Source organism: Actinomadura sp. K4S16 (assembly GCF_008327685.1).
Classification (GTDB): domain Bacteria; phylum Actinomycetota; class Actinomycetes; order Streptosporangiales; family Streptosporangiaceae; genus Spirillospora.
In genome coordinates this window covers 283,960-330,360 of record NZ_BDDE01000011.1, presented here as the reverse complement: position 1 = coordinate 330,360, position 46,401 = coordinate 283,960, and the positions used below count along the sequence as shown (strand labels likewise).

The window sequence follows — 46,401 nt, the reverse complement described above, 5'->3', positions numbered from 1 at the left end:
CCGGCCGGGCCCCGGTGCTCGGTTTTTCTGCGGGTCAGCGGCCGCGGACGCGGTAGGTCCGCACGGCCAGGGGCGCGAACACCGCGAGCAGGAGCAGCGACCAGCCGAGGGTTGCGGCGACGGGGTGGGCGAGGGGCCAGGCGAGGTCGCCGGCGGGCGCGCCGGGGTTGCCGAACAGCCCGCGGCAGGCGGCGGTGAGGGCGCTGACGGGGTTCCATTCGGCGATGACCCGCAGGACAGCGGGCATGCCCGCTGTCGGGACGAAGGAGTTGGACAGCATGGTGACCGGGAAGACGAGCGGGATGAGCTGGTCGGCGGTCTGCTCGTTCTTCACCACCAGGCCGAGGTAGCAGCCGACCCAGCTGAGCGCGTACCGCATGAGGGCCAGCAGCAGGAACGCCTCGGCGGTCTGCCAGATCCCGTTGTGGGCGCGCCAGCCGACCAGGAGGCCGGCGACGGCCATGATGACCATGCCGAGGACGCCGTTGAGGATCTCGGCGCCGGTCTGCCCGAAGGGGACGGCTGAGCGGGCCATCGGCATGGAGCGGAAGCGGTCCATGACGCCGCGGGAGGCGTCGGTCGCGACGCGCATGGTGACGGCCATGGTGGAGGTGAAGGTGACCATGGCGAACAGGCCGGGCATGAGGTAGGCGCGGTAGTCGCCGCCGCCGGGGACGGAGATGGCGCTGCCGAACACGTAGCCGAACAGCACCACCATGATCGCGGGGAAGATCAGCGCGGCGATGAGCTCGCCGGGTTCCTGGCGGATGCGGCCGAGTTCGCGGCCGATGAGGGTGAGGCCGTCGGCGAGCGCCCAGCGCAGCCGTCCGGCACGGGACGCGGGGGCGGGGGCGGTGGTGAGGGCGGTCATCGGACGGTCTCCTTCCGGCGTCCGGCGGCACCGCCGTGGTCGCCGGGGCCGTGGTCGGCGTTGTCGTGGTCGGCGTTGTCGCGGGGGGCGTCGCCGGTGAGGCGCAGGAAGACCTCGTCGAGGGTGGGGCGGCGCAGTCCGACGTCGCCGACGGTGACGCCGGCGCGGTCGAGTTCGCGGACGACGTCGGCCAGGCGCACCGATCCGGTGGTGAGCGGCACCGAGAGGCGTTCGCCCTCCAGGGCGGGGTGGCTGCCGGTGAGGGTGCGCAGGAGCCCGGCGGCGCGGCCGGCCATGGCGGGGTCGTCCAGGACGACGTCGAGGCGGTCGCCGATGGAGGCCTTGAGCCGGTCGGGGGTGCCGGTGGCGATGACGCGGCCGTGGTCGACGACGGCGATGTCGTCGGCGAGCCGGTCGGCCTCGTCGAGGTACTGGGTGGTGAGCAGGACGGTGGTGCCGTCGGCGACCAGGCCGCGGACGGCGTCCCAGATCTCGCCGCGGCTGCGGGGGTCGAGGCCGGTGGTGGGCTCGTCCAGGAACAGCACCTGGGGCCGCAGGATCAGGCTGGTGATCAGGTCGAGGCGGCGGCGCATCCCGCCGGAGTAGCCGGCGACCTGCCGGTCGGCGGCGTCGGCGAGCCCGAACCGCTCCAGCAGCTCGTCGGCCCGGCGGCGGGCCTCGCGGCGCGGCAGGTGGTAGAGGCGGCCGAACATGCGCAGGTTGCCGCGTCCGGTGAGCTTCTCGTCGACGGCGGCGTACTGGCCGGCCAGGCCGATGCGGGCGCGGACGCGGTCGGGTTCGCGGGCGACGTCGTGGCCGGCGACGCGGGCGTGCCCGGCGTCGGCGTCGGACAGGGTCGCCAGGATCCGCACGGCGGTGGTCTTGCCCGCGCCGTTGGGGCCGAGGACCCCGCAGACCGTGCCGGCGGGGACTGCCAGGTCGAGGCCGTCCAGGGCCTGGGTGTCGCCGAAGCGCTTGCGCAGCCCCTCGGCGAGCACGATCGGTTCGTCGGTCACGATCCACTCCTTTGAGTACGGTGTACGCGGCTACGGTAGACAACCGGGTACGGTGTACGCAACTAGGATGCTCGGGAGAGTCACGAGGAGGTCCGTTGGCAGGCGGCGAGCGGCACGGCAGCATCTGGTCGGTTCCCGAGCGGCAGGGCCGGGGGCCGCGCCCGGCCTACAGCCGCGCCCAGATCACCGAGGCGGCGGTCCGCATCGCCGACGCCGAGGGCCTGGAGGCGGCGTCCATGCGCCGCATCGCCGCCGACCTCGGCACCGGCGCGATGTCGCTGTACCGCTACGTGCCCTCCCGCGACGACCTGGTCGACCTCATGGTCGACCACGTCCTGCTGGAGATGGAGATCCCGGAGCGGCCGAGCGGGGACTGGCGCGCCGACCTGAGGCTCATCGCCGAGAACACCCGCGCGGTGTGGAGCAGGCACGCCTGGCTGGTGGGCCTGCACCGGCCGCGCGCCACGTTCGGCCCCAACCGGCTGCGGCTGCTGGAGTTCGCCTCCGGCGCCCTGGACGTCGGCGTCCCGATCGACGACATCCTCGTCCTGCTGGACATGCTGAACGGCTACGTCGAGCGCGCGGTGCGCGGCGAGATCGCGTGGATGCGGGAGATGCGCCAGAGCGGCATGACGCCGGAGCGCTGGATGATGGAGAGCGCCCCCTACGTCCGCGAGCTGCTCGACTCCGGCCGCTACCCGATGTTCAAGCGGATCGTGGTGGACGCGCGCCTGCCCCACATGTCCGGCGACGAGCAGTTCCACTACGGGCTGGAGCGGGTCCTGGACTGCATCGCCGGCGCCCTGCCCGACCCGTCCTGACCTCCCCGGCCCCCGGCCGCGCGGGGGTTCCGCCGCCCGCCCGGCGGGGGCGCATGAGCGGGGGCGGGCCGGGCACACCTCCGGCGAGGTTGTCGATTGCGCGCGGTCCGGCGCGGCCGGTCCGGGGCCCCTGCGGGGCCCGAAGCTCGTTCGTGATCGGAGAGGCACATGACCTTCGTTTCCGTCCAGGGTGTTCCGCGGCCGACCCCCCGTGCCGGCCGGTGGCAGTTGCCGGGCGGGCGCGCGGCGGCGGGCAGCGTCCGCGGGATCGTGCAGGGCGCCCTGCACGGGTGGGGGCTGGGACCGGCCGCGGCGGGCCTGGCCGACCGGCTCGCCCCGCTGATCGGGGACGTGGTGGGGCGGGCGGCGGCGCGGCGGCGCGGGTCGCTGGTGCTGCGGCTGGAGCTGCACGAGCCGGTGCGGCTGCTGCTGGGCGAGGTCCTGCAGCCCGGCGGCGCGTCCGGGGCGGGCGCCGACGGCGGCGCGCACCTCGCCGCGATCGCCGTCACCTACGGCAGGCGGCCCGTGCGGGGCGACGCGGGCGCCTGGTACGCCCACGCGTTCGTGTGGCCGCCGGCGCCGGGCCCGCTGCCCTGCCGCTGAACGGGCCCCGGGCCACGGGCCTGAAGGCCGCCGCCCGCGGCGGTGCCGCGCGTCTCCCCGGCAGGGATCGAACCTGCGCTCCCGGCTTCGGAGGCCGGTGCTCTGTCCGCTGAGCTACGGGGAGGGGGTCCCGTCCCCAGGGTGACAGCGGGGACGGGACCGGAGACGCCGGTGGGATTCGAACCCACGTGTGACGGTTTTGCGGACCGCCGCCTGAACCTCTCGGCCACGGCGCCACGGGCCGGCCTGTGCGACCGGCGGGCATGGGAGGACATCGGAGGACATCTGGGGACACCGCCCCCGCGCATGCGTCGCACCTGGGACGCGGGCGGGTCAGGGGGTCGTTCGGCCGGCGGGCCGGGACCGGGGTGCGGTGCGTCGTCCGCTGCTACAGCGGGTCATCTCCCGTCCCTCCCTTCGGCGCCGCGGGCCCGCCCTCCAGCGGGGCCCGTGCGGGTTCTGCGTGTCCAGAGTGCCCGGAGCGGCGAGGCGCCGCAACGGGTTTTCCCCGCGGCGGGTTTCCACTGAGCGGAACGATGCGGTTCCCGCGGGGGCCGCGGACGGTGAGGGTGGGAGGTTCGGCGCGGGCACCCCTTGCGAGGAGGAACGATGACGTTGCTCGACCCCGGCGCGTGGACCGGGAAGATCTTCGACGGCGGCTGGACGGCGGCCGGGGACGGCGGCGTGTTCGAGGTGACCGAGCCCGCGACCGGCGGGACGCTCGGCACGCTCGGCGAGGCGGGCGCCGCCGACGCGGCGCGGGCGGCGCGGGCCGCCGCGGCGGCCCAGCGGGACTGGGCGGCCCGCACCTACGAGGAGCGCGCCGCGGTGCTGCGCGCGGCGGGGCGGCTGTTCGAGGAGCACGCCGCCGAGATCGGCGACTGGATCGTCCGGGAGGCGGGGTCGATCCCGCCGAAGGCGGAGCTGGAGACGCATTTCGCGGCGAACCTGTGCTACGAGGCGGCGGCGCTGGCCTCGCACCCGCAGGGCCTGGTGCTGCCGTCGGCGCAGCCGCGGTGGAGCCTGGCGCGGCGCCGCCCCGCCGGGGTGGTGAGCGTGATCGCGCCGTTCAACTTCCCGCTGATCCTGGCGATGCGGTCGGTGGCGCCGGCGCTGGCGCTCGGCAACGCGGTGCTGCTCAAGCCGGACCCGCGCACCGCGGTGTGCGGCGGGGTGAGCATCGCGCGGGTCTTCCAGGAGGCGGGACTGCCGGAGGGGCTTTTGCACCTGCTGCCGGGCGGCCGCGAGGCCGGGGAGGCGGTGGTCGCGGCGCCGGAGGTGCGGGTGGTGTCCTTCACCGGCTCCACCGCCGCCGGACGCCGGATCGGCGAGGTGTGCGGGCGGCTGCTCAAGCGCGCCCACCTCGAGCTCGGCGGCAACAACGCGCTGATCGTGCTGCCGGGCGCGCGGGTCGAGGCCGCGGTGTCGGCGGGCGCGTGGGGGTCGTTCCTGCACCAGGGGCAGATCTGCATGACCTCCGGGCGGCACCTGGTGCACGAGAGCCTGCACGCCGAGTACGTGGCGGCGCTGGCCGACAAGGCCGACAAGCTCCCGGTCGGTGACCCGGCGGCCGGACCGGTCGCGCTCGGCCCGATCATCGACGCCGGGCAGCTCGCGCACATCGACGAGCTGGTGCGGGCCACGGTCGCGGCGGGCGCCCGGCTCGCCGCGGGCGGCACCCACGAGGGCCTGTTCTACCGCCCGACCGTCCTGGACGAGGTGACGCCCGACATGCCCGCCTACGCGCAGGAGGTGTTCGGGCCGGTCGCGCCGGTCGTGCCGTTCTCCACGCCGCAGGAGGCGGTGGAGCTGGCGTCGGCGACCGAGTACGGGCTGTCCCTGGGCATCCTCGGCGACGTGGGGCAGGCGATGCGGATCGCCGACGCGATCCCGACGGGGCTGGTCCACATCAACGACCAGACGGTCAACGACGAGCCGGTCGTGCCATTCGGCGGGGTGGCGGCGTCCGGCAACGGGTCGCGGTTCGGCGGCCCGGACGCCAACATCGAGGCGTTCACCGAGACGCAGTGGCTCACGGTCCGCGCCGAGATCGCCACCTACCCCTTCTGAACCGCCCCCGGGACGCGTCCCCCTGACCGTCCGCGCCGCCTTCCGCCTTCCCGTCCGGGGCCCGGAAGGCGGCGCCGCCCGGCGCCGACGGGCCTCTCCGCGGGCCCGTAGGCTCGGAGCCGAGGAGGGGTGATGGGCCGCGATCCGGAGTACCTGGCGTTCCTGCGGGCCCGCCTCGCCGCGCCCGCCGGGGCGGGCGGCACGGTCGGCGACGCCCGCCGCGAGCACGCCGCCGACCTCGCCCGCTCCCCGCGCCCGCCCGTCGCCGCCGTCCGCGACCTCACCGTGGACGGCCCCGCGGGCCCGCTCCCCGCCCGGCTGTACCGGCCGGCGTGGGACGGCCCGGCGCCGGCGCTGGTGTACTTCCACGGCGGCGGATGGGTGCTCGGCGACGTCGAGTCCTACGACCCCGTCGTGCGGGCGCTGGCGGCGGCCAGCGGCGTGGCGTGGGTGTCGGTCGGGTACCGGCGCCCGCCCGAGGACCCGTTCCCGGCCGCGCTGGACGACGCCGTCGCGGCCGTGCGGTGGGTCGCGGCGAACGCGTCCCGGCTCGGCCTGGACCCCGGCCGGGTCGGGGTGGCCGGGGACAGCGCGGGCGGCCAGCTCGCCGCCGCGGCCGCCGGGCTGCTGCGCGACGCCGGGCCCGCCCGGCCCGCCCTGCAGGTCCTGCTGTACCCGGCGCTGGACCTGCGGGAGGTCCCGCCGCCGCTGCCCGACCCCGACGGGCTGGAGTTCCCGCCATCAGGCATAGGCCGCGCGCTGCGGGCCTACCTGCGCGGCGCCGACCCGGCCCGCCCGGAGGTGTCGCCGCTGCTGGACCCCGACCCCTCCGGCCTGCCCCCGGCGGTCGTCGCGACCGCCGAGCACGACCGGCTTCGGCCGCAGGCCGAGGCGTACGCGGCGCGGCTGCGGGAGGCCGGCGTGCCCGTCGTCCTGGTGCCCGGGACGGGCCTGGACCACGGCTTCCTCGGGTGGGGGTCGTTCTCCCGCCGCCCCGCCGAGGCCGTCGCGCGGATCGGCGCCGCCGTCCACCGCGCCCTCACCTGATTACGGACATGCCGTTACGACCGCCGCATCGACCTTAAAGACGTTTGCCGTGCCGTTTAACCTGCCGGGCGCGGGAAATCACTTACGCACGAACACTGGCCGGAACTCAGCCGACGGTCGAGGAGAGGCAAGTTGCACCTGACCCACGAGTTGCGCCGCGTCCGGACCCAGGAGTCGGGGCTGGAGGAGTGGGCCTGTCCCACCTGCGGCCGCCGCCTCCTGCTGCGGTGGCCGCCCCACTACCACAAGACGATCATCGAGCCCGGGGACGAGCGGGCCTGCCACATCGGCAGGACCGGCGACATCGCCGACCCGCCGGCCGACCCGGCCGACGAAACCGCGCGCGCCGCTCCCGGCTCCCCCGACGCACCCGAAGCCGACTGGCACCGGCCCAACGGGCGGCGCTGGCTCCGCGAAACCGGCGTCGAGGCACTGGAGAACCACGGACGCTCCCGCCTCAACTCCTCCGAACCCGTCTGACCCCGAGCCCCTGGCCGTTCGGCCCCGCGCCAGGGCACCGGTCAGGACCGCGCCAACTCCGCGCGCAGCAGGTCCAAGCCCATCGGCCCCAGATCAAGCGCCCGCCGGTGGAACCCCTTCAGGTCGAACCCCGCCCCCTCCCGGCGCCGCGCCTCCTCCCGCGCCTCCAGCCAGATCCGCTCCCCCAGCTTGTAGGCGATCGCCTGCGCCGGACGCCCCAGGTACCGGTCGATCTCGAACGCGACCGCCGCGTCCGGATCAGGCCCCTTGCGGGCCCGCAGGAACTCGAAGCCCAGCTCCGGCGTCCACCGCTCCCCCTCGTGGAACCCCGTGCCCGCCGGGATCGGCAGCTCCAGATGCAGCCCGATGTCCAGCACCACCCGCGCCGCGCGGAACCGCTGCCCGCCCGCCAGCATCCCCAGCCGGTGCGCCGGATCCCGGTAGTGGCCCAGCTCGTCCATCAGCCGCTCCGCGTACAGCCCCCACCCCTCGCAGTGCCCCGGGTGCAGCTCGCTCGACAGCCGCTGGAACCGGTTCAGCCCCCGGTTCAGGGTCGTCACCCCCAGCTGCAGGTGGTGGCCCGGCACGCCCTCATGGAACATCGTCGTCGGAACCGTCCAGGTCACGATGTCCGCGGACGGGTCCTCCACCGTCCACCACACCGTCCCCGGACGCGACAGGTCCTCCGCCGGCGCCAGGTAGTAGACCCCCGCCTCCACCGGCGGGATCCTGCACTCGATCCGCCGCAGCGGCGCCGGGATGTCGAAATGCACCCCGTCCAGATCCGCGATCGCCCGGTCCGCCAGCTCCTGGATCCACCCCCGGAACACCTCGGCGCCCGAGACCCGGTGCGCCGGATCGGCGTCCAGCGCCGCCATCACCGCTGGCAGCGGCTCGCCCGGCAGGATCTCCCGCGCCGCGCCCGCCATCTCCGACTCGATCCGCGCCAGCTCCTCCCAGCCCCACGCGTAGGTCTCCGCCAGGTCCAGGTCCGTCCCCAGGAAGTCCCGCACGCCCAGCCGGTACCGGTCGGCGCCCAGCGCGTCCCGCTCCGGCGCGCGCGCCGCCAACTCACCCGACAGGAACGCCGCGAACTCCCCCAGCGCGGCCGACGCCGCCGACGCCGCCGCCTCCAGCGCCCCCAGCAGCGGCCCGTCCCCGTACCGCGCCGCGAGCCCCGCCAGATACGTCGGGGTCTCGGCGCACTCGCGGGCGCTGCGCACCACCTGCCGCCGCGCCGCCACCCGGCCCTGCCCGGCCGCCCGCCGCAGCGACGTCCGCAGACCCGCCAGCGCCCCCGGCAGCGCCCGCATCCGCGCGTGGACGGCCTCCCAGTCGGTGCCGGGGCCCTGGTCCAGCAGCTCCAGGGCCACCCGCAGCTGCTGGACGGGCCCGTCGGTGGTGTCCAGGAACCCCTCCCGAACCCCCGCCTCGTCCAGCGCCGCCTCGACCTCCAGGCGCTCCCGCAGCACCGCCGCCGCGATCCGCCCGGCCTCGCCCTCCACCGGGACGCGCTCCAGGTCCGCCAGCGTCCGCCGCGTCAGGTCGGCGCGCGCCGCCAGCCCGTCCGGGCCGTAGTCGGTCAGCCGCGCGTCCTGCCCGGCGATGCCCATCATCGCCGCCAGGCACGGATCCAGCGCGGCGAACTCGTCCACATAGCGGTCGGCCAGGTCATCCAGAGCGCTCACCGCCCCAGGCTACGGCCCCCGCCCCGAAAAGCGATCATGAAAATGTGCCAAATCGGCGGACCGTATCGGCGCCCCCGCACGGGCGGTCCCAGCGGGCCCCGTCGGTGCAACTCAGTGCGACTCAGCGCGCCTCGGCCGCCAGCCGCACGCCCAGCCCCACCAGCACCACGCCCGACACCTGGTCGAGGCGCCGCCGCACCCCCGGGCGGCCCAGCACCCGCCGCGCCGCCCCCACCAGCCACACCACCACCGTGTACCAGACCAGGTCGATCAGCGCCCACAGCACCGAGAAGCCCACCAGCACCGCCGCGACCGGCCACCCCTCCGGCACGAACTGCGGCAGGAACGACACCGCGAACACCCCCGCCTTCGGATTGGCGAAGTTCGTCACCAGCCCCAGCCGGTAGCACCGCCACCCCGAACCCGGCACCTCCCCCGCGACCGGACCCGCGACCTGCGAACCCGCAGCCTCAGAACCCGCATCCGAGCCCGCCGCGGCCGGACCGCCGCGCCGCGCATGCCACAGCGCCCGCACCCCGAACCACACCAGCACCACCGCACCGGCGATCCGCAGCCCCTCGTACGCCAGCCGCGACGCCGCCAGCAGCGCCGACAGCCCCACCGCCGCCGCCACCCCCCACAACAGCACGCCCGTCTCGTTGCCCAGCACCGTCACCAGCCCCGAGCGCCGCGACCGCATCGACTGGCGCATGATCACGACCGTGCTCGGGCCCGGCGCCATCGCGATCAGCACCGCGGCGCCCGCGAAGGCGAGCAGACTCTCCAGCATCCCCCCATGCTGGCCACCCGCCGTACCACCCCGCAACGCCCTTTTCCCCTACGCAAGCCACCCTTTCCCAACACAAGGGACGCACCACCACAAACGGCCCCCTACAGCGGGGCGCCGTCGTCACCCCCCGAACCCGACGGCGAAGGCGACGGAGCCGGCGTCGACGGCCCCGGCGACCGCGGCGGCGGCGTCGACGGCGCAGGCGTCGTGGGAACCGGCGACCGCGGCGACACCCGCCACGACGGCGTCGGCTCCGGCGGTGGAGGCGGCGGATCCTTCGCCTCCGGCACACACGCGAACAGCACCCCCATCAGCAACCCCAGCACCAGCAGCACCGCCGCCAACCCCACCACGGCGCCCACCAGACTCCGCTCCGGCGGACGCTCCCCCACCGGAACCGGACCCCCGCCCACCACAAGCCGAGGCCGCTCCAACGCCGGCTCACCCGACCCCAGCCAATACGGCTGGAACTGCGGACCACGCCGCCGCCCGCCCCACCACCCACGACCCGACCCCTGGAACACCACCGGCTCCAGAAACCGCTCCGCCCCCGCACGATCCGCCTCGTACAGCGTCGCCACCCACGGCGCCGGCCCGTCCGGCTGCGCCGCCACCACCGGCGCCTCACCCGGCCCCCCGGCCCCCGCCGCACGCCCCGGACCCGGCACCGCCGCATTGATCGCCGCCCGGAACCGGTCCCGCGCCGCCGCGTCACCCGCCGCGCCCCGGTTCAGCACCGCCACACTCGCGCGCCGCCCCTCACCGTCCACCCCCAGGAACACGATCCCGGCGGCCGACTCCGACAGACGCGCCGACAGACGGAACGGCCCCAACTGGGCCGGGTCACCCGGCGGCAACGGCCTCGACATGGCCGCAACACTAACAACCACGCCCTACGATCGGCCTCGGGAACACCCCCGCCGCACCCCCGAACCGATCACCCGCCACACGCACGTATCCCCGGCGAACGGGTACAAGTGATCGCGTAGGGTCGTAAGGCGCCCACGCCGCACCACCACCACGCACGATGACAGGGCACACGACGGACAAGTGAGGGACACCCACATGACCATCGCCGCCACCGACGTCGACGAGGCCGCAGCACTCCTGCAGACCACCCTCGCCGAGGTCAAGAAGGTCATCGTCGGCCAGGAGCACATGGTCGAGCGCATGATCGTCGCGCTCCTCGCCCGCGGCCACTGCCTCCTCGAAGGCGTCCCCGGCGTCGCCAAGACCCTCGCCGTCGGCACCCTCGCCCGCGTCGTCGGCGGCACCTTCGCCCGCCTCCAGTTCACCCCCGACCTCGTCCCCTCCGACATCGTCGGAACCCGCATCTACCACCCCTCCACCGAGCAGTTCGACGTCGAACTCGGCCCCGTCTTCGTCAACTTCGTCCTCGCCGACGAGATCAACCGCGCCCCCGCCAAGGTCCAGTCCGCCCTCCTGGAGGTCATGGCCGAACGCCAGGTCTCCCTCGGCGGCAACACCTACCCCCTCCCCCGCCCCTTCCTCGTCCTCGCCACCCAGAACCCCATCGAGTCCGAAGGCGTCTACCCCCTCCCCGAAGCCCAGCGCGACCGCTTCCTCATGAAGGTCGACGTCCACCACCCCGCCGCCCACGAGGAACTCCAGATCCTCCAGCGCATGAGCGTCGACCCGCCCGAAGCCGCCCAGATCCTCGACACCGACCGCCTCGCCGGCCTCCAGCGCGCCGCCGAAGAGGTCTCCGTCCACGAACTCATCGCCGACTACATCGTCCGGCTCGTCATGGCCACCCGCGAACCCGACCAGTACCGCCTCCCCGACCTGCGCGGCGTCATCGACATCGGCGCCAGCCCCCGCGCCACCCTCGGCCTCGCCTCCGCCGCCCGCGCCCTCGCCCTGCTGGCCGGACGCGACTACGTCCTGCCCGACGACGTCCGCGCCGTCGCCCGCGACGTCATGGCCCACCGCATCGTCCTCACCTTCGACGCCCTCGCCGACGGCGTCGACACCGCCGACGTCATCGGCCAGATCCTCGCCGCCGTCCCCCCGCCCCGCGTCGTCTGGAACCACGGCGCCGCAGCGGTGACCACCGCATGACGGCCCGTCCTCCAGCCCCCGCCCACCACCAATCAAACGACGAGCTCCGCTCGGCTCCCCGTCCTCCAGCCCCCGCCCACCACCAATCAAACGACGAGCTCCGCTCGGCTCCCCGTCCTCCAGCCCCCGCCCACCACCAATCAAACGACGAGCTCCGCTCGGCTCACCCCCGCGGCAAACTCGCCCACCTCGCCCCCGAACGCACCCTGCGCCGCCTCGAACTCCAGGTCACCCGCCGCCTCGACGGCCTCCTCAACGGCGAGCACCTCGGCCTGCTCCCCGGCCCCGGCACCGAACTCGCCGAAGCCCGCCTCTACCAGCCCGGCGAGGACGACGTCCGCCACATGGACTGGGCCGTCACCGCCCGCACCACCACCCCCCACGTCCGCGACCTCATCGCCGACCACGAACTCGAGGCCTGGGCCCTGGTCGACCTCACCCCCAGCATGGACTTCGGCACCGGCACCATGATCAAACGCGACCTCGCCGTCGCCGCCCTCGCCGCCGTCGGCTTCCTCACCGTCCGCCTCGGCGACCGCGTCGGCGCCTACCTCCTCCACGACGACGGCATGCGCCGCTGGCCCGCACGCACCGGCAAAGCCGCCCTGTACGCCCTCCTCCAGGCCGTCCTCGACGCCCAGTCCGTCGACGACACCGCCGGACGCCGCACCACCGCCACCGCCCCGCCCCGCGACCTCGCCGCCGCGATCGCCGCCCTCGACCGCGGCCAGACCCGCCGCGGCCTGCGCGTCGTCATCTCCGACTTCCTCACCCCCGACGGCGCCGACCCCACCCCCGACGGCCCCCACGGCCAACCCGCCTGGGAACGCCCCCTGCGCCGCCTCACCGCCCGCCACCAGGTCCTCGCCATCGAGATCATCGACCCCCGCGAACTCGACCTCCCCGACGTCGGCCTCGTCGAGATGACCGACCCCGAGACCGGCACCGTCCACGAGATCGTCCTCAGCCGCCGAGTCCGCGAACGGTACGCGGCCGCGGCCGCCGCCCAGCGCGACCGCACCCGCGCCGCACTGCGCCGCTGCGGCGCCCACCACCTCGTACTGCGCACCGACCGCGACTGGATCGCCGACGTCGCCCGCTTCGCCCTCCGCCAGCGCCGCGCCGCAGGCCGGCCCGTCACCACCGCGGGAGTGCGCCCATGACCTTCCTGTCACCCGAACGCCTCTGGCTCCTCGGCCTCCTGCCGGCCCTGGCCGCCGCCTACCTGCTGATGCAACTGCGCCGCCGGCAGTACGCCGTCCGGTTCACCAACCTCGCCCTGCTGTCCCAGGTCGCCCCGCGCCGCCCCGGCTGGCGCCGGCACGTCGCCGCCGTCCTGTTCCTCATCATGATCGCCCTCATGATGCTCGGGTTCGCGCGGCCCGCCACCGCCGTCAAGGTCCCCCGCGACCGCGCCACCATCGTGGTCGCGGTCGACGTGTCGCTGTCCATGATGGCCCGGGACGTCACCCCCAGCCGCCTCGACGCCGCCAAGGCCGCCGCCAAGCGGTTCATCGGCGACCTGCCCCGCCGCTTCAACGTCGGCGTCGTCGCCTTCGCCGGCAGCGCCAACCTCATCGCCGCCCCGACCGCCGACCGCGACGCCGCCGTCGCCTCCCTCGACCAGCTCGTCCTCGCCAAGCGCACCGCCATCGGCGAGGCCGTCTTCACGTCCCTGCAGGCCGTCCGGTCCCTGGACGCCCAGGCCCGCCAGGACCCGCCGCCCGCCCACATCGTCCTGCTGTCCGACGGGGACAACACCACCGGCCGCTCGGTGCAGGAGGCCATCGACGCCAGCCGCGTCGCGCACGTCCCGGTCTCCACGATCGCCTTCGGCACCCCCTACGGCACCGTCGACATCGAAGGCGAGACCACCAGCGTCTCGGTCAACAAGGAGACCCTGAAGAGCCTCGCCGAGAGCACCGAGGGCAAGGCCTACGAGGCCGCCGACGCCGACCAGCTCCGCGAGGTCTACGCCAACATCGGCACCTCCCTCGGCTTCCGGACCGAGCACCGCGACGTCGCCGCCCGCTACGTCGGCATCGCGCTGCTGTTCGCCTTCGCCGCCGGCGGCGTCTCCCTCGTCTGGTTCTCGCGCCTCCCCTGACGGCTCGCGCGGCCCCCGAACGCTGATACGGTCGGCCGACGTGGGGGAACACTACTTCGCCGACCGGCCCGACGCCGCCAGCCGCCGCCGCACCGTCGACCTCGTCCTGCCGGACCTGCACCTGCGGCTCGCCACCGACAGCGGCGTGTTCTCCCCCGACCGCGTCGACCCCGGCACCCGCGTGCTGCTGGAGACCGTCCCCGCGCCCCCGGCGACCGGAGACCTGCTCGATCTCGGCTGCGGATACGGCCCCATCGCCATCACCATGGCCAAGCGCTCGCCCCAGGCGAGAGTTTTTGGAGTGGACGTGAATCAGCGAGCCTTGGGGCTCGCCGAGGAGAATGCCAAAACCGCCGGCCTTGACAATGTAAGGTTCAGTCTGGCGGACGAGGTCGACCCCGAGCTGCGGTTCGCGGCGATCTGGTCCAACCCGCCGATCCGCATCGGCAAGGCCGCCCTGCACGACCTCCTCCTCACCTGGCTCCCCCGCCTCGCCCCCGGCGGCCTCGCCCACCTCGTCGTCCAGAAGCACCTCGGCTCCGACTCCCTGCAGAAGTGGCTGACCGGCCAGGGCTTCCCCACCGAACGGATCGCCTCCCGATCCGCCTACCGCGTCCTGCGCGTCGCGTCCCGCACGGAAGGCCACACCCGATGAGCACCCCCGACCCCGCCCAGGGGCGCCGCCAGCTGCGCGCCACCGACGTCAAGCGCCTCAACCGCGACTGGCGCCGCCGCACCGAGGCCCGCCTCGGCCTGCTCATCGAATCGGTCACCCAGCCCTTCAACATGGGCTCGATCATCCGCAGCGCCGCCGTGTTCGGCGTCGAGCACCTGTGGCTCGCCGGCAACGCCACGCCCCCGACCCACCGCAACGTCGCCAAGACCGCCCTCGGCACCGACCGCCTCGTCTCCTGGGAGCACGCCGGCACCGCCGCCGAGGCCGCCGCCGCCGTCCGCAAGGAGGGCCTGCGCCTCGTCGCCGTGGAGCTGACCACCGACGCCGTGCCCCTGCACGAGGCCCCCCTCGGCGGGGACGTCTGCCTCGCCATCGGCAGCGAGGACCACGGCTGCTCCCCCGCCCTGCTGGCCGCCGCCGACGCCGTCACCTACATCCCCCAGGTCGGACGCGTCGGCTCCCTCAACGTCGCCGTCGCCACCGCCATCGCCCTCGCCGAGGCCCGCCGACGCGAATGGAGCGCCTGACCCCCACCGGCAGCCGGGCCTAGGCGGCCGAAAGCCGGAGCGCCGGCCCGCGGCGGTCGTCAGATCATGCGTCGGAGTGCGGTCTCCACCGCATCGACCAGGGGATCATCGTCGGTCGCCGGGTGCCGGACAAGACCGAACTCGACGTCCGGCAGGGCGGGCAGGGCGTCCGCGTCATGGCAGGCCATGGCCGGTTCCAGGTTCGCGGGCATGAGCGCCGCGACGCCGAGGCCGGCTCGCACCGCTGCCAGCACGCCCGCCAGGCCGTTGCTCTCGAACGCCACCCGCCAGCGCCGATCGGAACGCACCAGCGTCTCCAGCACCGCCGTACGCCACGAGCACGGGTTGGAGAACAGCACCACCGGCAGCGGGTCCGCGGCCACGTCCACGCCCTGACCGACCGCCCAGACCAGCGGGCGGCGCACCGTCCAGCGCGGCGGCCCGGGAACGCACGGCATCACGTCGAGCACGAGTTGGACGCGGCCCGCGTCGTAGGCCTCCCGCATCGCGGCGTTGGAGAGGCTGAGCACCTCCAGCGTCGCGCCGGGGTGCAGCCGGGCGAGGTCGGCGAGGGCCTGTGAGAGCCGGGACGCGGCGAGGTCCTCGAGAAGCCCGACGCCGCAGCGGCCGGTGAGCGCGCGCACGGTCTCGGTGAGCGCCTGCGCGGACAGCGAGAGGATGCGCTCGGCGTAGGGCAGGAGCTCCTCACCCGCCCGGGTCGGCGCGACGCCCGAGGCGGACCGGTGCAGCAGCGGACGGCCCACGGTGCTCTCCAGCCTGCGCAGCTGCTGGCTGATCGCCGGCTGGGTCTGCCCGAGCGCGGTCGCGGCGCGGCTGATGCTGCCCGCCCGGACTGCGGTGACGAACGACCGCAGCAACGCGATCTCGAGATCTCTCGCCATAAGGAGCCATTATGTCGGGTCAAGCGGATTAACTGCTTCCTATGGCCAGGACAGATCATCTAGCGTCGCGCGGGTGACCGGTTACCGACAGGTGCTCGCCGTGCCGAGGATGGCACCACTGCTGGGCATCGCGTTCCTCGCCCGCGCCGCGATCACGGCCGACGTGATGGCGCTGACGATGTACGTCGTGCTGGGCCTGGACATGAGCTACGCCGCGGCGGGAGGCGTCGCGGCGGCCGTCAGCACGGGGATGGCGCTGGGCGGGCCGCTGCTCGGCCGCGTGATCGACACGCGGGGGCCGCGGGTCGTCCTGCTGACCACCGCCGCGGTGCAGGCCGTCTTCTGGCTGAGCGTGCCGGTCCTACCGTACGGCGCCCTGCTGGGCGCCGCCTTCGCGGCGGGCCTGCTCATGGTGCCGGTCCCCCTGGTCACCAGGCAGGCGATCGCCGCCATGACGACGGCGGGGCAGCGCCAGGCCGCGTTCGCGCTGGAATCGGTGCAGGGCGAACTGTCGTACATGCTGAGCCCCCCGATCGTGATCTTCTGTGCGGCGAAGGCGTCCCCCGGCCTGGTGGCGTGGGGCGTCGGCGCCGCGATGCTGGCGGGCGCGGTGGGAATCGCCCTGCTCGACCCGCCCCTGCGGACCGGGGACGAAGCGGACGCCGCCGCGGTCGGCCGCCCTCCTCGCCGGGAGTGGCTGACCCCGGGCATGATCGCGACGCTGGTGACGGCGTTCGGCGCCACCATGCTGCTCAGCGCCACCGACCTGGCCATCGTCGCCACCCTCGAAGACGCCGGCCAGGTCTCCTGGGCGGCCGTGGTCGTGGCCGTCTACGGCGTCTCGTCCGTCGCCGGCGGCCTGGTGTACGGCGCGCTCCCCCGGCCGCTGCCCGCGTGGCTGCTGCTCGGCCTGCTCGGCCTGGCGACCGTGCCCGCCGGGCTCGCCCACGACTGGCGCTGGTTGTGCGCGGCCGGCGCCGGCGCCGGCCTGCTCGCCGCCCCGACGCTGTCCACGGTGGCCGACGCCGTCAGCCGCCTCGCGCCCGCCGGCGTGCGCGGCGAGGCCACGGGCCTGCAGTCCTCGGCGCTGAGCGCGGGCTTCGCCCTCGGGGCCCCCGCCGCCGGCACGGCGATCGACCTCACCGCTCCGGGAGGCGGCTTCGCCGCCGCCGGGCTGGCCGGCCTCGCCGCCGCACTGGCCGGAGTCCTGCTGTCCCGCCGCACGACGCCCCGCTCGCGGCCTCCCCTCAGCGCTCCCGCCCTCGCCGGGCCGCCGGACCTCGAACCCTCTGGGTCCGGTATCCGGCCTGGCGCATGAACCAGGGGCCCCGACATGCGCCGGCGGGATCTCCCACCGGCCGCGCACGCGTTACGATCACGGCATGCGGTTCCTCATCTTTGCGTAGGACGCCCCCGCCGCCGCTGATGCCGCGGCGGCCTCCGGCGTCCCCGTAAACCGGCCCCCGGGCCTTCCTGAGGAACCGACTCCATGACAGCGTCATACGCGGCCGTGCTGCGCGCCCCCCACGCCTCCCGCACCTTCGCCTTCGCCTTTCTGGGGAGGCTGTCCTACGGGACCGTCTACCTGTCCCTCACCCTGGCGTTCACCGCGACCACGGGCTCGTACGCCCAGGCCGGCGGGCTGCTGGCCCTGCTCGGCCTCACCGTCTCGGTCGTGTCGCCGGTGCGCGCGGCCCTCATCGACCGGCACGGGCCCCGCCGCGCCCTGCCCCCGATGGCCGCCGCCTACGCCCTCCTCCTCGCCGCCCTCGCCGTCCTCACCTCGCGGCCCGACGCGCCCGTCCCGCTGCTCGGCGTCCTGACCACCGCCGCCGGGGTCACCGCACCCCCGGTCGGCGTGGTCATGCGGACGCTGTGGAACGGCCTCCTCCCGGAGGGCCCTCTCCTGCGCCGCGCCTACAGCCTCGACACCGTCTCCGAAGAGCTGGTCTTCGTCACCGGCCCGCTCCTGGCGGGCCTGCTCGCCGCGGTCGCCGCGCCGTCCCTCGGGGTCGCCCTCGGCGCCGTCCTCATCGCCGCCGGGACCTTCGGCATGGTCGCCTCCCCGGCGGCCCCGCGCCCGGCACTGCGCCGCCGCGCGGCCCGCGTGCGTGTGTTCCCGCTCGCGCCGGCCCTCACCGCCGCCGCCACCGGAGTCGTCCTCGGCTCGACCGGCCTGCTGGCCGTCGCCTTCACCGAGCGCCACCACCAGCCCGCGGCGGTCGCCTGGGTGGAGGCCGCGGTCGCCGCCGGCAGCACCCTCGGCGGCCTCGCCTACGGCGCGCTGAGCCGGGCCGCGCCCGGACGCAGCCGGCTCGCCGTGCTCGCGTGCCCGCTCGGCCTCGCCCTCGCCGCGGCGGGGCTCGCCCCCTCCGTCGCCGTGCTGGCCGCGGCGGCGGCCGCCGCCGGACTGTTCGTCGGACCGACGCTGACCACCGCCTACCTCCTCGCCGACGCCGGCGCGCCGCCCGGCGCCCGGACCCGCGCCGTGGCCTGGGTCAACACCGCGCTGAACCTCGGCGCTTCCGGCGGCACGGCCGCCACCGGCGCGGCCCTGGACGTGCTGCCGCTCCCGGCGTGCTACGCCGTCGCCGCGGCTCCGGCCGTCCTGGTCGCGCTCGTCCTGCCCGCTTTGCCGAAACGGCAACGCAGTTCGCCGCCGGACGCGGTCGCCGCGCACCATCGGAGCATGGACGACACCACCACCCACCAGGAGTACTGGGACTCCCGCTACTCCGAGCACCACCACATCTGGAGCGGCGAGCCCAACGCCGTCCTCGTCCAGGAGGCCGCCGGGCTGGAGCCCGGCACCGCCCTGGACCTCGGATGCGGCGAAGGCGCCGACGCCGTCTGGCTCGCGCGGCGGGGCTGGCGCGTCACCGCCGCCGACATCTCCGGGGTGGCGCTCGAGCGCGCCGCCCGCCACGCCGAGGAGGCCGGCGTCGCCGACCGCGTCGACTGGCAGCGCCGCGACCTCGCCGCCTCCTTCCCCGAAGGGTCCTACGACCTGGTGTCGGCGCAGTTCCTGCACTCCCCCGCCGACATGCCCCGCGAGGAGGTCCTGCGGGCCGCCGCCGCAGCCGTCGCGCCCGGCGGGATCCTGCTCGTCGTCGGGCACGCCGGGCCCCCGCCGTGGGACCCCGGCGCCCACCCCGGGGTGCACCTGCCCACGCCCGACGAGGTCCTGGACTCCCTCGGCCTGCCGGACGGCGAATGGGAGGTCCTGCGCAGCGACGAGCACGAACGCGTCCAGACCGCACCCGACGGGCGGACCATGACCCGCACCGACAACGCCCTCAAGCTGCGGCGCCGGGCCCGCTGACCCGCGCGGCCGCCGCCGTCACCGGGACGAGGTGCGCTCCATCAGCGCGGTGAACTCCTCCAGGGAGATCTTCCCGTCCCGGTTGGCGTCGGCGGCCACGACCACCTCCACGGCGCGGGTGTCGGTGACGTCCTGCCCCAGCCGGCTCATCAGGTTCTTCAGCTCGGCCGTCGAGATGTAGCCGTCGCCGTCCACGTCCACCAGCTCGAACGTCGCCCTGTAGTCGTTCACGTCCGCCATGTCCGCGTTCTCCTTGCTGATCGGTTTTCGCCGCGCCGACGCTAGCACCGGCGTTCCCGCCCCCGCCCTTTACGCAGTAAGGTCAAGACGGGCGGCGAGGTCGGCCATAATCGGACGGGTGCGGCGCTCGTTCGAATTCCTCGACCATCCCGGCCCGATCCCCTTCGCCCACCGCGGCGGCGCGGCCGGGCGCCCGGAGAACTCGATGGCCGCGTTCCAGCGCGCCACCGACCTCGGCTACCGCTACCTGGAGACCGACGCCCACGCCACCGCCGACGGGGTCGTGGTCGCCTTCCACGACCGCACCCTCGACCGCGTCACCGACCGCACCGGCGCCATCGCCCGGCTCCCCTACGCCGAGGTCGCCAAGGCCCGCATCGGCGGCACCGAGCCCATCCCCCGCCTGGAGGACGTCCTCGGCTCCTTCCCCGAGGCGCGCGTCAACATCGACCTGAAGGACGCCCCGGTCATCGGCCCGCTCGCCGAGACGCTGCGCCGCACCGACGCCTGGCGCCGGGTGTGCATCACCTCGTTCTCCACCCGCCGGCTGGCGCAGATGCGCGCCCGGCTCCCCCAGTACACCGACCACGAGGTGTGCATGGCGCTCGGCCCGCGGGGCCTGATGGCGCTGCGCGCCAAGTCCATCGGCGGGCCCACCGCCAAGCTCGTCCGCCTCGCCGCCACCGGCGTCGCCTGCGCCCAGGTGCCCTACGGCCTCGGCCCGGTGCCCTTCGTCACCGAGGCGTTCATCGAGCACGCCCACCGGCTCGGGCTCCAGGTCCACGCGTGGACGGTCAACGACGCCGCCGCCATGAAGCGCCTCCTGGACCTCGGCATCGACGGCATCATGACCGACGAGCTGGTCACCCTCCGCGACGTGATGGCGTCCCGCGGCCTGTGGCCGTACGAGACCCCGCCCGCCGCCCTGCCCTGACCCCGTCCGCCCCGGCGACGCGGGCCAGTTCGGCGCGCAGCCCCGGCACGCCGGTGAACAGCACCGACCGGATTCCGAGCATCCGGGCCGCCCGCACGTTCTCCTCGCGGTCGTCGACGAAGACCACCTCGTCCGGGGCCGCGCCGAGCCGCCCGGTCAGCTCGTGGAAGATCTCCGGCGCGGGCTTGGCGAGGCCCAGGTCGGCGCTGTAGAGCCGGTGCCGGAACAGCGGCGCCCAGGGCCGTCCGTCCACCATGCGGGCGAGCTCGACGGGAGCGTTCGACAGCAGGGCGAGCGGCGTGCCCCGCTCCGCCAGCTCCCTCAGCAGGGCGACGGTGTCCTCGTTGACGTGCGCCCATGTGCGCACGTCCAGGGTCACCAGGACGTGGATCAGGTCGTCGTCCACCGGCACGTCGAGCCGGCCGCACACACGCCGCCAGAACTCCGCGGCGGTCACGGCGGCCAGGTCGTAGTCCCGCCGGTGCGCCCAGTACACCGGCCAGAACCGCGCGGGCGGCGCACCCACCGTCCGGGGCAGCAGCGCCCCGGCGCCCACGGGCGGGGACGCGCTGATCACACCCGCGTAGTCGAACACGATCCATGTCATGGGGCCTCCCGAGGTCTCGGTTGACTACCTAACACCAAAACTGCTTGATTGAACACATGGAAAGTTCGAAACGGGTGGACATGCTCATCGAGCGGTTGCGAACCACCGAGCGGGTGAGCGTGACGGAACTGGCCGAGGAGACCGGCGCCTCGGAGATGACCATCCGGCGCGATCTCGACCTGCTCGCCGAGCGGGGCGTGCTGCGCCGGGTGCGGGGCGGGGCGGTGAGCCTGCTGCTGCGCGGCGAGGCGATGCCCTTCGCCGTCCGCGAGCACGAGGCGGCCGAGACCAAGCGGCGCCTCGCCGCCGAGGTCGGCGCGCTCCTCACCGACGGCGAGGCCGTCGTCCTGGACGCCGGCACCACCGCCCTCACCGTCGCCCACGCGATCGCCGGGCGGCGGCTCACCGTCGTCCCCCTCGACCTGCACTCCGCGAACGCCCTCAGCGGGGCCCCGCAGATCCGGCTGCTGGTCCCGGGCGGGCGGACCACGCCCGGGGCGCTGGCGTTCACCGGGCCGCTCACCGAGGCCTCGCTCTCCTCGCTGCGCGTCGACACCGCCGTCCTCGGCGTGTGCGGCCTGTCGGCCGAGCACGGGCTGACGGCGCACGACCTCGACGAGGTCCCGGTCAAGCGCGCGGCGATCGCCTCGGCCCGCCGCGTCGTCGCCGTGTGCGACGGCGCCAAGTTCGGCCGCAGCGGCCTCGGCCTCGTCTGCCCGGCCACCGACCTCGACATGGTGGTCACCGACCGGTCCGCCCCCGACGCCGCCGTCGCCCGCCTGCGGGACGCCGGCGTGGACGTCAGGCTCGTATGACCGCTCCCGAGACGGCCGGACCACCGCGGGCGGCCCGGCTGGCGACCTTCGCCTACTTCGCCCTGACCGGGTTCCTGCTGGGGATGTGGATCGTCCACATCCCTCCCATCGAGCACCGGACCGGGATCGACCACGCGGTGCTCGGACGGCTCCTGCTGCTGCTCGGCGCGGGCGCGGTCGCCGGGATGCGGATCGCGGGCCCCCTCACCGACCGCGCCGGCGCCCGCGGGGTGGTGCCGCTCAGCGCCGCGGCGGCCGGCGCCGCGCTGGTCCTGCCGGGCCTGGCGACCGGCCCCTGGACGCTCGGCGCGGCACTGCTGCTGCTCGGCGCCTGCCACGGAGCGCTGGACGTCGCCATGAACGCCCACGCCGTCCAGGTCGAGCGCGGCTACGGACGGCCCGTCATGGCCGCCTTCCACGCGACCTTCTCCCTCGGCGGCGTCCTGGCCGCCCTGGTCGGCGCCCGGACGCTCACCTGGGGCTGGAGCCCGGCGGCGACCTTTGGCCTCGTGGCGTTCCTGAGTACGGCCATCGGCGCTGCGGCCGCTCCTGCGCTCCTGCGGTCCGGCGCTACGCCGGACGCCGCCGCGCCGGTGCGCCGCCGGACGCCCCGGCGCATCCGGGGGCTGGCCGCGCTCGCTTTCATGATCATGCTGTGCGAGGGAGTGGCCAACGACTGGAGCGCGCTGCACCTGCGCGGTCTGGACGCCTCCCCCGGCACGGCGGCGCTGGCGTTCGGGGCCTTCTCCACCGCCATGACCGGCGGGCGGCTGCTGGCCGACCGGCTCGCCGCGCGCTTCGGCCCGGTGGCCGTCCTCCGCAACGGCGCCGGCCTGGCCGCGTTCGGCCTGGCGCTGGCGGCGCTGTCGCCCCGGGAGGCTCCGGCCCTGATCGGCTGGGCCGTGCTAGGCGCGGGGCTGTCGGGGGCCGTCCCCCAGTTGTTCAGCGCCGCCGGCCACCACGACCGGGCCGCCTCCGGTGCCAACGTCTCCCGCGTGGCGGGACTCGGCTACCTCGGGATGCTCGCAGGTCCGGCCGTCATCGGCCCGCTCACCCGCGTCATGCCGCTCGGCCTGACGCTGCTCCTGCCGGCCGCGCTCTGCGTCGTCGCGGCCGCGGCGGCGGGCCTCGTCCGTCCCCGGGACGATGCCGGCGCCCGTCCGCGGACGGGCCTCGGAACCGGAGTCAGGGCCTGAAGCCGGGCGGGCGGTACTCGGCCGCGATGCGCATCGGCGGCTGCGGCGGCTGCTGGGGCCGCTCCGCGGGACGGGACGGCTGCCCGGGCGTGACGGTCCCGCCCATCTGCAGGTCGGCGCGCTGGGAGCGGACCGTCTCCAGGAGCTCCAGATCCTCCGGGGAGACCAGGGCGGCCATCACCCGGCCCCGCCGCGTGAGCCGGACGGGCTCGCCGGTGTAGGCGACCCGGTTCACCAGATCCGCGAACTGGGCGCGTGCTTCGGTTACCGGAACATCCACGTGATTCATCGTATAGCGAAACACTCCGCCGCCCTCTGGCCGTCCTCCGGCTTCTGGATTACTGTCCGTACGTAGTGTACGAAATGTACAGATGATCAAGGAGGCTCGGGTGAACGGCGAACCGTGGCGAGAGGACGGCGGGCGGCGGGCGGAGACGTTCGCGGGCAGGTCGCGGGCCGGCGTGGCCGAACTGCCGCGACTGGCGGACGCCCAGCTGTTCGAGCGGCTGCTGGCGCAGCGGATCGTGTTCCTCGGCAGCGAGATCGACGACGGCGTCGCCAACCGGGTCGGCGCGCAGCTCCTCCTGCTCGCCGCGCAGGACGCCCGGCGCGACATCACCCTCTACATCAACTCCCCCGGCGGCGTCGTGGACGCCGGGATGGCGATCTACGACATGATGCAGTTCGTCCCGAACGACATATCCACCGTCGCGATGGGCATGGCCGCCTCCATGGGACAGACGCTGCTGTGCGCGGGGACGCGGGGCAAGCGGTACGCGCTGCGCCACGCGCGCGTGATGATGCACCAGCCGCACGGCGGCATCGGCGGCACCGCGTCCGACATCAGGATCCAGGCGGAACAGTCGCTGTACCTCAAGCGGACCCTGGCGGAGCGCACCGCGTTCCACACCGGCCAGCCGCTGGAGCGCATCGAGGCCGACGGGGACCGCGACGCGTGGTTCACCGCGGAGGAGGCCCGCGACTACGGTTTCGTCGACCACGTCATCGACAGCACCGACCGGGTGGGCACATGACACGAGCGGAACGGCGCTCCCTCGTTCCCCAGTTCGAGGAGCGGACCGGCCAGGGCCGGAAGGAGACCGACCCCTACAGCAAGCTGTTCGAGGAGCGCATCGTGTTCCTCGGCGCGCCGGTCGACGACACCAGCGCGGGCGACGTCACGGCGCAGATGCTGGCGCTGGAGGCGATGGACCCCGACCGGCCCATCGCCCTGTACATCAACTCGCCGGGCGGCTCGATCACCGCGATGCTGGCGATCTGCGACACGATGCGCTACGTGCGGCCCGAGATCGAGACGACCTGCGTCGGGCAGGCCGGGTCGGCCGCGGCGATCCTGCTGGCGGCGGGCTCGCCCGGACGCAGGCAGGCGCTGCCGGACGCGCGGATCCTGCTGCACGAGCCGGCGCTCGAGACGGCCGGCGGCCAGGCCACGGACCTGGCGATCCAGGCGCAGGAGGTGCTGCGGATGCGCGGGCAGACCGAGGCGATCCTCGCCGAGGCCACCGGGCACGACCCCGCGGACGTCCGCCGCGACCTGGAGCGCGAGCGCTACTTCACCGCCGCGGAGGCCAAGGACTACGGGCTGATCGACGCGGTCCTGACATCCCGTCACTAGCGCGCCAGCCGCGTGTTCCCCGCCGGCGGCTGGGTACGGCCGCAAACAGCAGGGTTGGATCACCCCGGGCGCGGGAATCTTGGCAGGGTGTTCAGCGTTGGTCAGGGCAAGACCGCAAGCCGTCTGGGAGGCACGTGACGATGGCCGAGCGCGCACTTCGCGGCACCCGACTCGGAGCGACGAGCTACGAGAACGATCGCAACACCGATCTGGCCCCTCGCCAAGAGGTGGACTACACCTGCACGAAGGGCCACCGGTTCACCGTGACGCTCGCAGCCGAGGCCGAGGTGCCGATCACCTGGGAATGCCGCAGCTGCGGCGCCACGGCCCTGCGGGTCGACGGGGAGCTGCCCCAAGCGAAGAAGGGAAAGCCGCCGCGGACCCACTGGGACATGCTCATGGAGCGCAGGACCGTGGAAGACCTTGAGGAGGTCCTGGCCGAACGCCTGGAGATCCTGCGAGCGGGACGCAGGAAGTCCGCGTGAACGGCTGACAGGCTCGTAGCGAAGGCCCGTACCGGCGAGGGTGCGGGCCTTCGCCATGCCCGGGGCGGGCGCCGCGGCCCGGTCCGGCCGGGTCACCTGTCCGAGCGGGGCAGCACCAGGCCGCTCTCGTAGGCGGCGACGACCGCCTGGACGCGGTCGCGCAGCCCGAGCTTGCGCAGGATCCGGCTGACGTGGGTCTTGACCGTCTCCTCCCCGACGACCAGCCGGGCGGCGACCTCGGCGTTGGACAGGCCCGCCGCGACCAGGCGCAGCACGTCGGTCTCGCGCGGGGTCAGGGCGTCCAGGACCGGCCCCCGCGACGGCGGGCGCGGCCGCAGCCGCGCGAACTCCCCGATGAGGCGGCGGGTGACGGCCGGGGCGAGCAGCGCCTCACCCGCCGCGACGACCCGGACGGCGTCGAACAGCCGCTCGGCCGTGACGTCCTTGAGCAGGAACCCGCTGGCGCCCGCGACGAGTGCGTCGTAGACGTGCTCGTCCAGGTCGAACGTGGTCAGCATCAGCACCCGCGGCGGGTCCGGCTCGGCGGTGACGCGGCGGGTGGCCTCGATGCCGTCCATGACCGGCATCCGCACGTCCATCAGCACGACGTCCGGACGGTGCTCGCCGCACACCCGCACCGCGGCGGCGCCGTCGGCCGCCGTCGCCACGACCTCCAGGTCCGGCTGGGTGCCCAGCAGGGCCCCGAACCCGGCGCGGACGACCTCCTGGTCGTCGGCCACCACGACGCGCACGCTCACGGCTCCTCCTCCAGCGGCAGGACCGCCTCCACCAGGAACCCTCCGCCGGGCCCGGGGCCGGTGCGCAGGTCGCCGCCCGCGGCGGCGGCCCGCTCGCGCATGCCGAGCAGCCCGTGCCCGGCCGGGCCGCCGCCGGGCCCGGGCCCGGGGCCGTTGTCGCGGACGCTGACGCGCAGGGCGTCCGGGGCGTACCGGAGCTCCACGTCGACGGCGGCGCCCGGCGCGTGCCTGCGGGCGTTGGTCAGGGCCTCCTGGACGATCCGGTAGACCGCCAGCTCCAGCCCCGGGTCCAGGGCGGCGACGCGCCCGCCGACGATCAGCCGGACGCCCGCGGCGCCCGACTCGCGGGTCTGGTCGACCAGGTCGAGGAGCTCCTGCAGGCCGGGCTGGGGGGCGGCGGGTCGGCTCGGCGCCGGCGTCCTCGCGCAGCACGCCGAGCAGCCGCCGCATCTCGGTGAGCGCGGTGCGGGCGGTGTCGCCGATGGCCAGCAGCCGCCTGGCGCCCTCGTCCGGCATGCCGGGCACCGCGAGCCGGGCCGTCTCGGCCTGCACGGAGATCATCGAGATGTGGTGGGCGACGACGTCGTGCAGCTCGCGCGCGATGCGGGCCCGCTCGCCGCGCGCGGTGTGCTCCAGCAGGGTGCTCTCGAACGCCCGCCGGGAGGCGGCGAGCGCGGCGGTCTCGGCGCGGCGCCGCAGGACGCGGCGGCGCGCCAGGACCGTCCAGACGGTGACGAGGGCGGCGAGCGCGGCGACGGCGGCACCGCGGTGCAGGACGCACGCCGCGGCCGCCGCCACGGTGATCGCGGCGGCGGCGGCCGAGGCCCGGTCGCGGACGAGCGCCAGCGGGAGCGTGGCGCACACGTCCACCACCAGGGCCAGGGACAGGACCACCCCCGAACCGTGGGTGCGGTACACGGCCTCGGCGGCGGCGGCCAGGGCGAGGCACCCGCCGGCCACCGGCCACCGCGCCCGCCCGGCGGTCTGGTCGCTGTCGCCCACGCACGCCATTGTGGCGCGGACGGCGCCGCGGCGGCGTCCCTCGCGGGAGGGACGCCCGGTCCCCCGGCCCCCGCCCGCGAAGACTCCTCCCCCGCGTGATGACCCGGAGGCGCGGCGCTCCGTAGCCTCCCGGTCCATGGAGGCAACCATCGAAGTACGGGCCCTGCGCAAGCGGTACGGGCCCACCGTCGCCGTGGACGACCTGTCGTTCACGGTCGGCCCCGGGCGGGTCACCGGGTTCGTCGGCCCGAACGGCGCCGGCAAGTCCACCACCATGCGCATGATCATGGGCCTGGACCGGCCCGACGGCGGGACCGCGCTGGTCGGCGGCAGGCCCTACCGGTCGCTGCGGACGCCGCTGTGCCGGCTCGGGGCGATGCTGGACGCGTCGGCGGTCCATCCGGCCCGCCGCGCCCGCGACCACCTGCTGTGGCTCGCGCACGCCAACGGGCTGCCGGTCCGGCGGGTGGACGAGGTGATCGGGCTGACCGGGCTGGCGAGCGCGGCGCGCCGCCGGGCGGGCGGCTTCTCCCTCGGCATGCGGCAGCGGCTCGGGATCGCCGCGGCGCTGCTCGGGGACCCGCCGGTGCTGATGTTCGACGAGCCGGTCAACGGCCTGGACCCCGAGGGCGTCACCTGGATCCGGGGGCTGCTGCGGTCGCTGGCCGCCGAGGGGCGGGCCGTGCTGGTGTCCAGCCACCTGATGGCCGAGCTGGAGGGCGGCGCCGACCACCTGGTGGTGATCGGGCGCGGCCGGCTGGTCGCCGACACCAGCGTCGCGGACCTGCTGTCCGCCGCGTCCGGCGGCCGGGTCGAGCTGCGGACCGCCGAACGGCGCGAGGCCATGACCGCCCTGGCCCGCGCGGGCGCCACCGTGGCGGCGTCCGGGCCGGACGCGGTCACCGTCACCGGGCTGCCCGCCGAGCGGATCATCGTGGTGCTCACCGAGGCCGGCGTGGGGTTCACCGGCATCGGCGAGCACCGCGCCTCGCTGGAGGAGGCCTACATGGAGCTGACCCGCGACGCGGTGGAGTTCCAGAGCGCGCCGGTCCAGGAGGCCCTGTGAGCACGCCGGGGCCGGCCGCGGCGACCTCGTACCGCAGCACGCTCGAAGCCGAGGCCCGCGACGGGTTCGGGCGGCTGCTGCTCGCCGAGTGGACCAAGCTGCGCACCGTCCGCCGCTGGATGCTGGCCCTGCCGGCGGCGGTGCTGCTGGCCGTGCTCGTGGCGCTGCTGTCGGCGGCGGGCAGCGAGTCCACCGGCTCGGGGGACGGGCCGTCCGACCCGGCGCGGCTCCAGACCATCGACCTCGGCCACTACACCTACCTGCCCCTGGCGGGCGACGGCTCGATCGTCGCGCGCGTCACCTCCCAGGAGGGCGGCGGCGCGTGGGCCAAGGCCGGCCTGATGATCAGGGGGAGCGCGGACCAGGGCACCCCGTACGCGGCGCTGGTGGTGACGCCGGGGCACGGCGTCCGTCTCCAGACCGGCTACAAGGCAGGCGGCGCCTACGGCGGCGCCGGCACCGCGCCGCGCTGGCTCAAGCTGACCCGCGGCGGGACGGGCGTCACGGGCTACGCCTCGTCCGACGGCCGCGACTGGCGCCGCGTCGGGTCGGTCCAGCTGGAGGGCCTGCCGAAGACGGCCCTGGCGGGCATGGTCGTGGCGGCCCCGGACAAGGTCGAGGTGCAGCGGATGTTCGGCGGGGAGAGCGTCTCAGGAGAGCCCTCCGCCACCCGGGCGACCTTCGACCAGGTGGCGGTGACGCCGGCGCAGCCGGGCGCCGCGTGGCGCGACCGCGGCGCCACGGACGGCCCGGCGGCCGACCCGTCGCTGGACGGCCGCACCGGGTCCGGCGGGACGTTCGCGCTGAAGGGAGTGGGGGACATCGGGCCCAACGCGTTCGCCGACGACACCGCCAAGGCGACCCTCGCCGGGGTGCTGATCGGCCAGGTGGCGATCGTGGTGGTGGCCGTGCTGTCGGTGACGGCCGAGTACCGGCGCGGGATGCTGCGCACGACGTTCGCCGCCTCCCCCGGCCGCGGCCGGGTGCTGGCCGCCAAGGCGGTCGTGGCGGGCCTGGCGGCGCTGGCGGCGGGGCTGGCGGCGGCGTTCGGGTCGGTGCTGCTCGCCGGGCCGGTGCAGCGCTCGCACGGGCTGGCGACGCCGTCCCTCGCCAACGGGACCGTGCTGCGCGCCGTCCTCGGCACGGCCGCACTGCTCGCCGTGATCGCCGTGTTCTCCCTGGCGGTCGCGGTGATCGTGCGGCGCAGCGCGCCCGCGATCACGATCGTGCTGCTGCTCCTGCTCGTCCCGCAGATCGTCGCGACCGGGCTGCCGCTGTCGGCGGCGCGGTGGCTGGAGCGCCTCACCCCGGCGGCCGGGTTCGCGATCCAGCAGACCGTCGCCCGGTTCGACCGGGCGATCGGCCCGTGGGCCGGGTTCGGGGTGCTGTGCGCCTACACGGCGGTCGCGCTGGCCGCCGCCGCGTGGCTGCTCAGGCGGCGGGACGCATGACCGGTCGGGCACGCGGGAGCCGGCGCGCGCTGCACGCGCTGCACGCCGAATGGACGAAGCTGCGCACGGTGCCGAGCACCGCGCTGCTCGCGCCGGCGCTCGCCGTCCTGGTCGCCGCGGTGGGCGCCGCGGTCACCGGGACCGTGGACACCGCGCACTGCGCCACGCCCGCCGGGTGCATGGAGGACACGCCGAAGCTGGCGCTGTCGGGCGTCCAGGTGGGGCAGGTCGCCGCGGTCGTCCTCGGCGTGCTGGCGGTCGGCGGCGAGTACGCCGCAGGGACGATCACCGCGACGCTGGCGGCGGTGCCGGGCCGGATCACGGTGCTGGCCGCCAAGGCCGCCGTGGTGGCGGGCCTGGTCGCCGCGGCCGGGACGGCCGGGGTGCTGGCGTCGCTGGCGGCGGGGCGGGGCATCCTGCCCGGCAACGGCTTCACGGCCGCGAACGGCTACCCGCCGCTGTCGCTCGCCGACGGCCCCACCGCCCGCGCGGCCGCCGGGACCGTCCTGTACCTGGTGCTGGTCGCCCTGCTGGCGCTGGGCGCCGGGACGGTGCTGCGGGAGCAGGCGGCGGCGATCAGCGCGGTGCTGGCGCTGCTGTGGATCGTCCCGGTCCTCGTCCGGCTCGTCGGCGACGACGCCTGGCAGGAGCGGCTGTCGAAGGCCGCGCCGATGACGGCGGGCCTGGCCGTCCAGGCGACGCGGGGCGTGGACCGGTTGCCGATCGGGCCGTGGCAGGGCCTCGGGGTGCTGGCCGCCTACACGGCCGCGGCCCTGCTGGCGGGCGGCGCCGTGTTCGCCGCCCGCGACGCCTGACGGTCAGGCGCGCGAGGGCCTGTCGTCCCTCTGCCCGGCGGGAGCGTCGTCCTGCTCGGCGGGCGTGTCGTCCTCGATGACCTCGCCGCGGACCACCGGTCCCGGCGGGGTCTCGACGCGCTCGGGGCCCCGGCCGCGGCCGAACGGGTCGAACCCGGCGGCGCCGGGCGGGAACATCGTGGCGGCGCGCTCCTCGGCGGCCCGCATCCGCCGGGCCGCGAACACGCCCAGGACGCGGCGGACGAGCGGGCGGGTGAACGGGAGCACCAGCGCGAGCCCCAGCACGTCGGTGACGAAGCCGGGGACCAGCAGCAGGACGCCGCCGGCCATGACCAGCGCCGCGTCGGCGACCTCCCGGTCGGGCAGGACGCCCCGCCGTGCCGTCTCCTGCAGGGCCCGCCAGGCGCGGCGGCCCTCCCGCCGGACGAGCCACGCGCCGAGGACGGTCTCGGCGATCAGCAGCCCGACCGTGGGCCAGACGCCGATCACCCCGCCGACCTGGATCAGCACGAAGATCTCCAGGACCGGCAGCAGCAGGAGCGCCAGGACGATCAGCAGCGGCAGCATGTCTCCATCTTCGGGGTCGTCGAAAGCCTCTCCCCCGTTCAACGCAGGGACGGCCCCGTTCGTTTCCCGGCGCGCGCCCGGCGCGCCGGGCGCGCGTCAGCGGGGGTCGCGGAGCTTGCCGATGCGATCGGACATCCCCCACTGGGTGATCCGCAGCGCCGCCTCGGCCATCACGTCCCGGCTCATCTTGCTGGTCCCGTGGACGCGCTCGACGAACGTGATCGGCACCTCGACCACGCGCAGGCCCTGCCGCAGGGCCCGCAGCGCCAGGTCGATCTGGAAGCAGTAGCCGCGCGAGTCGACGCCCTCCAGCCCGATCTTCTCCAGGGTCGCGGCGCGGAAGGCGCGGAAGCCGCCGGTGGAGTCGTGCAGCGGGATGCCGAGCATCACCCGGGCGTAGGTGTTGGCGCCGCGCGACAGCGCCTCGCGCCGCTTCGGCCAGTTGCGCACCCTGCCGCCGGGCACCCAGCGGGCCCCGATGACGAGGTCGGCGTCCTCCAGCGCCGACAGCAGCCGCGGCAGCTCCTCGGGCTGGTGGGAGCCGTCGGCGTCCATCTCGACCATGACGTCGTAGCCGTGCTCGGCGGCCCACCGGAAACCGGCGATGTAGGCGGGGCCGAGGCCCTCCTTGCCCTGCCGGTGCAGGACCTTGACCTGCTCGTCCGCGGCCGCCATCGCGTCGGCGACCTCTCCGGTCCCGTCGGGGCTCGCGTCGTCCACGACCAGGACGTCCACCGACGGGACGGCCTCGCGCACCCGCCCGGTGATGCGCTCGATGTTGTCCCGCTCGTTGTACGTCGGGATGATCACGAGCACCCGGCCGAGCCCGGCTGGGATCTCCATCGGCGTCAATTCCCCTCGTTCTTCCTGGCTGTCCGTACCGCCGCGCCGACCGCGCCGAGCCCGAGCAGCGCGAGCGCCCACTCGGGCGCCTCCCCCAGCCGGTCGGCCGTCGTCCGCGACGCGCGCGCCGGGACGGCCGCGACCTGGATGTCGGGGACGAACTCCCGGGACCGGTCGACCATCCGGCCGTCGGGGGCGACGATGGCGCTGATCCCGCTCGTCGCGGCTACCAAGATCGTACGGCCATGTTCGACCGCGCGCAGCCGCGACATGGCGATCTGCTGGGGCGGCAGGCTGGTCTTGCCGTAGGTGGCGTTGTTGGTCTGCACGACCAGGATGTCACCGCGCGCCACGTCGCGGACCTCCTTGTCGTAGGCGACCTCGAAGCAGATCACGTCGCCGATGTCCACCGGCCCGAGCGCCATCACGCCGGAGCGGTCGCCCTTGGCGAAGTCGCGCGGGATCCGCTCGAACCGGGTGATCAGCTTGGTCAGGACGTCGCGGAACGGCAGGTACTCGCCGAACGGGACGGGGTGCCGCTTGACGTAGTAGTCGCCCGGGCCGGTCCGGGGGTCCCAGACGATGCCGCGGTTCTCGACCTTCTCCCCGTCGGGGGTGTCGGTGAGGGCGCCGACGAGGACGGGGACGCCGATGTCCTTCACCGCGCCGTCGATGGCGGTGTAGGCGTCGGGCTCGGCGTAGGGGTCCAGGTCGCTGGCGTTCTCCGGCCACACCACCAGCTCCGGCTTGGCGAACCGCCCCGCGCGGACCCCCTCGGCCAGCTCGTGGGTGGCCTTGACGTGGTTGTCCAGCACGGCCTTGCGCTGGCCGAGGAAGTCCAGGCCGAGGCGCGGCACGTTCCCCTGGATCACCGCGACGGTGACCGGGCGGCCCGAGGCGGGGGTGGGGATCAGCAGGCCGCCGGCGACGGCGGCGCCGACCGCGCCGAGGCAGACCGCGGCGGGGACCATTGCCCGGCGCGTCCGGGACGGCTCCCGCCCGTCCGCACCGTCGGTCTCGGAGCCGTCGGGCTGGGAGGCTCCGGCCTGGGCACGGTGGGCCCAGGCGCGGTGGGCGGCCACGGCGGCGCAGGCGAGGAGCCCGCCCAGCAGGGCCGTCAGGAACGTGACGAGGGGCGCGCCGCCGAAGGACGCGTACGGGGTCAGCGGCGTGTCGGTCTGGCTGAACGCGAGCCGCGCCCAGGGGAACCCGCCGAACGGGACGCGGCCGCGGACCGCCTCCTGGCCGACCCACAGCGCGGCCGTCCACACCGGCCAGCCCGGGAGCCGGGTGACCAGCGCGATGCCGGCGCCGAGGGGCAGGAAGTAGGCGGCCTCGACGAGGCTGAGGATGATCCAGCCGTCCGGGCCGATCCGGGAGATGCCCTCCAGCGCGGGGATGAAGAACGCGGCGCCGCCGACGAAGGCGAGCCAGGCGCCGGTGCGGGCCGTCAGGCCGCGCAGCGCGAGGGTCAGCAGCGCGACGCCCACCGGCGCGAGGGGCGTGAGGTCGAACGGGGGGAAGGCGGGCCACATCAGGAGCCCGGCCGCCGCCGCCAGCAGCGTGCGGGGCCAGCCCGCGCGGCCCCCGGAGCGCAGGCCGCCGCGCAGCCGGGCGAGCCGCCGGCGCGGCGCCCCGCCACCGGGCCCGCCGCCCGGGCCGCCGTCCGGCCCCGCGGCCGGCGACCGGTCCGGGAGGGTCTCCTGGGCCACGTCCCACCTCGTTCACTCGGGTCCTTGCCGGAACGCTACCGGCACCGGGCGCCCGCGGCGACCGCGGGCACAGGTCAGAACGAAAGCGGACGGTTCACCGGGTGCCGGACACGGAAGAGGGCCCGCGACATCCATCGGGCCGGAGTCGTCCCACAGGCGGTGAGAACGAGGCTCCGTTTTCTACTGGATGTCCGGGCCCTTCCCGGGTCCAACCCCCCGCGCGATCGGGCGGCTCCGCCCGGCACGGCCCCGGATCACCGCGCTGGCTCGGGCGGGCACGATGCCGACCACTCGCGTGATCCCCGTCCCCGTCGCGGCGCGGCGCCCGGCGGCCCCTCGGGCGGCCGATCGGTGAGTCCCGTGCTGGACTGCAGCAAAACTACCGGCTTCCGCCACCTTGTCAACCGCCGCATGTTCTGCGGCGACTCCATGTTATCCCAGCTCAACACCATGATCAGGGCGTTCGGCGATTTCACCGGACGCCCTTTGCGATCACGGCCTGGATCGGCCGGAGGCGGGATCAGCCTCCCGGCGCGGCTACCACGACCGTGCCGGACGCGGTGACCGCGACGACCGGCTCCGGCAGCACCTCGGCCGACGACTCGCCCTTGTCGGGACGTCCCCGGCACACCACGCGGGCCTCGAAGTCCATCACGCGGCTGCGGGTGCCCGCGCGGGTCAGCACGGCGGTGGTCTCCAGGACGTCCCCGGCCCGGACGGGCGCGCGGAACTGCACGTCGGAGTAGGAGGCGAACAGGCCCTCGTCGCCGTCGGTGCGGATGCACAGCTCCGTGGCCACGTCCCCGAACAGGCCCAGCACGTAGGCGCCGTCGACCAGGTCGCCCGCGTAGTGCGCGTGCGAGTAGGGGATGTAGCGGCGGTGGGTGACGGTCAGTCCCTCGCGGGGGTCGCTCACTCTTCCTCCATCGTGGTGGGCCGGTGCTCGCCGGGCAGCAGGGCGTGCACGAGGTAGCTGGCGACCTCGGCGGGCGTGGTGCCCTTGCCGAAGATGCGGTCGACGCCGAGGTCGGCCTCGGTGACGGTGTCGAAGCGGGGGCCGCCGACGACCAGCAGCGGCCGCCCCATGCCCCCGGCCACCGCGGTCGGGTACTCGGCGTGGAACGCGGCGGCCATCTGCTTGGTGTTGTGCAGGTGGGCGTTGCGCTGGGTGACGACCTGGGACACCAGCACCGCGTCGGCGTCCTCGGCCTTGGCGCGCTCGACCAGCTCCTCGACCGTGACCTGGGCGCCCATGTTCACGACCTGGATCTCCCGGTAGTACTCCAGGCCCTTCTCCCCCGCGAACCCCTTGACGTTGAGGATCGCGTCGATCCCGACGGTGTGGGCGTCGGTGCCGATGCAGGCCCCGACGACCACCAGCCGCCGGTTCAGCGCCTCGCGGATCGCCAGGTTCACCTCCTGGGCGGTCAGCAGCGGGTAGGCGCGCTCCTCCGGGACGGGGATGGAGGCGTAGTCGATGAGGTGCCGCACCTTCCCGTACACGATGAAGAAGGTGAAGTCGGGGCCCATCGGCTTGGCGTGGACGACGCTGGCCGGGTCCAGGCCCATCTTCCCCGCGAGCTGCAGGGCGGCCGCCTCGGCGCGCTTCCCGGCCGGGACGGGCAGGGTGAACGACATCTGCACCATGCCGTCGCCGGTGGTGTCGCCGTAGGGGCGGATCACCTGCCGGGTGTCGGCGGGCTCGGCGGGGGCCTGGGTCCCGGTACCGGTTCCGGGGCTCTCGACCGTCATGCGGGCACCTCCTGGTCGGCGGCGGGGCGGGCGGCGTGCGGGTCCTCGGTGTCGAGGATCTCGATCGCGGGGTTGAAGTACCCGTCGGCGCGCGGGACGACGCCGTCCAGGCCCTTGCCCCCGTCTGGCGGGCGGCGGGTGACGCCGAACGTGCCCTCGGCGATGGCCTCCAGGAGCCCGTCGTCGGCGACGCGCTCCAGCAGCTCCACCGACTCCGACAGCACCTGCTTGGCGCGCTGGACGAGCATCCCGTCCGGGCGGGGCATGAAGTCCTCGGCGAGGTTCCCGCAGGCGTCGCGGACGTAGCGGACGTTCTCCAGCGCCAGGTCGCGGTCCGACAGCCAGGGGGTGTGGATGCCCTCGGTCATCATCCCGATCAGGATGATCGACTGCCCGGTCATCACGCCGGCGAGGTTGAAGAACGCGTCCAGCAGGTAGCCGGCGAAGATGTTGCCGGTCATGTGCTTGGTCGGCGGCATGTACTTCAGCGGCGCGCCGGGGAACAGCTCCCGGACGAGCTGGGCGTGCGCCAGCTCCAGCCGGAACGACTCCGGGATCGCCGGGTTGATCTCGAAGGCGTGGCCGAGGCCGAGCTGGTCGTCGCTGAGCCCCGCCTCGTGCCCGAACCGCTCGTTCAGCAGCTGGCTGACGACCACGGTGTGCGCGGCGTCGACGGCGTCGGCGGTGGTGAGGTAGTTGTCCTCGCCGGTGTTGATGACGATGCCGGCGCGGGCGTGGATCTGCCGCGAGAACCGCTGGTCGATGAACGTCCGGCGCGGGTTGATGTCGCGGAAGATGATCCCGTACATGCAGTCGTTCAGCATCATGTCCAGGCGCTCGAGCCCGGCGAGCGTCGCGATCTCCGGCATGCACAGCCCGGAGGCGTAGTTCGTCAGCCGCACGTACCGGCCGAGCTCGCGGGACACGTCGTCCAGCGCCGAGCGCATCAGCCGGAAGTTCTCCCGGGTGGCGTACGTGCCGGCGTAGCCCTCCCGGGTGGCGCCCTCGGGCACGAAGTCCAGCAGCGACTGCCCGGTGGAGCGGATCACCGCCACGACGTCGGCGCCCTCGCGCGCGGCGGCCTGCGCCTGCGGGATGTCCTCGTAGATGTCGCCCGTCGCCACGATCAGGTAGACCAGCGGCCTCGGCGTGTCGGCCCGGTCGGGGGTGGGCAGCTCGGCCAGCAGCCGGTCGCGCTCGGCGCGGCGCCGGTCGACGCGCGCCATGCCGCCGCGGGCCGCCTCGCCCGCGGCCTTGCGTGCGTGCTCGGCGTCGGTGCCCGCCGGCAGCCGGAACGACACCCGCCCGCGGGCGGCGGCCCGGGCCAGGTCGTCGAGGGAGCCGTACGGCCCGGTCAGCAGCGCGTCCCAGACCGGCAGGGCGAGCCCGTGCTCCAGCCCGACCTGGTCGCGGACGGCGTCGGCGAGGTGGTTGACCCAGGGGCGCCCCTCATCGTCGGCGCCGGTCAGGCCCGCCAGCCTCAGCAGCGCCCGCTCGACCGAGACGGTGGTGTGGGAGCGGGCCATGTCGATGATGGGTTCGGCGGCCCGGGCGGCCAGGCGCCGGGCGGTGCGCACCACCTCCGGGTCGAGGTCCAGCTTTCCCTGCGGCGCCATTGCCGTCTCCCCTCACGCAGCCGCCCCTCTCAGGCCGGTCCTAACAATCATCCTTCATACCGAGTTCTCTACGGGAGATCTTCCGGTACGAACACCGTATTCCACAAGAACTACCACCACATCTCCCGCACCTTCCGGTGGCGCACAGCCCCGCCTTCCCTCTGCCGACGACCATCTCACCCCCAGGTGACGGTCGGCGACAAACACCCCACGGCGACTCTAGGTAAAGCTATGCTCACCCCCGGTCATGGACGGGACGATTTCGGGAGGGGCATGATCATCTATTTCGCGGCCGCGGCCTGCGCCGTCGGCGTGGTCATCGTGGCGAGCCGGCTGGTGCGGCGGGCGCGCGGGACCGTGGACGACGGCGCCCCCGACGGCCCCACCTCGTCCCACACCGGCGCCATGCTCTCGGCGCTGTTCCTGCTGGCGTTCGCCATCGCCATCGTCGTGCCGTGGACCACGGCGGACGCCGCCCGCTCCAACACCTACACCGAGAGCCAGGCGATCACCGAGGCCTACTGGGCCGCCGAGCGCCTCCCCGCCGCGGACGCCCGGCGCGTCCAGGACGGGCTCATCACCTATGTCGAACTCGTCCGCGGCCCCGAGTGGCGGCTGATGGAGCACGGGCGCCTCAGCGCCCGGGCCTGGGCCGAACTGGACCGGCTGCGCCACGACGTCATCGCGATCCAGCCCGGCACCGACGAGGCCTCGGACGCCCGCGGCGCCGTCCTCGACCACCTCGGCGAGATCTCGGCCGCGCGCCGGCAGCGCGCCGCCGACGCCCGGACGACGCCGCCCGCCGGCCTGCTCGCCGTCACCGTCCTCACCGGCGCGGTGGTCCTGCTGCTGCCCTTCCTCGTGGGCGCCCGCCCCCGCGGCATGGCGCTGGTGCCGCTGGCGCTGATGGCGGCGCTGCTCGCCGCCGGCACCTACCTCACCGTCGACATCTCGCACGTGTTCACCGGCGCCCTCGCCGTCGGACCGGAGGCGTTCTCCGGTCTGCACGCCGACCTGCAGCGCATCGCGGGAGGCGGCTGATGCGCCGCCGCCCCACCCCGCCCGCCGCGCCCCGGTGGGCCCGCACCCTGCCGACGTGCACGCGGCGGTCCCGGCCCCTGAGGGCCCGCACCCTGCCGGCCTTCGCGCTGCCGGCCCTGGCCCTGCCCGCCGTCATGCTCGGCTTCCCGGCCACCGCGCAGGCCGACCCGCCGCCCACGCCCGGCATCGAGATCGGGGTCGACGTGTGCATCGACATCGAGATCGGCACCGGCTCCGCGGACGGCTGCGGCCTGCCGGACACCTCCGAACCCCCGCCCCCGGAGGAACCGCCTCCCGCCGAGCCTCCGCCGCCGGAAGAACCGCCCTCCGACACTCCGGAGGTCCCGGAACCGCCCCCGCCACCACCCCCGGAGGCACCGGAGCCGCCTCCGCAGCCCGGGCACCCCGCACCGGCTCCACCGCCCGCCGCCGCGCCGAAGCCACGACCCGTGGCGCTCGCCCCGCACGCGCCCAGCCCGTCCCCGCGGACGCGCCCCGAACCGGCGCCGCCCACGCACAAACCGCCCGAAAAGCGCCCACCGGTGCGACTGCACGCGGCGCCGCGCGCACAGAAGGCGCTGCCCAAGCGCCGCAACCCACTGCGCTCCTCGCTCGTACTGGTCGCCATCGCCGTCGTCGTCAGCGCCGGCACCGCCATCGCCTTCGCCCACTGAACCGAGCACGGAACGTCAGAACGCCCCGACCGCGGCGGGTCGGGGCGTTCGGGGGGCGGACGCGGCTACAGGCCGGGGATCTCGTGGTTGCGGAAGGCGTCCACGAAGTAGGTGTGGTCCTGCCGGACGATCTCGGCGTACTCGGTGCCGAAGGCCACCATCGCCTCGACGAAGTCCGACTCGTCCGGGCCGATCACCGCGTCGATGGCGTCCTCGACCTGGAAACCGACGAGGGTGTGGTCGGAGTCGGTGTCGGACACGCAGTGCACCTTGGCGGTGGCGCGGCCCAGGTCGTCCAGCACCGACAGCATGTCCTCGGGCTCGGTGAGGCCGCTCCAGTCCAGGTCGGCCTCGTAGGGCGACAGCTCCTGCACGACGTAGCCGACGCCGTCGATCTGGGTGTGGCCGAGCCACGGGTCGCTGTTGGCCTGCAGCGCGCGCCGCGAGACGGCCGTGCGGTGGCCGTGGTGCTGGAAGTACTCGCGGATGCGGGGGTCGTCGACGACACGGCTGGCCGCGGCGACGTTGCCCTGCTTCATCGACAGGATGACGTCGTTCTCCAGCGCCTGGGTGTTGCCCTCCACGAGGATGTTGTAGGCCGACAGCCCGGCCGAGCCGATGCCGAACCCGGACGCGCCCACGATGTCCTTGATCACGTAGGTGAGGCTGCCGAAGCGCTTCTCCTTCGGGATGGTCTTCAGGTACTCCTCGTAGGCGGCCTCGACCTTGGCGCGCTCGGCGTCGTCCAGGCGCCGGACGCCGGGGCGGTCGAGGAAGCGCCGATCGGGCCCCGACACGACGGTCATGCCGTCAAGCAGCCCGGTGCGGGTGCCGCCCATCGCGTCGACCAGCACGTCGCGGACGTAGCCGTCGGTGGTGTCGAGCGTCAGCGCGAACTTCTCGTCGCCCTCGTGCGCGGCGAACTTGCGGACCTGGTCGACGTAGGCGCGCACGTAGGCCTCGATGAGCCGGCGGATGTCGGCGTCGGAGATCGCCTTCTGCCACGCCAGCAGCGCCAGGCTGGCCACCAGGCGCTTGACGTCCCAGGTGAAGTGGCCGACGTAGGCCTCGTCGTAGTCGTTGACGTCGAAGACGAAGACGCCGTCGTCGTTCATGTAGGTGCCGAAGTTCTGCGCGTGCAGGTCGCCCTGGATCCACACGCGGGACGTGCGATCGTCGGCCCACGGGTCGTCGTCGTGGGCGATGTCGGCGTAGAACAGGCACGCGCTGCCCCGGTAGAACGCGAACGGGTCCGAGGCCATCTTGCGGAAGCGGCGGCGGAACTCGGCGGGGCTGCGCTCCATCAGGTCCGAGAACGCGTCGACCAGGACGTCGACGATCTGCGCCTGCCGCTCCTTCGGGTCCCGCCCGCGCAGCTCCTCGGTGATGCTCGCCATGCTCTCTCCCTCGATGATCGGACGGTCCCCGCCACGGCCGGGACGTTTCCGGTCATTCTGCCGAATCCGCACCGGTCCGGGAGGTGAACAGCGCACGCACGGCGGGTTCCGACCGCACCAGGTCAAGGGCGGTCTCGGCGTGCCCGGGGACGTAGCCGTTCCCGATGAGCATCGTGACGTCGGCGGCCAGCCCCTCGGCGCCGAGCGCGGCGGCCGGGAACGAGGTCGCCATCGAGAAGAACACCACGGTGCCGCCGGGGGCGGTGGCGAGGATCGCGCCGTGCTCGCAGCCCGGCACGTCGACGCACACGACGGTGACGTCGACCGGCTCGCCGACGGCGGCCGCGACGGCCACCGGGTCGCGGGCGTCGGCGCGCACGACGGCGTCGGCCAGGCCGGACGCAACGAGCCGCTCCTCCTCCTCGGCGGTGGGGACGAGCCCGATCACGCGGGACGCGCCGGCGCGGCGGGCGGCGGCCAGCGACAGGCACCCGCTCTTGCCGGCGGCGCCCAGCACGGCCACGGTGGGGCCGCCGCCGCGGGCCGCGACGACGCGGTGCGTGAGCGCGGGCGCGCCGCACACGTCCATGACGGCGAGAGCCAGCGGCACCGGCATGTCGTCGGGGAGGACGGCGGCGATGGAGCGGCCGAACAGGATCGCGTGGCCGCGCGCCGGGACCTGCTCCGACCGCCCGTCCCACCCGGCGAGCCCGTCGGTGATCGCGAGCGGGGTGAGGGTGAGCGACACCAGGGTGGCGACGCGGTCGCCGGGCTTCAGGCCGAGCGGCGAGTCCGGCCCGGCCTCCTCGACCACCCCGACGAGCATGCCGCCCGACCCGGTCACCGGGTTGTGCATCTTGCCGCGCTCCCCGATGATCCGCAGCACCTCGGCGCGGATCGCGTCCGGGTCGCCGCCGTGCGCGGTGTGCAGCTGGCGGAAGGACGCGGCGTCCAGGTTGAGGCGCTCGACGCCGATCCGCACCTCGTCCGGCCGGATCCGCGGGTCGGGATCCAGCCGGAGCGCGGCCTGCGGCAGCACGCCCGCGGGCTCCAGCACGCGGTGCAGCCCGACCGCCGTCCCGGTCCCGCCTCCGGTCATCGCCATGCCGTCCTTCTCCTAACATCGGGTGGTGTTACGCAAGATATCCAGGGCACCCCTGGTTTCATCGAAAGTCTTCCCGTAACGTCGGCGGCATACAAGACTTTTATGCGATCAATGTGAGGCGAGGAGGCGGTCGACGATGACCACTGCCCTGCACCCGGACGCCCTCCAGTCCGAGGAGGCCGCGCGCCAGCCGTACGCCTACCGGCGCCGGCCGCTGGTGGAGCCCGACTGGCGGCGCCTGCCGGGATGGCGGGACGTCACGGAGGCCGAGTGGGAGTCCGCGCAGTGGCAGCGTGCCCACTGCGTGAAGAACGTGCGGCAACTGCGCCGCGTCATGGGCGACCTGCTGGACGAGCGCTTCTACGCCGACCTGGAGCGCGACCAGGCCGAGCGCGCCACCATGTCGATGCTGCTGCCGCCGCAGATGCTCAACACGATGGACGCCTCCTCGACGGAGGCCTTCTACGCCGACCCCGTGCGCCGCTACATGCTCCCGGTGTTCAGCGACCGGCGCACCGACTGGCCGTCCCACCCGCACGCCTCCCGCGACTCGCTGCACGAGGCCGAGATGTGGGCGGTGGAGGGGCTCACCCACCGCTACCCCACCAAGGTCCTGGCCGAGCTCCTGCCGACCTGCCCGCAGTACTGCGGCCACTGCACCCGCATGGACCTGGTCGGCAACTCCACGCCGACCGTCGACAAGCACAAGTTCACCATCAAGCCGCCGGACCGGCTCGGCGCCATGCTGGACTACCTGCGCCGCTCCCCCGGCGTCCGGGACGTGGTCGTCTCCGGCGGCGACGTCGCCAACATGCCGTGGGCGCGGCTGGAGTCGTTCGTCGACTCGCTGCTGGACATCGAGAACATCCGCGACATCCGGCTGGCCAGCAAGGCGCTCATGGGGCTGCCGCAGCACTGGCTGCAGGACGACGTCCGCGCCGGCATGGAGCGCCTGGCGACCAAGGCGAACGCGCGCGGCGTGCAGATCGCCATCCACACCCACGTCAACGCCGCCCAGTCGGTGACGCCGATGGTCGCCAAGGCCGCCCGCGCGATGCTCGACACCGGCATCCGCGACGTGCGCAACCAGGGCGTGCTGCTGCGCGGCGTCAACGACACGCCCGAGGCGCTGCTCGACCTGTCGTTCGCGCTGCTGGACGAGGCCGGGATCCTGCCGTACTACCTGTACATGTGCGACATGATCCCCAGCAGCGAGCACTGGCGGCTCGCGGTCTGGGAGGCGCAGGAGCTGCAGCACGCGATCATGGGCTACCTGCCCGGCTTCGCCACCCCGCGGATCGTCTGCGACGTCCCCTACGTCGGCAAGCGGTGGGTGCACCAGCTCGCCGAGTACGACCGCGAGCGCGGCATCTCCTACTGGACGAAGAACTACCGCACCGGCCTGGAGCTGTCCGACCCCGACGCGCTGACCCGGCGCTACGAGTACCACGACCCGATCTACACGCTGCCCGAAGAGGGGCAGGCGTGGTGGCGGCAGCGGTCGGAGACCTGAGCCGCAACGGCCGACGCCTTTACATTGTAGATCAGGAATCTGCCGGAATAGTCTGGGACGGGTGAGCCTCGACCTGACCGCCCGCTTCCCGCTCGGCGCCTCGGTGACGGCCGCCGACCTGGAGGACGACCCGCACCCGCACCTGGCCCGGCTGCGCGAGCGCGAACCCGTCACCTGGCTGCCCGCGCTGGGCGGCTGGCTGGTGACCGCCCGCCGCCCGGCGCTGGAGGTCATGCGCGACGCGGACACCTACACCGTGGACGATCCGCGCTTCTCCACCGCCCAGGTCGTCGGGCCGAGCATGCTGTCGCTGGACGGCCCGGCCCACACCCGGCACCGCGACGCGTTCGCACGGCCTTTCCGCCCGGCGCGGACCCGGGAGCGGTTCACCCGGTTCGTGGAGGCCGAGACCGACCGGCTCGTCGGCGCGCTGGCGCCGGCGGGCCGCGCCGAGCTGCGCGGCGAGCTGGCCGGGCCGCTCGCCGTCGCGGTCGTCACCGAGGCCCTCGGCCTGTCCGGGGTGGTCGCCGGCACCGTCCGCTCCTGGTACGGCGCGTTCGTCGAGGCCGTGTCCGCCATCACCGCGGGCGGCGCGGCGCCCGAGCGCGCCGGCGAGGCGTACCGGCTGCTGGGCGCGGCGGTCCGGGAGGCGGTCGACGCGGCCCGGCCGGGGTCGCTGCTGGCCGAGGCCGCCGGCCGGGGCCTGCGCGCCCCCGAGGTCGTCGCGAACGCCGCGATCCTGATGTTCGGCGGCATCGACACCACCGAGGGCATGATCGCCAACGCGGCGCTGCACCTGCTCGGGCACCCCGACCAGCTCCGGCTCGTCCGGGACGACCCGGGCCTGCTGCCCGCCGCGATCGAGGAGTCCCTGCGGCTGGAGCCCGCGGCCTCGGTCGTCGACCGGTACGCCACCCGCGACGCCCGGCTCGGCGATGCGGACGTCCGGGCCGGCGACCTCGTGCGGGTCTCGATCGCCGGAGCGGGCCGCGACCCCTCGGTGTTCCCCGACCCCGACCGCTACGACGTGCGGCGCCGCAACGCCGCCGAGCACCTGGCGTTCGCGCACGGACCCCACTTCTGCTTCGGCGCGCACCTGGCCCGGCTGGAGGCCCGCACCGCGCTCACCGCGCTGCTGGACCGCCTGCCCGGGCTCCGGCTCGATCCGTCCCGGCCCGCCCGCCCGCGCGGGCTGGTCTTCCGCAAGCCGCCGCGGCTGGACGTCCGCTGGGAGGCCTGAGGGCCGGTTGTGGACCGTTCCCCCGCGTCGCCACAGGTCGCGGCCCTGTGGGAGCATTCCCCAATGATCGTGGAACGCCGGGTCGAGCTGCGCTTCGACCAGGAGAGCCGTGAGGCCGAGACGCACACCAACCTTTCCGCCGTGCGCCAGGACGGCCGCTGCCTGTGGGTGGCGGGCGACGAGACCGCCACCATCGAGCGGCTCACCGCCGTCACGGACGACGACGGGCGCGTCACCGGCTACGACGGGCAGGTCACGGTCGCGCTCGCCGACCTCGTCCCGCTGCCGGCCGGCCCCGACGAGGAGGCCGACATCGAGGGCCTCGCCCGGGCCGACGGATGGCTGTGGGCGATCGGCTCGCACAGCCTCAAGCGCAAGAAGATCAAGCCGGGCAACGGCGACGCCAAGGCGCGCAAGCGCCTGGCGACCGTCGTGCGGGAGGACAACCGCTACATCCTCGCCCGCATCCCCCTGGTCACCGGCGACGACGGGCTGCCCCGCGCCGTCCGCGACGACGGGGACCGCACCGCGGCCGTGCTCGGCCTGGACAAGGACTCCATCGCCGACCTGCTGGCCGACGACCCGCACCTCGCCCCGTTCCTGCCCATCCCGAGCAAGGACAACGGCCTGGACATCGAGGGCGTCGCCGTGCACGGCGACCGCCTCTACATCGGGCTCCGCGGGCCGGTGCTGCGCGGCTGGGCGGTGCTGGTGGAGATCCGCCCCGCCCCGCACCCCCGGGACCCGAGACGCCTGCAGGCGCTGCCCGTCGGCGACGACGGCGAGCCCTACCGCACCCACTTCCTGGACCTCGGCGGCCTCGGCGTGCGCGACCTGTGCCCGCACGGCGACGACCTGCTCGTCCTCACCGGGCCGAGCATGGACCTGGACGGCCCGGTGCGGCTCGTGCGGTGGCCGGGCGCGGCCCGCGCCGACGCCGGCGAGATCGTCACGGCCGAGGAGCTCGAGGTGCTGGGCGAGCTGCCCCACGGCGACGGCGACGACCACGCCGAGGGCATCGCCGTGCTGGACGAGCCGGGCACCCGCATCCTCGTCGTGTACGACAGCCCCTCCCCCGACCGGCTCACGGCGGACGGCGGCGTCCTCGCCGACGTCGTCCGTCTCGGTTAGCGGACCCGCGATAAGCGTTCGCTTTCAGACTCTGCTTTGATGGGCCCCGTTACGCGGCAGGAGTCGAGAGGGCGGGGCAGAGCATGATCGAGTGGTCCGAGGAAGACCTGATGATCCGGGACGCGGTGCGCGGCTGGATCGACGCGGAGGTCCGCCCGAACCTGGACGCGCTGGAGTCGGGCGAGCTGCCGCCCTACGATCTGCTCCGCAGCCTCTACAAGACGTTCGGGATGGACGAGATGGCCCGCTCGTCCTTCCAGTCCCGGCTGGCCAAGGAGCGCGAGGGCGGCGCCGCCGGCTCCGACGGCGAGCGGGCCGGCGGCGGCAGCGCGGCGATGTCGATGATCCCGGTCATCGAGCTGTGCAAGGTCGCGCCCGGCCTGGTCTCGGCGATGGGCGTCGGGCTCGGCCTCGCCGCCGGGACGATCATGAAGCGCGGCACCCCCGAGCAGAAGGAGCGCTGGGCGCTCCCGCTGCTCACCATGGAGAAGGTCGGCGCCTGGGCGATCACCGAGCCGAACTCCGGGTCCGACGCGTTCGGCGGGATGCAGGCCACCGCGCGCAAGGACGGCGACGAGTACGTCCTCAACGGCAGCAAGACCTTCATCACCAACGGCCCCTACGCCGACACGATCGTCTTCTACTGCAAGCTCGACCAGGGCGAGGACCCCCGCAACCGCGAGATCCTCACCTTCGTCCTCGACCGGGGCATGCCGGGCCTGGAGCAGAGCAAGCCGCTGCGCAAGATGGGGCTGCACTCCTCCCCCACCGGCGAGCTGTTCCTCAACGACGTGCGCGCGGGAGCCGACCGGCTCCTGTCCTCCGGCGCGCAGGGCGGCAAGGAGTCGGCCCGGCAGAACTTCGTCACCGAGCGCGCCGGCGTCGCCGCGATGGCCCTCGGCGTCATCGAGGAGTGCCTGAAGCTCTCGGTCGAGTACGCCAAGACCCGCGAGCTGTGGGGCCAGCGCATCGGCGACTTCCAGCTCATCCAGCTGAAGCTGGCGAAGATGGAGGTCGCGCGCCTCAACGTGCAGAACCTGGTGTTCCGGCACATCGAGATGCAGCGCGCCGGACGCACCCCCACCCTCGCCGAGGCGTCGGCGATGAAGCTGTACGCCGCGCAGGCCGCCAGCGAGGTCGCGCAGGAGGCCGTGCAGCTGTTCGGCGGCAACGGCTACATGAGCGAGTACCGCGTGGAGCAGCTCGCCCGCGACGCCAAGTCCTTCCAGATCTACGCCGGCACCGACGAGATCCAGATCACCCACATCGCCCGCGACCTGCTGTCGCGCTGAGCCCCCCGGCCGACAAGGCCCGGCGTCCGCACGCCGCCGCCCCGTCCGCGAACTTCCGGGGGCGGGGCGGCGTCGAAAAGGTGGAGGGCGGGTGAGGCCGATCGCCCGTCCTCGGCCCGACGGGCCTTTCTGGACAGCCGACGATGGGGACTGGATACTCACAGCTATGGACGGTCAGCCCTCATTCCCGGTGAGAGCGTCGGACACGGAGCGGGACCGGGTGCTGCGCGTCCTCAGCGACCGCGTGGCCGAGGGCCGGATGTCGGACGAGACGTTCGAGCGGCGCGTCGACCAGGTGCTGCAGGCGCGCAGCAAGGCCGAACTGGCCGACATCGTGCACGACCTGCCGGCCTCCAACCGCGTCATGAACCGGCTGACCGGCCTGATCTCCTCGGTCTCGCAGGCGACCGCGCGGATCGAGGCGGCGTGGCGGGCGCCGCGGCTGCCCCGGTTCATGCTGCCCCCGCGCGAGCTCGGCCGCATCGTCGTCGGCCGCGCCCCCGCCTGCCAG

At 74.7% G+C, this 46,401-nt stretch carries 47 protein-coding genes, 2 tRNA genes and 1 pseudogene (1 of these 50 only partly in view); 28 read left to right on the top strand and 22 right to left on the bottom strand.

Features of this window, described 5'->3' with window-relative positions; translation table 11 throughout:
- Nucleotides 1-34 precede the first annotated feature (34 nt).
- Both K4S16_RS08705 and K4S16_RS08700 read right to left on the bottom strand, forming a co-directional pair.
- Nucleotides 35-871 carry an ABC transporter permease gene (locus K4S16_RS08705; protein WP_149258342.1) on the bottom strand — a complete coding sequence of 279 codons (837 nt, stop codon included), beginning with the start codon at nt 869-871 and terminating at the stop codon, nt 35-37.
- A complete protein-coding gene (locus K4S16_RS08700) occupies nt 868-1,887 on the bottom strand; it encodes an ATP-binding cassette domain-containing protein (RefSeq protein ID WP_149258341.1) in 1,020 nt (339 codons plus the stop codon). Before K4S16_RS08700 ends, K4S16_RS08705 begins: the two co-directional genes overlap by 4 nt.
- A 95-nt stretch (nt 1,888-1,982) precedes the next feature.
- On the opposite strand from K4S16_RS08700, the gene K4S16_RS08695 reads away from it, so the two are divergent.
- Both K4S16_RS08695 and K4S16_RS46390 read left to right on the top strand, forming a co-directional pair.
- A complete protein-coding gene (locus K4S16_RS08695) occupies nt 1,983-2,708 on the top strand; it encodes a TetR/AcrR family transcriptional regulator (protein ID WP_149258340.1) in 726 nt (241 codons plus the stop codon).
- A 168-nt stretch (nt 2,709-2,876) separates the two neighbouring features.
- On the top strand, nt 2,877-3,311 hold the full coding sequence (locus K4S16_RS46390; RefSeq protein ID WP_149258339.1) for a hypothetical protein: 435 nt from the start codon (nt 2,877-2,879) through the stop codon (nt 3,309-3,311).
- A gap of 52 nt (nt 3,312-3,363) precedes the next feature.
- Here K4S16_RS46390 and K4S16_RS08685 read toward each other — a convergent pair.
- Nucleotides 3,364-3,435, bottom strand: a tRNA-Arg gene (locus K4S16_RS08685).
- A 39-nt stretch (nt 3,436-3,474) separates the two neighbouring features.
- A tRNA-Cys gene (locus tag K4S16_RS08680) sits at nt 3,475-3,547 on the bottom strand.
- A 373-nt stretch (nt 3,548-3,920) separates the two neighbouring features.
- Between K4S16_RS08680 and K4S16_RS08675 the strand changes: the two genes are divergently transcribed.
- The 3 genes from K4S16_RS08675 (at nt 3,921) to K4S16_RS08665 (ending at nt 6,908) form a co-directional block, all read left to right on the top strand.
- A complete protein-coding gene (locus tag K4S16_RS08675; protein WP_149258338.1) occupies nt 3,921-5,381 on the top strand; it encodes a benzaldehyde dehydrogenase in 1,461 nt (486 codons plus the stop codon).
- A gap of 132 nt (nt 5,382-5,513) precedes the next feature.
- Nucleotides 5,514-6,428 (top strand): alpha/beta hydrolase, encoded by a 915-nt coding sequence (locus K4S16_RS08670; RefSeq protein WP_149258337.1) that lies wholly within the window; start codon nt 5,514-5,516, stop codon nt 6,426-6,428.
- A gap of 132 nt (nt 6,429-6,560) precedes the next feature.
- Nucleotides 6,561-6,908 carry a hypothetical protein gene (locus K4S16_RS08665; RefSeq protein ID WP_149258336.1) on the top strand — a complete coding sequence of 116 codons (348 nt, stop codon included), beginning with the start codon at nt 6,561-6,563 and terminating at the stop codon, nt 6,906-6,908.
- A gap of 41 nt (nt 6,909-6,949) precedes the next feature.
- On the opposite strand, the gene K4S16_RS08660 is transcribed toward K4S16_RS08665, so the two are convergent.
- The 3 genes from K4S16_RS08660 to K4S16_RS44265 all read right to left on the bottom strand — a co-directional run bounded on the left by K4S16_RS08660 (nt 6,950) and on the right by K4S16_RS44265 (nt 9,680).
- Nucleotides 6,950-8,596, bottom strand: coding sequence for a DUF885 domain-containing protein (locus K4S16_RS08660; protein WP_149258335.1), 1,647 nt, complete (start codon nt 8,594-8,596; stop codon nt 6,950-6,952).
- 121 nt (nt 8,597-8,717) lie between these two features.
- A complete protein-coding gene (locus K4S16_RS08655) occupies nt 8,718-9,386 on the bottom strand; it encodes a LysE family translocator (RefSeq protein WP_149258334.1) in 669 nt (222 codons plus the stop codon).
- 120 nt (nt 9,387-9,506) lie between these two features.
- The gene (locus tag K4S16_RS44265; RefSeq protein ID WP_160160869.1) at nt 9,507-9,680 is read right to left on the bottom strand and encodes a hypothetical protein; all 174 of its coding nucleotides are present in this window, start codon (nt 9,678-9,680) and stop codon (nt 9,507-9,509) included.
- Between the two features lie 771 nt (nt 9,681-10,451).
- Between K4S16_RS44265 and K4S16_RS08645 the strand changes: the two genes are divergently transcribed.
- From K4S16_RS08645 to K4S16_RS08625, 5 genes are read left to right on the top strand one after another with little or no spacing between them, the layout of a single operon-like run.
- Nucleotides 10,452-11,468: a MoxR family ATPase gene (locus tag K4S16_RS08645; RefSeq protein ID WP_149258332.1), complete on the top strand. Its 1,017-nt coding sequence runs from the start codon at nt 10,452-10,454 to the stop codon at nt 11,466-11,468.
- A complete protein-coding gene (locus K4S16_RS08640; RefSeq protein ID WP_149258331.1) occupies nt 11,465-12,631 on the top strand; it encodes a DUF58 domain-containing protein in 1,167 nt (388 codons plus the stop codon). Before K4S16_RS08645 ends, K4S16_RS08640 begins: the two co-directional genes overlap by 4 nt.
- Nucleotides 12,628-13,575, top strand: a complete 948-nt coding sequence (locus K4S16_RS08635; protein WP_149258330.1) for a VWA domain-containing protein — start codon at nt 12,628-12,630, stop codon at nt 13,573-13,575. The genes K4S16_RS08640 and K4S16_RS08635 overlap by 4 nt, the downstream gene beginning before the upstream one ends.
- 40 nt (nt 13,576-13,615) lie before the next feature.
- Nucleotides 13,616-14,230 (top strand): class I SAM-dependent methyltransferase, encoded by a 615-nt coding sequence (locus K4S16_RS08630; RefSeq protein WP_149258329.1) that lies wholly within the window; start codon nt 13,616-13,618, stop codon nt 14,228-14,230.
- Nucleotides 14,227-14,778: a TrmH family RNA methyltransferase gene (locus K4S16_RS08625; protein ID WP_149258328.1), complete on the top strand. Its 552-nt coding sequence runs from the start codon at nt 14,227-14,229 to the stop codon at nt 14,776-14,778. Before K4S16_RS08630 ends, K4S16_RS08625 begins: the two co-directional genes overlap by 4 nt.
- Nucleotides 14,779-14,837: 59 nt before the next feature.
- On the opposite strand, the gene K4S16_RS08620 is transcribed toward K4S16_RS08625, so the two are convergent.
- On the bottom strand, nt 14,838-15,680 hold the full coding sequence (locus K4S16_RS08620) for a LysR family transcriptional regulator (RefSeq protein WP_149258327.1): 843 nt from the start codon (nt 15,678-15,680) through the stop codon (nt 14,838-14,840).
- Nucleotides 15,681-15,753: 73 nt separating this feature from the next.
- On the opposite strand from K4S16_RS08620, the gene K4S16_RS08615 reads away from it, so the two are divergent.
- On the top strand, nt 15,754-16,998 hold the full coding sequence (locus K4S16_RS08615) for an MFS transporter (protein ID WP_200841754.1): 1,245 nt from the start codon (nt 15,754-15,756) through the stop codon (nt 16,996-16,998).
- A 171-nt stretch (nt 16,999-17,169) separates the two neighbouring features.
- The gene (locus K4S16_RS45610) at nt 17,170-19,002 is read left to right on the top strand and encodes a class I SAM-dependent methyltransferase (protein ID WP_235036662.1); all 1,833 of its coding nucleotides are present in this window, start codon (nt 17,170-17,172) and stop codon (nt 19,000-19,002) included.
- An 18-nt stretch (nt 19,003-19,020) separates the two neighbouring features.
- Here K4S16_RS45610 and K4S16_RS08600 read toward each other — a convergent pair whose 3' ends face one another.
- Nucleotides 19,021-19,242: an EF-hand domain-containing protein gene (locus K4S16_RS08600; RefSeq protein ID WP_149258326.1), complete on the bottom strand. Its 222-nt coding sequence runs from the start codon at nt 19,240-19,242 to the stop codon at nt 19,021-19,023.
- Between the two features lie 118 nt (nt 19,243-19,360).
- Here K4S16_RS08600 and K4S16_RS08595 point away from each other — a divergent pair, with 118 nt between their 5' ends.
- On the top strand, nt 19,361-20,176 hold the full coding sequence (locus K4S16_RS08595; RefSeq protein WP_200841753.1) for a glycerophosphodiester phosphodiesterase: 816 nt from the start codon (nt 19,361-19,363) through the stop codon (nt 20,174-20,176).
- Here the strand turns inward: K4S16_RS08595 and K4S16_RS08590 are convergent.
- Nucleotides 20,106-20,783, bottom strand: a complete 678-nt coding sequence (locus tag K4S16_RS08590) for an HAD family phosphatase (protein ID WP_149258324.1) — start codon at nt 20,781-20,783, stop codon at nt 20,106-20,108. The genes K4S16_RS08595 and K4S16_RS08590 overlap by 71 nt on opposite strands.
- Nucleotides 20,784-20,839: 56 nt before the next feature.
- Here K4S16_RS08590 and K4S16_RS08585 point away from each other — a divergent pair, with 56 nt between their 5' ends.
- Nucleotides 20,840-21,598 carry a DeoR/GlpR family DNA-binding transcription regulator gene (locus K4S16_RS08585; protein ID WP_149258323.1) on the top strand — a complete coding sequence of 253 codons (759 nt, stop codon included), beginning with the start codon at nt 20,840-20,842 and terminating at the stop codon, nt 21,596-21,598.
- Nucleotides 21,595-22,794, top strand: coding sequence for an MFS transporter (locus K4S16_RS08580; RefSeq protein ID WP_149258322.1), 1,200 nt, complete (start codon nt 21,595-21,597; stop codon nt 22,792-22,794). Before K4S16_RS08585 ends, K4S16_RS08580 begins: the two co-directional genes overlap by 4 nt.
- Here the strand turns inward: K4S16_RS08580 and K4S16_RS08575 are convergent.
- Entirely contained in the window at nt 22,784-23,074 is a 291-nt protein-coding gene (locus K4S16_RS08575; RefSeq protein WP_200841752.1) for a type II toxin-antitoxin system Phd/YefM family antitoxin, read from the bottom strand. The genes K4S16_RS08580 and K4S16_RS08575 overlap by 11 nt on opposite strands.
- A gap of 181 nt (nt 23,075-23,255) precedes the next feature.
- Between K4S16_RS08575 and K4S16_RS08570 the strand changes: the two genes are divergently transcribed.
- The 3 genes from K4S16_RS08570 to K4S16_RS08560 all read left to right on the top strand — a co-directional run bounded on the left by K4S16_RS08570 (nt 23,256) and on the right by K4S16_RS08560 (nt 24,915).
- Nucleotides 23,256-23,828, top strand: a complete 573-nt coding sequence (locus K4S16_RS08570) for a ClpP family protease (protein ID WP_235036721.1) — start codon at nt 23,256-23,258, stop codon at nt 23,826-23,828.
- A complete protein-coding gene (locus K4S16_RS08565) occupies nt 23,825-24,430 on the top strand; it encodes an ATP-dependent Clp protease proteolytic subunit (RefSeq protein ID WP_149258319.1) in 606 nt (201 codons plus the stop codon). Before K4S16_RS08570 ends, K4S16_RS08565 begins: the two co-directional genes overlap by 4 nt.
- 140 nt (nt 24,431-24,570) lie before the next feature.
- Entirely contained in the window at nt 24,571-24,915 is a 345-nt protein-coding gene (locus tag K4S16_RS08560) for an RNA polymerase-binding protein RbpA (RefSeq protein WP_149258318.1), read from the top strand.
- A 92-nt stretch (nt 24,916-25,007) separates the two neighbouring features.
- Here K4S16_RS08560 and K4S16_RS45605 read toward each other — a convergent pair whose 3' ends face one another.
- The 3 genes and pseudogenes from K4S16_RS45605 to K4S16_RS46910 all read right to left on the bottom strand — a co-directional run.
- The gene (locus tag K4S16_RS45605) at nt 25,008-25,673 is read right to left on the bottom strand and encodes a response regulator transcription factor (RefSeq protein ID WP_149258317.1); all 666 of its coding nucleotides are present in this window, start codon (nt 25,671-25,673) and stop codon (nt 25,008-25,010) included.
- Entirely contained in the window at nt 25,670-25,948 is a 279-nt protein-coding gene (locus K4S16_RS45600; protein ID WP_375708327.1) for an ATP-binding protein, read from the bottom strand. The genes K4S16_RS45605 and K4S16_RS45600 overlap by 4 nt, the downstream gene beginning before the upstream one ends.
- 202 nt (nt 25,949-26,150) lie before the next feature.
- Nucleotides 26,151-26,234: pseudogene (locus K4S16_RS46910) on the bottom strand (hypothetical protein); the annotation flags it as partial.
- A 577-nt stretch (nt 26,235-26,811) separates the two neighbouring features.
- Here K4S16_RS46910 and K4S16_RS46905 point away from each other — a divergent pair.
- From K4S16_RS46905 to K4S16_RS08535, 3 genes are read left to right on the top strand one after another with little or no spacing between them, the layout of a single operon-like run.
- Nucleotides 26,812-27,741: an ATP-binding cassette domain-containing protein gene (locus K4S16_RS46905; protein ID WP_149258316.1), complete on the top strand. Its 930-nt coding sequence runs from the start codon at nt 26,812-26,814 to the stop codon at nt 27,739-27,741.
- Entirely contained in the window at nt 27,738-29,192 is a 1,455-nt protein-coding gene (locus K4S16_RS08540; RefSeq protein WP_149258315.1) for an ABC transporter permease subunit, read from the top strand. The genes K4S16_RS46905 and K4S16_RS08540 overlap by 4 nt, the downstream gene beginning before the upstream one ends.
- On the top strand, nt 29,189-30,007 hold the full coding sequence (locus K4S16_RS08535; RefSeq protein ID WP_149258314.1) for an ABC transporter permease subunit: 819 nt from the start codon (nt 29,189-29,191) through the stop codon (nt 30,005-30,007). The genes K4S16_RS08540 and K4S16_RS08535 overlap by 4 nt, the downstream gene beginning before the upstream one ends.
- 3 nt (nt 30,008-30,010) lie before the next feature.
- Here the strand turns inward: K4S16_RS08535 and K4S16_RS08530 are convergent, their stop codons facing one another.
- The 6 genes from K4S16_RS08530 to K4S16_RS08505 all read right to left on the bottom strand — a co-directional run bounded on the left by K4S16_RS08530 (nt 30,011) and on the right by K4S16_RS08505 (nt 36,497).
- Entirely contained in the window at nt 30,011-30,574 is a 564-nt protein-coding gene (locus tag K4S16_RS08530) for an FxsA family protein (protein WP_149258313.1), read from the bottom strand.
- 96 nt (nt 30,575-30,670) lie between these two features.
- Nucleotides 30,671-31,417 (bottom strand): polyprenol monophosphomannose synthase, encoded by a 747-nt coding sequence (locus tag K4S16_RS08525; protein WP_149258312.1) that lies wholly within the window; start codon nt 31,415-31,417, stop codon nt 30,671-30,673.
- A 5-nt stretch (nt 31,418-31,422) separates the two neighbouring features.
- Nucleotides 31,423-33,129 (bottom strand): apolipoprotein N-acyltransferase, encoded by a 1,707-nt coding sequence (gene lnt / locus K4S16_RS08520; RefSeq protein WP_235036660.1) that lies wholly within the window; start codon nt 33,127-33,129, stop codon nt 31,423-31,425.
- 520 nt (nt 33,130-33,649) lie between these two features.
- Nucleotides 33,650-34,045: a hotdog fold domain-containing protein gene (locus K4S16_RS08515; RefSeq protein ID WP_149258311.1), complete on the bottom strand. Its 396-nt coding sequence runs from the start codon at nt 34,043-34,045 to the stop codon at nt 33,650-33,652.
- The gene (locus K4S16_RS08510; protein ID WP_149258310.1) at nt 34,042-34,881 is read right to left on the bottom strand and encodes an OAM dimerization domain-containing protein; all 840 of its coding nucleotides are present in this window, start codon (nt 34,879-34,881) and stop codon (nt 34,042-34,044) included. Before K4S16_RS08510 ends, K4S16_RS08515 begins: the two co-directional genes overlap by 4 nt.
- A complete protein-coding gene (locus K4S16_RS08505; protein WP_149258309.1) occupies nt 34,878-36,497 on the bottom strand; it encodes a lysine 5,6-aminomutase subunit alpha in 1,620 nt (539 codons plus the stop codon). Before K4S16_RS08505 ends, K4S16_RS08510 begins: the two co-directional genes overlap by 4 nt.
- Before the next feature lie 273 nt (nt 36,498-36,770).
- Between K4S16_RS08505 and K4S16_RS08500 the strand changes: the two genes are divergently transcribed.
- Together K4S16_RS08500 and K4S16_RS08495 are read left to right on the top strand one after the other, a co-directional pair.
- Complete coding sequence (locus K4S16_RS08500; RefSeq protein ID WP_149258308.1) at nt 36,771-37,538, top strand: DUF4239 domain-containing protein; 768 nt, start codon at nt 36,771-36,773, stop codon at nt 37,536-37,538.
- A complete protein-coding gene (locus K4S16_RS08495) occupies nt 37,538-38,212 on the top strand; it encodes a hypothetical protein (protein WP_149258307.1) in 675 nt (224 codons plus the stop codon). Before K4S16_RS08500 ends, K4S16_RS08495 begins: the two co-directional genes overlap by 1 nt.
- Nucleotides 38,213-38,277: 65 nt before the next feature.
- Here the strand turns inward: K4S16_RS08495 and K4S16_RS08490 are convergent, their stop codons facing one another.
- Nucleotides 38,278-39,609, bottom strand: a complete 1,332-nt coding sequence (locus K4S16_RS08490) for a DUF2252 domain-containing protein (protein WP_149258306.1) — start codon at nt 39,607-39,609, stop codon at nt 38,278-38,280.
- Nucleotides 39,610-39,661: 52 nt separating this feature from the next.
- Entirely contained in the window at nt 39,662-40,714 is a 1,053-nt protein-coding gene (locus tag K4S16_RS08485) for a zinc-binding dehydrogenase (protein WP_235036659.1), read from the bottom strand.
- A 136-nt stretch (nt 40,715-40,850) separates the two neighbouring features.
- On the opposite strand from K4S16_RS08485, the gene K4S16_RS08480 reads away from it, so the two are divergent.
- From K4S16_RS08480 to K4S16_RS08460, 5 genes are all read left to right on the top strand, one after another.
- Nucleotides 40,851-42,227 (top strand): KamA family radical SAM protein, encoded by a 1,377-nt coding sequence (locus tag K4S16_RS08480; RefSeq protein WP_149258305.1) that lies wholly within the window; start codon nt 40,851-40,853, stop codon nt 42,225-42,227.
- A 61-nt stretch (nt 42,228-42,288) separates the two neighbouring features.
- Entirely contained in the window at nt 42,289-43,467 is a 1,179-nt protein-coding gene (locus K4S16_RS08475) for a cytochrome P450 (protein WP_149258304.1), read from the top strand.
- Between the two features lie 63 nt (nt 43,468-43,530).
- Entirely contained in the window at nt 43,531-44,598 is a 1,068-nt protein-coding gene (locus K4S16_RS08470; protein WP_149258303.1) for a DUF3616 domain-containing protein, read from the top strand.
- Between the two features lie 83 nt (nt 44,599-44,681).
- Entirely contained in the window at nt 44,682-45,890 is a 1,209-nt protein-coding gene (locus K4S16_RS08465; RefSeq protein ID WP_149258302.1) for an acyl-CoA dehydrogenase family protein, read from the top strand.
- Nucleotides 45,891-46,080: 190 nt separating this feature from the next.
- Nucleotides 46,081-46,401, top strand: partial view of a DUF1707 and FHA domain-containing protein gene (locus K4S16_RS08460; RefSeq protein ID WP_308800786.1) — the 5' portion only. It continues 195 nt past the right edge of the window; only the first 321 of its 516 coding nucleotides appear in the window; it begins with the start codon at nt 46,081-46,083; its stop codon lies beyond the right edge, outside the window.

What these genes read in the sequence shown, in the direction of transcription:
- K4S16_RS08705 (WP_149258342.1), bottom strand. Translation starts at nt 871, where the DNA reads ATGACCGCCCTCACCACCGCCCCCGCCCCCGCGTCCCGTGCCGGACGG.
- K4S16_RS46390 (WP_149258339.1), top strand. Translation starts at nt 2,877, where the DNA reads ATGACCTTCGTTTCCGTCCAGGGTGTTCCGCGGCCGACCCCCCGTGCC.
- K4S16_RS08675 (WP_149258338.1), top strand. Translation starts at nt 3,921, where the DNA reads ATGACGTTGCTCGACCCCGGCGCGTGGACCGGGAAGATCTTCGACGGC.
- K4S16_RS08670 (WP_149258337.1), top strand. Translation starts at nt 5,514, where the DNA reads ATGGGCCGCGATCCGGAGTACCTGGCGTTCCTGCGGGCCCGCCTCGCC.
- K4S16_RS08655 (WP_149258334.1), bottom strand. Translation starts at nt 9,386, where the DNA reads ATGCTGGAGAGTCTGCTCGCCTTCGCGGGCGCCGCGGTGCTGATCGCG.
- K4S16_RS08645 (WP_149258332.1), top strand. Translation starts at nt 10,452, where the DNA reads ATGACCATCGCCGCCACCGACGTCGACGAGGCCGCAGCACTCCTGCAG.
- K4S16_RS08640 (WP_149258331.1), top strand. Translation starts at nt 11,465, where the DNA reads ATGACGGCCCGTCCTCCAGCCCCCGCCCACCACCAATCAAACGACGAG.
- K4S16_RS08635 (WP_149258330.1), top strand. Translation starts at nt 12,628, where the DNA reads ATGACCTTCCTGTCACCCGAACGCCTCTGGCTCCTCGGCCTCCTGCCG.
- K4S16_RS08625 (WP_149258328.1), top strand. Translation starts at nt 14,227, where the DNA reads ATGAGCACCCCCGACCCCGCCCAGGGGCGCCGCCAGCTGCGCGCCACC.
- K4S16_RS08620 (WP_149258327.1), bottom strand. Translation starts at nt 15,680, where the DNA reads ATGGCGAGAGATCTCGAGATCGCGTTGCTGCGGTCGTTCGTCACCGCA.
- K4S16_RS45610 (WP_235036662.1), top strand. Translation starts at nt 17,170, where the DNA reads ATGACAGCGTCATACGCGGCCGTGCTGCGCGCCCCCCACGCCTCCCGC.
- K4S16_RS08600 (WP_149258326.1), bottom strand. Translation starts at nt 19,242, where the DNA reads ATGGCGGACGTGAACGACTACAGGGCGACGTTCGAGCTGGTGGACGTG.
- K4S16_RS08590 (WP_149258324.1), bottom strand. Translation starts at nt 20,783, where the DNA reads ATGACATGGATCGTGTTCGACTACGCGGGTGTGATCAGCGCGTCCCCG.
- K4S16_RS08585 (WP_149258323.1), top strand. Translation starts at nt 20,840, where the DNA reads ATGGAAAGTTCGAAACGGGTGGACATGCTCATCGAGCGGTTGCGAACC.
- K4S16_RS08580 (WP_149258322.1), top strand. Translation starts at nt 21,595, where the DNA reads ATGACCGCTCCCGAGACGGCCGGACCACCGCGGGCGGCCCGGCTGGCG.
- K4S16_RS08565 (WP_149258319.1), top strand. Translation starts at nt 23,825, where the DNA reads ATGACACGAGCGGAACGGCGCTCCCTCGTTCCCCAGTTCGAGGAGCGG.
- K4S16_RS08560 (WP_149258318.1), top strand. Translation starts at nt 24,571, where the DNA reads ATGGCCGAGCGCGCACTTCGCGGCACCCGACTCGGAGCGACGAGCTAC.
- K4S16_RS46905 (WP_149258316.1), top strand. Translation starts at nt 26,812, where the DNA reads ATGGAGGCAACCATCGAAGTACGGGCCCTGCGCAAGCGGTACGGGCCC.
- K4S16_RS08535 (WP_149258314.1), top strand. Translation starts at nt 29,189, where the DNA reads ATGACCGGTCGGGCACGCGGGAGCCGGCGCGCGCTGCACGCGCTGCAC.
- K4S16_RS08530 (WP_149258313.1), bottom strand. Translation starts at nt 30,574, where the DNA reads ATGCTGCCGCTGCTGATCGTCCTGGCGCTCCTGCTGCTGCCGGTCCTG.
- K4S16_RS08525 (WP_149258312.1), bottom strand. Translation starts at nt 31,417, where the DNA reads ATGGAGATCCCAGCCGGGCTCGGCCGGGTGCTCGTGATCATCCCGACG.
- K4S16_RS08510 (WP_149258310.1), bottom strand. Translation starts at nt 34,881, where the DNA reads ATGACGGTCGAGAGCCCCGGAACCGGTACCGGGACCCAGGCCCCCGCC.
- K4S16_RS08505 (WP_149258309.1), bottom strand. Translation starts at nt 36,497, where the DNA reads ATGGCGCCGCAGGGAAAGCTGGACCTCGACCCGGAGGTGGTGCGCACC.
- K4S16_RS08500 (WP_149258308.1), top strand. Translation starts at nt 36,771, where the DNA reads ATGATCATCTATTTCGCGGCCGCGGCCTGCGCCGTCGGCGTGGTCATC.
- K4S16_RS08495 (WP_149258307.1), top strand. Translation starts at nt 37,538, where the DNA reads ATGCGCCGCCGCCCCACCCCGCCCGCCGCGCCCCGGTGGGCCCGCACC.
- K4S16_RS08490 (WP_149258306.1), bottom strand. Translation starts at nt 39,609, where the DNA reads ATGGCGAGCATCACCGAGGAGCTGCGCGGGCGGGACCCGAAGGAGCGG.
- K4S16_RS08485 (WP_235036659.1), bottom strand. Translation starts at nt 40,714, where the DNA reads ATGGCGATGACCGGAGGCGGGACCGGGACGGCGGTCGGGCTGCACCGC.
- K4S16_RS08480 (WP_149258305.1), top strand. Translation starts at nt 40,851, where the DNA reads ATGACCACTGCCCTGCACCCGGACGCCCTCCAGTCCGAGGAGGCCGCG.
- K4S16_RS08470 (WP_149258303.1), top strand. Translation starts at nt 43,531, where the DNA reads ATGATCGTGGAACGCCGGGTCGAGCTGCGCTTCGACCAGGAGAGCCGT.
- K4S16_RS08465 (WP_149258302.1), top strand. Translation starts at nt 44,682, where the DNA reads ATGATCGAGTGGTCCGAGGAAGACCTGATGATCCGGGACGCGGTGCGC.